The organism is Meridianimarinicoccus roseus, from assembly GCF_003172915.1.
GTDB lineage: Bacteria > Pseudomonadota > Alphaproteobacteria > Rhodobacterales > Rhodobacteraceae > Meridianimarinicoccus > Meridianimarinicoccus roseus.
Genome location: NZ_QGKU01000029.1, coordinates 56312 through 110123, shown reverse-complemented (window position 1 = coordinate 110123; position 53812 = coordinate 56312). Strand labels below are relative to the sequence as shown.

The 53812-nt window shown below is 67.1% G+C and carries 58 protein-coding genes and 3 tRNA genes (2 of these 61 cut by a window edge); 27 read left to right on the top strand and 34 right to left on the bottom strand.

Going from position 1 to position 53812, the window contains the following annotated elements:
* The 3 genes from miaA to DKT77_RS07540 form a co-directional block, all read left to right on the top strand.
* A protein-coding gene (gene miaA, locus DKT77_RS07550) for a tRNA (adenosine(37)-N6)-dimethylallyltransferase MiaA (protein ID WP_109811100.1) crosses the window boundary here: on the top strand, window positions 1-195 show its 3' end. It extends 750 nt beyond the left edge of the window; the window shows 195 of its 945 coding nt (coding positions 751-945); the start codon falls outside the window, past its left edge; its stop codon occupies window positions 193-195.
* 79 nt (window positions 196-274) lie between these two features.
* Window positions 275-826: a hypothetical protein gene (locus tag DKT77_RS07545; protein ID WP_109811099.1), complete on the top strand. Its 552-nt coding sequence runs from the start codon at window positions 275-277 to the stop codon at window positions 824-826.
* A gap of 213 nt (window positions 827-1039) precedes the next feature.
* The gene (locus tag DKT77_RS07540; RefSeq protein WP_109811098.1) at window positions 1040-2719 is read left to right on the top strand and encodes an ABC transporter substrate-binding protein; all 1680 of its coding nucleotides are present in this window, start codon (window positions 1040-1042) and stop codon (window positions 2717-2719) included.
* A gap of 27 nt (window positions 2720-2746) precedes the next feature.
* Here DKT77_RS07540 and DKT77_RS07535 read toward each other — a convergent pair whose 3' ends face one another.
* From DKT77_RS07535 to DKT77_RS07525, 3 genes are all read right to left on the bottom strand, one after another.
* On the bottom strand, window positions 2747-3001 hold the full coding sequence (locus tag DKT77_RS07535; protein WP_109811097.1) for a TFIIB-type zinc ribbon-containing protein: 255 nt from the start codon (window positions 2999-3001) through the stop codon (window positions 2747-2749).
* A 69-nt stretch (window positions 3002-3070) separates the two neighbouring features.
* On the bottom strand, window positions 3071-3496 hold the full coding sequence (locus tag DKT77_RS07530; RefSeq protein WP_109811096.1) for a DUF4864 domain-containing protein: 426 nt from the start codon (window positions 3494-3496) through the stop codon (window positions 3071-3073).
* Between the two features lie 71 nt (window positions 3497-3567).
* Entirely contained in the window at window positions 3568-5151 is a 1584-nt protein-coding gene (locus DKT77_RS07525) for a lysine--tRNA ligase (RefSeq protein WP_109811095.1), read from the bottom strand.
* Between the two features lie 142 nt (window positions 5152-5293).
* On the opposite strand from DKT77_RS07525, the gene DKT77_RS07520 reads away from it, so the two are divergent.
* Window positions 5294-5731, top strand: a complete 438-nt coding sequence (locus tag DKT77_RS07520) for a tellurite resistance TerB family protein (RefSeq protein WP_109811094.1) — start codon at window positions 5294-5296, stop codon at window positions 5729-5731.
* Between the two features lie 27 nt (window positions 5732-5758).
* On the opposite strand, the gene mdoH is transcribed toward DKT77_RS07520, so the two are convergent.
* The 3 genes from mdoH to DKT77_RS07505 form a co-directional block, all read right to left on the bottom strand.
* On the bottom strand, window positions 5759-7903 hold the full coding sequence (gene mdoH / locus DKT77_RS07515) for a glucans biosynthesis glucosyltransferase MdoH (protein ID WP_109811093.1): 2145 nt from the start codon (window positions 7901-7903) through the stop codon (window positions 5759-5761).
* The gene (locus DKT77_RS07510; protein ID WP_109811092.1) at window positions 7900-9468 is read right to left on the bottom strand and encodes an OpgD/OpgG family glucan biosynthesis protein; all 1569 of its coding nucleotides are present in this window, start codon (window positions 9466-9468) and stop codon (window positions 7900-7902) included. Before DKT77_RS07510 ends, mdoH begins: the two co-directional genes overlap by 4 nt.
* A 67-nt stretch (window positions 9469-9535) precedes the next feature.
* Complete coding sequence (locus DKT77_RS07505; RefSeq protein WP_109811091.1) at window positions 9536-11146, bottom strand: OpgD/OpgG family glucan biosynthesis protein; 1611 nt, start codon at window positions 11144-11146, stop codon at window positions 9536-9538.
* 432 nt (window positions 11147-11578) lie between these two features.
* Between DKT77_RS07505 and DKT77_RS07500 the strand changes: the two genes are divergently transcribed.
* Window positions 11579-12883 (top strand): NAD(P)H-dependent oxidoreductase, encoded by a 1305-nt coding sequence (locus DKT77_RS07500; protein ID WP_109811090.1) that lies wholly within the window; start codon window positions 11579-11581, stop codon window positions 12881-12883.
* A 14-nt stretch (window positions 12884-12897) separates the two neighbouring features.
* On the opposite strand, the gene DKT77_RS07495 is transcribed toward DKT77_RS07500, so the two are convergent.
* Both DKT77_RS07495 and DKT77_RS07490 read right to left on the bottom strand, forming a co-directional pair.
* Window positions 12898-13281, bottom strand: a complete 384-nt coding sequence (locus DKT77_RS07495; protein ID WP_109811089.1) for a hypothetical protein — start codon at window positions 13279-13281, stop codon at window positions 12898-12900.
* Between the two features lie 193 nt (window positions 13282-13474).
* Window positions 13475-13551: transfer RNA gene (locus DKT77_RS07490), tRNA-Met, on the bottom strand.
* Between the two features lie 208 nt (window positions 13552-13759).
* Between DKT77_RS07490 and DKT77_RS07485 the strand changes: the two genes are divergently transcribed.
* From DKT77_RS07485 to hisH, 6 genes are all read left to right on the top strand, one after another.
* Window positions 13760-14452, top strand: a complete 693-nt coding sequence (locus DKT77_RS07485; RefSeq protein WP_238547744.1) for a thermonuclease family protein — start codon at window positions 13760-13762, stop codon at window positions 14450-14452.
* Between the two features lie 10 nt (window positions 14453-14462).
* Window positions 14463-14642 (top strand): MAPEG family protein, encoded by a 180-nt coding sequence (locus DKT77_RS07480; RefSeq protein WP_109811088.1) that lies wholly within the window; start codon window positions 14463-14465, stop codon window positions 14640-14642.
* A gap of 291 nt (window positions 14643-14933) precedes the next feature.
* Window positions 14934-15008: transfer RNA gene (locus DKT77_RS07475), tRNA-Gly, on the top strand.
* Window positions 15009-15027: 19 nt separating this feature from the next.
* Window positions 15028-15102, top strand: a tRNA-Gly gene (locus DKT77_RS07470).
* 100 nt (window positions 15103-15202) lie between these two features.
* Window positions 15203-15790, top strand: a complete 588-nt coding sequence (gene hisB, locus DKT77_RS07465; RefSeq protein ID WP_109811087.1) for an imidazoleglycerol-phosphate dehydratase HisB — start codon at window positions 15203-15205, stop codon at window positions 15788-15790.
* Window positions 15791-15793: 3 nt separating this feature from the next.
* Window positions 15794-16438, top strand: coding sequence for an imidazole glycerol phosphate synthase subunit HisH (gene hisH, locus DKT77_RS07460; RefSeq protein WP_109811086.1), 645 nt, complete (start codon window positions 15794-15796; stop codon window positions 16436-16438).
* Between the two features lie 42 nt (window positions 16439-16480).
* Here hisH and DKT77_RS07455 read toward each other — a convergent pair whose 3' ends face one another.
* Window positions 16481-16876 carry a DUF2147 domain-containing protein gene (locus tag DKT77_RS07455; RefSeq protein ID WP_238547743.1) on the bottom strand — a complete coding sequence of 132 codons (396 nt, stop codon included), beginning with the start codon at window positions 16874-16876 and terminating at the stop codon, window positions 16481-16483.
* Window positions 16877-17104: 228 nt separating this feature from the next.
* On the opposite strand from DKT77_RS07455, the gene hisA reads away from it, so the two are divergent.
* Window positions 17105-17821 carry a 1-(5-phosphoribosyl)-5-[(5-phosphoribosylamino)methylideneamino]imidazole-4-carboxamide isomerase gene (gene hisA, locus DKT77_RS07450; protein WP_109811085.1) on the top strand — a complete coding sequence of 239 codons (717 nt, stop codon included), beginning with the start codon at window positions 17105-17107 and terminating at the stop codon, window positions 17819-17821.
* A 16-nt stretch (window positions 17822-17837) separates the two neighbouring features.
* On the opposite strand, the gene DKT77_RS07445 is transcribed toward hisA, so the two are convergent.
* Together DKT77_RS07445 and ychF are read right to left on the bottom strand one after the other, a co-directional pair.
* Window positions 17838-18536 carry an SPOR domain-containing protein gene (locus DKT77_RS07445; protein WP_109811084.1) on the bottom strand — a complete coding sequence of 233 codons (699 nt, stop codon included), beginning with the start codon at window positions 18534-18536 and terminating at the stop codon, window positions 17838-17840.
* Between the two features lie 203 nt (window positions 18537-18739).
* Window positions 18740-19837: a redox-regulated ATPase YchF gene (ychF, locus tag DKT77_RS07440; RefSeq protein WP_109811083.1), complete on the bottom strand. Its 1098-nt coding sequence runs from the start codon at window positions 19835-19837 to the stop codon at window positions 18740-18742.
* Between the two features lie 622 nt (window positions 19838-20459).
* Between ychF and trpA the strand changes: the two genes are divergently transcribed.
* Complete coding sequence (trpA, locus tag DKT77_RS07435; protein ID WP_109811082.1) at window positions 20460-21251, top strand: tryptophan synthase subunit alpha; 792 nt, start codon at window positions 20460-20462, stop codon at window positions 21249-21251.
* A gap of 161 nt (window positions 21252-21412) precedes the next feature.
* Here the strand turns inward: trpA and queF are convergent, their stop codons facing one another.
* Both queF and DKT77_RS07425 read right to left on the bottom strand, forming a co-directional pair.
* On the bottom strand, window positions 21413-21877 hold the full coding sequence (gene queF / locus DKT77_RS07430; protein ID WP_109811081.1) for a preQ(1) synthase: 465 nt from the start codon (window positions 21875-21877) through the stop codon (window positions 21413-21415).
* Between the two features lie 4 nt (window positions 21878-21881).
* Window positions 21882-22685: an ABC transporter permease gene (locus DKT77_RS07425; protein WP_238547742.1), complete on the bottom strand. Its 804-nt coding sequence runs from the start codon at window positions 22683-22685 to the stop codon at window positions 21882-21884.
* Window positions 22686-22913: 228 nt separating this feature from the next.
* Here DKT77_RS07425 and DKT77_RS07420 point away from each other — a divergent pair, with 228 nt between their 5' ends.
* Genes DKT77_RS07420 through rimO form a run of 3 tightly spaced genes read left to right on the top strand, consistent with a single transcriptional unit; the run spans window position 22914 to window position 25302 of the window.
* Window positions 22914-23522 (top strand): GcrA family cell cycle regulator, encoded by a 609-nt coding sequence (locus DKT77_RS07420; RefSeq protein ID WP_109811080.1) that lies wholly within the window; start codon window positions 22914-22916, stop codon window positions 23520-23522.
* A 28-nt stretch (window positions 23523-23550) separates the two neighbouring features.
* Window positions 23551-23889 (top strand): glyoxalase superfamily protein, encoded by a 339-nt coding sequence (locus tag DKT77_RS07415; RefSeq protein WP_238547741.1) that lies wholly within the window; start codon window positions 23551-23553, stop codon window positions 23887-23889.
* Window positions 23890-23931: 42 nt separating this feature from the next.
* Entirely contained in the window at window positions 23932-25302 is a 1371-nt protein-coding gene (gene rimO / locus DKT77_RS07410; protein WP_109811078.1) for a 30S ribosomal protein S12 methylthiotransferase RimO, read from the top strand.
* A 38-nt stretch (window positions 25303-25340) separates the two neighbouring features.
* Here rimO and dacB read toward each other — a convergent pair whose 3' ends face one another.
* Both dacB and DKT77_RS07400 read right to left on the bottom strand, forming a co-directional pair.
* Complete coding sequence (gene dacB, locus DKT77_RS07405; protein WP_109811077.1) at window positions 25341-26837, bottom strand: D-alanyl-D-alanine carboxypeptidase/D-alanyl-D-alanine endopeptidase; 1497 nt, start codon at window positions 26835-26837, stop codon at window positions 25341-25343.
* A 102-nt stretch (window positions 26838-26939) separates the two neighbouring features.
* Window positions 26940-27542: a nicotinate-nucleotide adenylyltransferase gene (locus tag DKT77_RS07400; protein WP_109811076.1), complete on the bottom strand. Its 603-nt coding sequence runs from the start codon at window positions 27540-27542 to the stop codon at window positions 26940-26942.
* A 195-nt stretch (window positions 27543-27737) separates the two neighbouring features.
* Here DKT77_RS07400 and ggt point away from each other — a divergent pair, with 195 nt between their 5' ends.
* Window positions 27738-29507: a gamma-glutamyltransferase gene (ggt, locus tag DKT77_RS07395; protein ID WP_109811075.1), complete on the top strand. Its 1770-nt coding sequence runs from the start codon at window positions 27738-27740 to the stop codon at window positions 29505-29507.
* A 140-nt stretch (window positions 29508-29647) separates the two neighbouring features.
* Entirely contained in the window at window positions 29648-29971 is a 324-nt protein-coding gene (locus tag DKT77_RS07390) for a hypothetical protein (RefSeq protein ID WP_109811074.1), read from the top strand.
* 52 nt (window positions 29972-30023) lie between these two features.
* On the opposite strand, the gene mgrA is transcribed toward DKT77_RS07390, so the two are convergent.
* The 3 genes from mgrA to DKT77_RS07375 all read right to left on the bottom strand — a co-directional run bounded on the left by mgrA (window position 30024) and on the right by DKT77_RS07375 (window position 33216).
* Window positions 30024-31055: an L-glyceraldehyde 3-phosphate reductase gene (gene mgrA, locus DKT77_RS07385; RefSeq protein ID WP_109811073.1), complete on the bottom strand. Its 1032-nt coding sequence runs from the start codon at window positions 31053-31055 to the stop codon at window positions 30024-30026.
* A gap of 59 nt (window positions 31056-31114) precedes the next feature.
* Window positions 31115-31792, bottom strand: coding sequence for a Crp/Fnr family transcriptional regulator (locus DKT77_RS07380; protein WP_109811072.1), 678 nt, complete (start codon window positions 31790-31792; stop codon window positions 31115-31117).
* 173 nt (window positions 31793-31965) lie between these two features.
* Window positions 31966-33216, bottom strand: coding sequence for a hypothetical protein (locus DKT77_RS07375; protein ID WP_109811071.1), 1251 nt, complete (start codon window positions 33214-33216; stop codon window positions 31966-31968).
* 204 nt (window positions 33217-33420) lie between these two features.
* Here DKT77_RS07375 and ettA point away from each other — a divergent pair, with 204 nt between their 5' ends.
* Entirely contained in the window at window positions 33421-35076 is a 1656-nt protein-coding gene (ettA, locus tag DKT77_RS07370; protein ID WP_109811070.1) for an energy-dependent translational throttle protein EttA, read from the top strand.
* Between the two features lie 133 nt (window positions 35077-35209).
* The gene (locus tag DKT77_RS07365) at window positions 35210-35647 is read left to right on the top strand and encodes a cupin domain-containing protein (RefSeq protein ID WP_109811069.1); all 438 of its coding nucleotides are present in this window, start codon (window positions 35210-35212) and stop codon (window positions 35645-35647) included.
* A 6-nt stretch (window positions 35648-35653) separates the two neighbouring features.
* Here the strand turns inward: DKT77_RS07365 and DKT77_RS07360 are convergent, their stop codons facing one another.
* The 3 genes from DKT77_RS07360 to DKT77_RS07350 form a co-directional block, all read right to left on the bottom strand.
* On the bottom strand, window positions 35654-36130 hold the full coding sequence (locus tag DKT77_RS07360; protein WP_109811068.1) for a DUF2938 family protein: 477 nt from the start codon (window positions 36128-36130) through the stop codon (window positions 35654-35656).
* A gap of 62 nt (window positions 36131-36192) precedes the next feature.
* A complete protein-coding gene (locus DKT77_RS07355; protein WP_109811067.1) occupies window positions 36193-36435 on the bottom strand; it encodes a DUF6868 family protein in 243 nt (80 codons plus the stop codon).
* A 28-nt stretch (window positions 36436-36463) separates the two neighbouring features.
* Window positions 36464-36967, bottom strand: a complete 504-nt coding sequence (locus tag DKT77_RS07350) for a thioredoxin family protein (protein WP_238547740.1) — start codon at window positions 36965-36967, stop codon at window positions 36464-36466.
* 220 nt (window positions 36968-37187) lie between these two features.
* On the opposite strand from DKT77_RS07350, the gene DKT77_RS07345 reads away from it, so the two are divergent.
* Window positions 37188-37394, top strand: a complete 207-nt coding sequence (locus DKT77_RS07345; RefSeq protein WP_109811065.1) for a cold-shock protein — start codon at window positions 37188-37190, stop codon at window positions 37392-37394.
* Window positions 37395-37493: 99 nt separating this feature from the next.
* Here DKT77_RS07345 and DKT77_RS07340 read toward each other — a convergent pair whose 3' ends face one another.
* Complete coding sequence (locus DKT77_RS07340) at window positions 37494-37898, bottom strand: DUF4168 domain-containing protein (RefSeq protein ID WP_238547739.1); 405 nt, start codon at window positions 37896-37898, stop codon at window positions 37494-37496.
* 279 nt (window positions 37899-38177) lie between these two features.
* Here DKT77_RS07340 and DKT77_RS07335 point away from each other — a divergent pair, with 279 nt between their 5' ends.
* Window positions 38178-38384: a cold-shock protein gene (locus DKT77_RS07335; RefSeq protein ID WP_109811063.1), complete on the top strand. Its 207-nt coding sequence runs from the start codon at window positions 38178-38180 to the stop codon at window positions 38382-38384.
* Window positions 38385-38420: 36 nt separating this feature from the next.
* Here the strand turns inward: DKT77_RS07335 and DKT77_RS07330 are convergent, their stop codons facing one another.
* Window positions 38421-39296, bottom strand: a complete 876-nt coding sequence (locus DKT77_RS07330; RefSeq protein WP_109811062.1) for a helix-turn-helix domain-containing protein — start codon at window positions 39294-39296, stop codon at window positions 38421-38423.
* A 130-nt stretch (window positions 39297-39426) separates the two neighbouring features.
* Between DKT77_RS07330 and DKT77_RS07325 the strand changes: the two genes are divergently transcribed.
* Window positions 39427-39627 (top strand): DUF2061 domain-containing protein, encoded by a 201-nt coding sequence (locus DKT77_RS07325; RefSeq protein WP_109811061.1) that lies wholly within the window; start codon window positions 39427-39429, stop codon window positions 39625-39627.
* Between the two features lie 6 nt (window positions 39628-39633).
* Here DKT77_RS07325 and parA read toward each other — a convergent pair whose 3' ends face one another.
* Window positions 39634-40269 (bottom strand): ParA family partition ATPase, encoded by a 636-nt coding sequence (gene parA, locus DKT77_RS07320; protein ID WP_109811060.1) that lies wholly within the window; start codon window positions 40267-40269, stop codon window positions 39634-39636.
* 164 nt (window positions 40270-40433) lie between these two features.
* On the opposite strand from parA, the gene DKT77_RS07315 reads away from it, so the two are divergent.
* Complete coding sequence (locus tag DKT77_RS07315) at window positions 40434-41594, top strand: amidohydrolase family protein (RefSeq protein ID WP_109811059.1); 1161 nt, start codon at window positions 40434-40436, stop codon at window positions 41592-41594.
* Window positions 41595-41709: 115 nt separating this feature from the next.
* Here DKT77_RS07315 and DKT77_RS20910 read toward each other — a convergent pair whose 3' ends face one another.
* From DKT77_RS20910 to lepA, 4 genes are all read right to left on the bottom strand, one after another.
* Entirely contained in the window at window positions 41710-42219 is a 510-nt protein-coding gene (locus tag DKT77_RS20910) for a papain-like cysteine protease family protein (RefSeq protein WP_238547738.1), read from the bottom strand.
* Window positions 42220-42398: 179 nt separating this feature from the next.
* Window positions 42399-42686, bottom strand: coding sequence for a hypothetical protein (locus tag DKT77_RS20905; RefSeq protein ID WP_238547737.1), 288 nt, complete (start codon window positions 42684-42686; stop codon window positions 42399-42401).
* Window positions 42687-42755: 69 nt separating this feature from the next.
* Entirely contained in the window at window positions 42756-43055 is a 300-nt protein-coding gene (locus DKT77_RS07305) for a hypothetical protein (RefSeq protein ID WP_109811057.1), read from the bottom strand.
* Window positions 43056-43152: 97 nt separating this feature from the next.
* Window positions 43153-44955 carry a translation elongation factor 4 gene (gene lepA / locus DKT77_RS07300; RefSeq protein WP_109811056.1) on the bottom strand — a complete coding sequence of 601 codons (1803 nt, stop codon included), beginning with the start codon at window positions 44953-44955 and terminating at the stop codon, window positions 43153-43155.
* A gap of 331 nt (window positions 44956-45286) precedes the next feature.
* Between lepA and DKT77_RS07295 the strand changes: the two genes are divergently transcribed.
* The 3 genes from DKT77_RS07295 to DKT77_RS07285 all read left to right on the top strand — a co-directional run bounded on the left by DKT77_RS07295 (window position 45287) and on the right by DKT77_RS07285 (window position 47742).
* Complete coding sequence (locus DKT77_RS07295) at window positions 45287-46615, top strand: hypothetical protein (RefSeq protein ID WP_109811055.1); 1329 nt, start codon at window positions 45287-45289, stop codon at window positions 46613-46615.
* Window positions 46616-46855: 240 nt separating this feature from the next.
* Window positions 46856-47131, top strand: coding sequence for an acylphosphatase (locus DKT77_RS07290; protein WP_109811054.1), 276 nt, complete (start codon window positions 46856-46858; stop codon window positions 47129-47131).
* Complete coding sequence (locus tag DKT77_RS07285) at window positions 47128-47742, top strand: DNA-3-methyladenine glycosylase I (protein WP_109811053.1); 615 nt, start codon at window positions 47128-47130, stop codon at window positions 47740-47742. The genes DKT77_RS07290 and DKT77_RS07285 overlap by 4 nt, the downstream gene beginning before the upstream one ends.
* Here DKT77_RS07285 and DKT77_RS07280 read toward each other — a convergent pair.
* From DKT77_RS07280 to DKT77_RS07255, 6 genes are all read right to left on the bottom strand, one after another.
* Window positions 47739-48638, bottom strand: a complete 900-nt coding sequence (locus DKT77_RS07280) for an NAD-dependent epimerase/dehydratase family protein (protein WP_109811052.1) — start codon at window positions 48636-48638, stop codon at window positions 47739-47741. The two genes, DKT77_RS07285 and DKT77_RS07280, sit on opposite strands and share 4 nt — an antisense overlap.
* Window positions 48639-49220: 582 nt before the next feature.
* Entirely contained in the window at window positions 49221-50708 is a 1488-nt protein-coding gene (gene glpK / locus DKT77_RS07275; RefSeq protein WP_109811051.1) for a glycerol kinase GlpK, read from the bottom strand.
* Between the two features lie 115 nt (window positions 50709-50823).
* On the bottom strand, window positions 50824-52545 hold the full coding sequence (locus DKT77_RS07270) for an ABC transporter substrate-binding protein (RefSeq protein WP_109811050.1): 1722 nt from the start codon (window positions 52543-52545) through the stop codon (window positions 50824-50826).
* A gap of 72 nt (window positions 52546-52617) precedes the next feature.
* Window positions 52618-52893, bottom strand: coding sequence for a DUF2160 domain-containing protein (locus tag DKT77_RS07265; RefSeq protein ID WP_109811049.1), 276 nt, complete (start codon window positions 52891-52893; stop codon window positions 52618-52620).
* Between the two features lie 15 nt (window positions 52894-52908).
* Window positions 52909-53763: a carbohydrate ABC transporter permease gene (locus DKT77_RS07260; protein ID WP_109811048.1), complete on the bottom strand. Its 855-nt coding sequence runs from the start codon at window positions 53761-53763 to the stop codon at window positions 52909-52911.
* Window positions 53763-53812, bottom strand: the end of a protein-coding gene (locus DKT77_RS07255) for a carbohydrate ABC transporter permease (protein WP_109811047.1). 823 nt of this gene lie beyond the right edge of the window; only the last 50 of its 873 coding nucleotides appear in the window; its start codon lies off the right edge, out of view; its stop codon occupies window positions 53763-53765. The genes DKT77_RS07260 and DKT77_RS07255 overlap by 1 nt, the downstream gene beginning before the upstream one ends.

Genomic DNA, 53812 nt, shown 5'->3' with positions numbered 1-53812 from the left:
GGCGCGCGGGAGTTGATCGCCGTGCTCGACGGCACACTCCGCGAATCGGAGGCAGCGGCGCGGGCCTGTATCGCGACACGGCAATACGCCAAGCGGCAACGCACCTGGTTTCGCCGAAGAATGCAGCACTGGCCTGCCCTGCATGCCGCGACCTTGTGCGAGGATTCCGGGCAACACACGAGAAAAAGGCCCTAATCCCGGAAAGTCACGGGCAATCCGACCTTGGCCGAATCTATCAACACCGCATAAGCTGCGAAAAGGACGAGGACATCGCATGTTTGACAGCCAGACCAACGACCAGACCCAGCGCCCGCCCAAGGCGGTTCCCGTCTCGCATCTCGCACGTGAAGCGAAATGGGCAATCGACACGCCGCGCAGCTATCTTGTGCCTGTCCTGCTGTGGTTCACCTGCGGTCAAGGACGTCTCAGCGTCAATGGCGAGATGCGTGGATACACCGCTCACAATGCCATTTTCCTGCCGGCCAACACGCCTCATTCCTGCGAGGCTTGCGGCCGCACGCAGGGCACCGCGCTGTTCCTCGGCGGACGCGGCGATCTGCCGGTTCCCGGCGATCTGCTGCACCTTCGACTGACGTCGCTGCAGCAGCAGACCGAATTGAACGAGTTGATCGAAGGATTCCGCCGCGACTGCGCCACCGCCGGTCCGATGGGGGACGAGATCCTCTATCACCGCGCCGCGCTGATCGGGCTATGGCTCACGCGCCACGACATGCAGCAGAACGGCACCGCCCAGCGCGCCCGCGGCGTCGGCGAAGTGCCCACCGGGTTCGGTGCCCTGCGGCGCAGCGCCGACCAGAAAGGTTAAGCGCATCCGCCTCTTGGCGGGGCCTTCGGCGCATTGCCGACCATTGCTGCCGATATCCTGATGGTCGGCCTGACAGGTTCTGTCGCCAGGACGGCGCCCGGCCCTTCCGACCGGCCCCCTCCCGATCAAGCCTTGTCACAGGGCGGGTGCACGGCCATTGTCGCACCGATGGTTATCACCTGACCAACGCATCAAAAGCACAGGCACGCTGCAATGCACAGATCCGGCCGCACCCTGCCGAACGGCACCCTGCACGCCGTGCGCGCTCTGGCGGTGGAGTGCCGCACGGGGCAATTGACCCGCCGCGAATTCCTGACCCGCGCCACGGCGCTGGGAGTGTCAGGCGCGGCGGCGTTGTCCGCCATCGGTGTGCGGGGCCGGGCACAGACCACCGGCCCGAGCCCCGTACCGGGCGGCACCCTGCGGATCCAGATGGATGTGCGCCCGGTGACCGACCCACGGCTGCACGATTTTTCGGAAAGCGCGAACCTCACCCGCGGGCTTCTGGAATACCTTGTCGAATATACCCCCGACGGGCGCTTCGAAAGCATGCTCCTGCAGGATTGGGAGGCCAACGCCGAAGCGACCGAATATCACCTCTATCTGCGGCCAGGCGTGCGCTGGAACGACGGCACGCCTTTCACCGCCGAAGACGTGGCCGCGAATTTCGTCGGATGGGCCGATGCGACCGTGCCCGGCAATTCGATGGCCAGTCGCCTGACCGCGCTGATCGACCCTGTTACCCGCACCGCCCGCGAGGGCGCGATCCAGGTGATCGATCCGCTTGTGGTGCGGCTTCGGCTGTCGCAGCCCGACATCACCCTGATCCCGTCGGTCGCCGACTACCCTGCGGCTGTGCAGCGGGCAGACCTGGTCGGAACCAACCCGCTTGATCACGGCATCGGAACAGGCGCCTATCGCATCACCGCGTTCGAGCCATCGGTACGCGCCGTGCTGGACCGCGCGGAGGATCACGACTACTGGGGCACGGCCGCCCTCGATCGGGTGGAATACATTGATTTCGGCGCCGATCCGCTGCGCTGGCGTGCCGCCGCCGAAGACGGCCTGTTCGACATGACCGCCCGGACCGAACCGGGCTATATCACCACGTTCGACGCTCTTGGCTGGACGAACTACAGCGTTCAGACCGCGTCGACAGTCGTGGTCCGGCCGAACCAGCAAGCCACGATCGACGGACAGATGCCCTATTCCGATCTGCGGGTGCGCCGCGCGCTGGCCCGCGCGGTAGACAATGGCATCTGCCTGGAGCTGGGCATAGACGGTCGCGGAACTGTGGCGGAAAACCATCACGTGTCGCCGATCCAGCCGGACTACGCCCATCTGCCGCCTCTGCGCACCGACACCGCCGAAGCGCGCAGGCTGATGGACGAGGCCGGTATGCTGGAGTTCGAACACGAGCTGGTATCGGTGGATGACACATGGCGCCGCGCGACCGCTGACGCGGTCGCCGCGCAACTTCAGGAGGCCGGTTTCCGCATACGCCGCCGTATCGTGCCACGCGACGACTTCGACATGAACTGGAAAAGCTACGCCTTCAGCGCGACCAACTGGAACCACCGCGAACTTGGCGTACAAGTGATGGCCTTGGCTTACCGGACCGGCGCCGTCTGGAACGAAACCGGCTTCAGCAACCCCGAATTCGACCGCTTGCTGGACCGCGCCGTGACCATCGCGGACGCCGACACGCGGCGCGACACGATGGCCCGGCTCCAGCAGATCCTTCAGACCGACGGGGTGATCATTCAGCCATTCTGGCAGTCGCTCTACCGCCATGCGAACCGAAACGTCACCGGTGCACAGATGCACCCCAAAAACGAGATCAATCCGCACAGGCTTGGCTGGGCGGTGCTGCCCGAAGTATCCGAGGATTAACTGTAAGCGCCGACGTGGCGGCCGCGATCAGAAATCGAACAGATCGTCCAGAAAGCCGCCGCGCTTCTTCTTGCGATATCCGCTGGAATCGTGGCGCGGGCGGTCGTCGTATTGCACCGGACGCGGCGGCGGGGGCGGAGCCGCAGCCACGGCTGAACGCTCTATAATCTTGTCCAGTTCGCCGCGATCAAGCCACACGCCGCGGCATTGTGGGCAATAGTCGATCTCGACCCCGCTGCGGTCGGTCATCACAAGTTGCGTTCCATCAATCGGGCACTGCATCGGCATCTCCTGTTGCTGTTCGCCTGAGGTGGGCATCGAACCCGCCTTGCACAAGCCGCGATCCGGGCGTCAGGCGCCCATCTCGTCCTCGCGCAGGATCTGCACGCCGTCGATCTTCCAGCCGCCGTCCGGGCCCTGCAGCATCTGGTAGCCCAGCGTGTGGTACGCGCCGTTCGCGTCGCGCATCAACACGACCTGCCAAGGCTGACCCCGGATTTCACGCAGATCTAGAAATTCGACCAGTTCGGGGCGCCAGACCATCGGGTAGCCCTGCTTGACCATCATTCCGAACCGGTCGGAGGTGCCGAACATCTCGCGGATCGCGGGGGATGCGAAACTGAATGCAGCCGCGAAATCGTCGCGCAGGAACGCTTCGATCTGGCTTTGAATCACGGTCTGTATCGCCGCCGCATCGCCGTCCTGCGCCCGGGCGGCGGACAGACCCCCAACGGCCAGCATCACCGCGGCCATAGCGGCCAAAATCATGTTGCGCATCGCCCGTCTCCCTTCGTACTCTTTGTCAAGATAGGCGACGGCCCGAGAGCGTCAAACGGCGGCAGCGCGGGTCAGGCGGCAGCCAGTTCGCCCCGCAGCGCGCTGTCGATCAGGTCAGCGGTTTCCACCAGGCCGTAAAGCGCGATGAAGCCGCCAAAGCGCGGCCCCTGGCTGGCACCAAGGCAGACTTCGTAGATCGCCGTGAACCAGTCGCGGAGCGGCTCGAACCCGGCGTCCTTGCCGACGGCAAACACGACGCTCTGCAGCTCTTCGGCATCGCGTGTGCCCTCATGCGCGCGCAGACGGGCGGCAAGGTCCGTCAGCGCCGCGCGCTCGCGGTCGTTGGGCAGCCGGAACGTCTTGGCCGGTTTCACGAAGTCACGGTAGTACTGCACCGCAAACCCCGCCGCCGAGTCGAGGCCCGGATGCGTGTCCGGCGCGGCATCAGGCGCATAGCGGCGGATGAAACCCCACAACGTTTCGGTGTCTTCCGCGCCCGACGCGGACGCGAGGTTGAGCAGCATGGCGAAGGGTACCACCATGTCAGATGCCGGCACCTTGCCGCCGTGGATGTGATAGACTGGATTATTCAGCCGCGCCGCCGCGTCCTGGCCGGGATAAGCGCGCAACTGCTGATGGTACTCGTCCACCGCCTTCGGGATTACGTCGAAATACAGACGCTTGGCCGTCTTGGGCTTCAGATACATGAAATACGACAGGCTTTCCGGCGCGGCATAGGTCAGCCATTCCTCCATGCTCAGCCCGTTGCCCTTGGACTTGGATATCTTCTGCCCCGCCTCGTCGTTGAACAACTCGTAGGACAGCGACACCGGCGGCGCCTTGCCCAGTGCCTTGCAGATCTTGGTGGATTGCGTGACGCTGTCGATCAGATCCTTGCCCGACATCTCGTAATCGACACCAAGTGCGGCCCAGCGCAGCGCCCAGTCGGGTTTCCACTGCATCTTCACGTTGCCGCCCGTGACCGGGATCTCAACCCTCTCGCCATCGGGTTCCTGGTAAACGATCGTGCCCTTCGACACGTTGCGCTCAAGCGTGGGCACCTGCAGGACATGGCCGGTCTTGGGACTGACCGGAAGAAAGCACGAATAGGTCGCCTGACGCTCCGCCCCCAGCGTCGGCAGCATGATCGCCTGAATGTCGTCGAACCGTTCCAGCGCGGTCAACAGCATCGCGTCGAACCGGCCCGACGTGTAGTATTCCGTCGCGCTGGCGAATTCGTACTCGAACCCGAAACTGTCCAGAAACGCCCGCAGCCGTGCGTTGTTATGCTGCGCGAAGCCCTCATGTGTGCCGAAAGGGTCGCGCACGCGCGTCAGCGGCAGATTCAGATCCTCGTGCATCCGGTCCTGGTTTGGCACGTTGCTTGGCACCTTGCGCAGCCCGTCCATGTCGTCCGAGAAGCAGATCAGGCGCGTGGGAATGTCGCTCAGCACTTCGAAGGCGCGCCGCACCATCGTGGTGCGCGCCACTTCGCCGAACGTGCCCAGATGCGGCAGCCCCGAAGGCCCATAGCCGGTCTGGAACAGAACGTGCCCCTTCTCCGGCGGCGCCTTCTCGTAGCGTTTCAGAACGCGGCGCGCCTCTTCGAAGGGCCAGGCTTTGGAGCTCATCGCAAGCGCGCGCAGTTCGGTCATCGGTCATCCCACGGGGTGTGCCACGCGGCCCCATGCCACGCAGACGCGCCCGACCTAAAGCGGCACGCGGTCAACGTCAATTCGCCGTCCCTGTTGCCGGCCGCCACGCGGGGATATAGATCACAGGAGCAACCGCAGGAACATGACCGTGCAAGACACCTCCGCCGACCTTCACCCGCTGACCGCGCAGGACAGCCTCGTGGCGCTGATGATCGCCATCTCCGCATCTGACGCGCAGATCCGCACCTCGGAACTGGTGCGCATCCAATCGATGCTCAATCACCTGCCGATCTTCGGCGACTACGAACAGTCGCGCCTGACGCAGGTCAGCTCGCTCGTGTTCGAGTTGTTCGAGGAAGAGGACGGGCTGGATGCGCTGTTCGGCCTCGTGCGGGAGGCGCTGCCCGAGCGGCTGTTCGAAACAGCCTATGCGCTGGCCTGCGATGTGGCCGCGGCCGACGGCACCCTGAACGAAGCCGAACTGCGCCTGCTAGAGGAAATGCGGTACGAACTGTCGCTGGACAGGCTGCACGCCGCGGCCATCGAACGCGGTGCGCGGGCGCGGCACATGACCCTCTGATCAGCGGTCGGCGCGGGGGGTGCCGGCTCAGGCGCCGCGGCGTGCTGGCGCGCCGGCCGTACTGTCCGAAAAGCGGGCGCAAGCGCGCCGCAGAGCGGGGCCATCCCCCAGAACCGCCCGCGTTTCCGCAGGGCTGAGCCAAGACAGCGCTTCGTCCGGGTGCGATGCTGCGGCAAGTTTCGCAGCGCCGGTGACGAGATCCAGATCTGTGCCCCCGCTTCCGCCCGTAACCATGTCGGGCGCCTGGTCGTCCATCCGCGCGTCAAGGTGGATTGCCGCCAGCGTCTGGTCCGACAGCAGGTCCGCAGGCGAAACGCCGGCCGCATTCACGTAGGCCGCCTTGAGCGCGGCGCAGCGGCGGGCCACCTCCGGCACGTTCCGGTCCTCGGGGATCCAAAGCAGCCGCCCCAGCGTCCCGTCCGCGACGCGTCCGGTTTGCCGCGACAGGACCGGCGCCAGAACGAGGCCGACGAGCACGGGTGCCAGCCAAACGATCTGCGCGGGCGCGAGGATCACCACCGCGACCAGCGCCGCCGTACCCAACGCCACCTGCCCGACGTGGGCGGCAATGGCCCGGCGCCACGGCATGTCGGCGGCATCGCGGCTTTGCGCCGACCAGCCGCCATCGCGCCCGGCAAGGATTTCGACCACCTGGCGCACCTGGAACAACATCAACACAGGCGCGATCAGCGCCGACAGCACCACTTCCAGCGCGGCACCACCAAGGATGCGCCAGCCGCCGCCGAAGGATCGCCGCAACGCGGGCAGCACCAGCGCGCGAACGATGCCGGTGATCTTGGGCAGGAACAGCAGCGCCATGGACAGCGCCAGCAGCCACATCATCCGTTCGGCGTCGAACACGGGCCAGTGCGGGAAAAGCTGTGGCCCGTCGCTGAAATACTCCCTTTCGTAGATCAGGCTCTGACCCGTCAGCAGCCCGCCGGTGACCAGCAGTGCCAGCCAGACCGACGACATCAGGTAGGAGCCGATCCCGATCAGGAAATGCGCCCGGTTCGCCCAGGCAAGGCCGGGTGCGCCCAGCACCGCCGCGTGCTGAAGGTTGCCCTGCGCCCAACGGCGGTCGCGGGCGGCCAGGTCCAGAAGCGTCTGCGGCGCGCCTTCCCAGCTTCCACCCAGATCCGGGTCCATCCGGACCTCCCAACCGCCGCGCCGGATCAGCGCCGCCTCCACGAAGTCGTGGCTCAGCACATGCCCGCCGAACGGGCTGCGCCCCGGAAGTTCGGGCAGCCCGCAGCACTGCGCGAAAGCCGCTGTGCGGATGATCGCGTTGTGGCCCCAGTAGTTTCCGTCGCGCCCCTGCCATGCCGAGACGCCGCGCGCGATCACCGGCCCGTACACCCGGCCCGCGAATTCCTGGAGCCGAGCAAAGACGGTCCGGCCGCCAGCCAGCACCGGCACGGTCTGAAGGATGCCCAGCCGCGGCGCGACCGCCATACGGTGCGCAAGCGCGATCACCGTGTCCGGGTCCATCAGGCTGTCGGCATCGAGCACGAGCATGTGGTCGTAACGCGCGCCCCAGCCTTCGACGAAATCCCGCAGGTTGCCGGCCTTGCGCCCGATATTGCGCTTGCGGCGGCGGTACCAGACCTGCATTTTGCCGTGCAGCGCCCGGCGCAGCGCGGCGTGGCAGGCCGTCTCGCGCACCCAGACCGCCGGATCGGTGGTGTCCGACAGCACGAAGATCTCGAACGCGTCGCCAAGGCCGCGCTGCGCGATCCCCTCTCCCATCGCCTGAAGCGCGGCGCAGGTCGCCGCCGGGTCCTCGTTGTAGACAGGCATCAGGATCGCGGTCCGGCCCGCGCCGCAGCCGGAGGCCGCGCCTCCGTCATCGGGTGGGGGCGGCGCAGCGAAGGCCGCCGCCAGCGCCTGTGTCGCGGACAGCGCGATCCAGCCGAAAGTCACCGTGAACAGCGCCAGCAACAGTGTCTGGAGCAGGGTCGAACTTTCGTTGCCGAACACCTGGCTCATCTGCGTGAAACCAAGCACGCTCAGACCTGCGGCACCGCCGAAGGCCACTGCACGGGCAGCATGAACCCGCCCGCCCTGCGCCAGACGGTGGCGCGGCGCGAACGGAGCCAACGGACGGGTCGGCATCGCCAGCGGCGCGCGCGGCGGAACGGCCCCCGCGCGGGGCTGCGCGCGCACCGTCATGGCCGGTCCAGCCGATAGAGCCAGGTTTCGGTCTCGGGCCCGTCCGGGCCCATCAGCGTCAGTTCGAACTCGGTCACCTCTGCGCCATCCGGGTCATGGACGAAGGCCGCGCGCAGGCCGTTCTCGTCCGGCAGATGGTGGAGTGACACGTCGCTGACCGGCGCGCCGTTGGCGAAGGCCTCCACCGTGATCCCTTCGGCCCATGCGCTGTCCTTGCGGAAATCGACCACCAGCACGCGCCGGTCCGGAGCATTCACCGCGCGGCCCGAGCGCAGGGCCTGAACCCGCCCCAGAGGCGCGGCATCGGGCGGGGCGGCGCCCCAGTGCAGCCGGTAGCGGAATTCGTGACCCTGGTCGGCGGGCTGCAACGGCGCCTCCGGCCGCCAGAACGCAACGATGTTGTCGTTGAATTCGGACCTCACCGGGATCTCGACAAGAATCACAGATCCACGCCCCCAGCCACCGACCGGCTCCACCCAGCAGGTAGGGCGCTTTTCATACCGCGCCTCCGCATCCTGGTAGTAGGCGAACTCGCGCTGGCGCTGAGACAGCCCGAACCCTTTCGGGTTCTCGTCCACAAAGGCCGACACCTGCACCTCCTGAGGGTTGGCCAGGGACCGCCAGATCCGACGTCCCGCGCCGGTCACCATCTGCAAACCCGAACTGTCATGCACCGCGTCGCGGAAGTCGTCTACACCGGCGCGGCGCGACGGGCCGAAGAAGTACATCGAGGTCAGTGGTGCGATCCCGATCTGCTGGATCTCGCGGCGCGGGAACAGAGTGCATCGGGTCTGCATCACAGTCGTCTCGCCTGGCGAGATGGTGAATTCGTAGGCGCCGGTGCAGGACGCGCTTTCCAGAAGCGCGCGCACCACGACGCTTTGCACGCCGCGCTCCGGCACCTCGATCCAGATCTGCGTGAATCGGGCGAACTCCTCGCCCTCGGGCGCGGCGGTGCCGATCGCCAACCCGCGTGCCGACAGCCCATAGACCATGCCCCGCGCCACGGCCCTGAAATAACTGGCACCCTGGAACACCGCGACCTCGTCCAGCCGGTCGGGACGGTTCAGCGGCACGCGAAGGCGGACCCCGGAATAACCCAGATCGCCCTCTGGTGCGCTGTCCTTCAGGCGGGCAATGTCGTCGGCGTCGAAGAACGCTGGATCGAAGTCGAACAGCGCCGGATCGAACGGCAGATCGAAGGTCTGCGCCCCGTCGATCACCGACAGCGCGACCGGGTTCGCGAAGACCAGCCCCGGCGGCAGCGGATCGAACATCAGCCCGGTGCCCGCTTCCCCCAAAGGCTGCGGCGCAGGCCGGATCGCGCGATAGGCGTCGTAGGACAGGTCGGCGAAAGGCGCGGTCAGCCTGCCGCTACGCAACTTCGCCTCCGACTGCGCCCGCGCCCGGGCAAGCATGACCACCGAAGCGTAGCTGCCCTGAACCCCGGCGGTCGGCACGAGTTGCGCCGCCGCGTCGGCCGCGGCTTGGCCCGCAAGGCCGCGCGGAAGCAGGCCGGCCAGCATCAACGCCGTGAAGGCGCGCCGTGACAATTTGGCAGTCATCGCGCGACCCCTTTGAAAGGCGCATGTCGCGGGGCAACAAGCGTGGCGAAAGCGCGGCTCGGTCTTGTCATCGATTCATGTCCACCCATGCGTCTGTCAGCCATGTTTCAGTCAGTGCCTGCCCGTTCCGGCGCAGGTAGGCGCGCAGGCTTGCCGGGTCGGCACCGTCCTGTTCGAAATCGAACGTCAGCCGCCAGCGATCTGTTCCGACAACGCGATAGGCGGCGACCGGCGGCACCACGCGGCCCTGCGTGGCCTCGACCACCGGCTCCACCCCGCTGCCGGTATCCAGCCCGTTCAGCGGGGGCCCGGCGAAGTCCACCACCATCTTGGCGCGGTGTGGCGGAATCGGTTGGCCGGGTACCCCGCCCTGCCCCTGCCGCGTCGCGACGACTCGCGCCACGTTCTCGGGCTGCGGATCGCGCGCGCGCCACCCGATGTCATAGTCGAAGCGCAGCTCATCACCTTCCCGGACAGGCTGCTCCGGCACCCAGAAGGCTACGATGTTGTCGAAGGTCTCGTCCCCGGTCGGGATCTCGACCAGTTGCACCGCGCCCCGCCCCCAATCGCCGCGCGGAATTACCCAGGCGGATGGACGCCGGTCGTAGAAAACGCCGTCATCTTGGTAATGGCCGAAGTCGCGGTCGCGCTGGATAAGGCCGAAGCCGCGCGGGGCCGCATCGGCAAAGCTGGTCACATGAAGGCGCGGCGGGTTGACGAGCGGGCGCCAGACCCGTTCGCCGGTTCCTGTGCGCAGGGCCAGCCCGTCGCTGTCGTGGATTTCGGGGCGCCAGTCCGCGCCGCGCGCCCGGTTGCGTTCGGAATACCAGTACATGCTGGTCAGCGGCGCGATCCCCAGCCGCTCCACGTCCCGGCGCAGGAACAGGCGGGCCGACACACGGGTCATATGTCCGGGCGCGGCATCGGTCTCGTCCTCGCCCGCCGCAGCGGCCGTGCCGCGTACAAGCCCGAACCGGAATGCGCCGGTAACAGAAGGACCGTCCAGTTCCGCCCAGACCGACAGCGTCTCGTCAGGCGCCTCGGGCGGGCCGATCCAGAAGGCGGTGAAGCGGGGGAACTCTTCTGGCTGGTCCAACCCGGTGTTCACGGCGATGCCGCGCGCGGACAGCCCGTACTGCCCGGAGGGCCCGTCGGTCCGGAAATACGAGGCGCCGAGGAACGACACCCAGTCCGGCCCGTCGCCGGGGCGCATCACGCGGAATCCGGCAAACCCGAAGCCGTCCGGCAGGGCACGGGCGGGGCTGTCCGGCGGCATGGTGAAAAGCCCTCGGCCGAAAGGTATCTCACGCGCGGTGCCGTCCGGTTCGCGCAGATGTATGCGCACGGGTTCGGGAAAGTAGCGTCCGGGATGGAACAGTTGCACCGGCGCATCCGGCCCGGCAGGCCGCAGCGCCGCCTCGGGCCGGAACCTGATCTGCCAATGCGCGCTGTAATCGACCTGCGCGATCAGGTCGGGTGCGGGCACGACCGGCGGCACATAGGGCTGCGCCGCCGCGGCCCGCGCCCGCGCCACCAGATCGTCGAAGCGCACCCGGGCCGGGGACGCTGCGGAATCAGGACGCGCAGACCCGGCGGCGAGCGCGACAAGCCCCGCAAGGCCGGTGCGCAGCACGGCACGGCGGCTTGGGCCGAACGGCAGAAGGGACGGGTTGTTCATGGCATGGCCTTTCCAGCCGGGCACGCGAAGTGCAGGAGGTGGCGTTTCGGTGGGTGGCTTCGGGTCTCTGCCGCAGCTGCGCAGGCTGCAACCGGAACGGGCAGTGCGGCGACGAACCGGCGAAAGGCCGCGCAGCAGGCGCAGATACAGGCGGCCTGTCGCCGACCGGCGCGCTGCGCGGCCCCCGTTTCCGGTCTGCGCTGCGCCCGGCGGCGCAGGGGGCGCGCCGGTCAGTCCGGAAGGCAAGGGGCTGTCGCGGATACAAGGGGTGGGGCCGAACGCTGGCAGGCGAATCTCAGTTTGCGCGATAGGCCCAAGCCGCGTTGCGCGCAAGCGCCTTGATGGACCAGCGGCGCGCCGTTTGCGCTTCTCTTCGTGGGTGCGCTGCGGTTATCTGCGCGCCAGAGCGAAGCAACGGCACGGGAGGGTCGCATGAACCTGGCAAGACTGGCGGCAGAGGCGGGCGCGCGCGGCGCTCCCGTCAGGGCAGGGCTGATCGGCGCAGGGAAGTTCGGCGCGATGTTCCTGGCGCAGGTGCCGGGTATCGCGGGACTGGAGGTCACCGCCATTGCCGATCTGGACCCGGACCGTGCCCGCGCGACCTGCCGCGGCACCGGCTGGACGGAGGCGGCGGTCTCGCGCACCGACTTCGTCGCCGATGGCGCCGCGCTGGCGGCCCGCGATGACGTGGATGTGGTGATCGAGGCGACCGGTCATCCGCGCGCGGGCATTGCCCATGCGCGCGCCGCGATCGGCGCGGGAAAGCATGTCGTCATGGTGAATGTGGAGGCGGACGTGCTGGCGGGCCCCGCGCTGGCCCGCGAAGCCGCCGCCGCGGGCGTGGTCTGTTCGATGGCCTATGGCGATCAACCCGCGCTGGTGGCCGAACTTGTGGACTGGGCCCGTGCTGCGGGCTTTCACGTCGCCGCCGCCGGCAAAGGCACGAAATACCTGCCTGCCTATCACGCGGTCACGCCCGACGACGTTTGGCCCCATTACGGGCTGACCGCGCACGAAGCCGCGGCAGCCGGGATGAACCCGCAGATGTTCAACTCGTTCCTGGACGGCACCAAGAGCGCGATCGAGATGGTCGCCATCGCCAATGCCTGTGCGCTCGACGTGCCAGATGGCGGGCTGGGCTTCCCGCCCTGCGGTGTGGACGACCTGGCCCATGTGCTGCGCCCGCGTGATCTGGGCGGACAACTCGACCGGCGCGGCATGGTCGAAACGGTGTCCTCGCTGGAACGCGACGGAAGGCCGGTGTTCCGTGACCTGCGCTGGGGCGTGTATGTGGTACTGGAGGCACCCACCGCCTACGCCGCCGCCTGTTTCCGCCAGTACGGGCTACCGACGGACAGCACGGGTCGTTTCGCGGCGATGTACAAACCGTTTCACCTGATCGGGATGGAACTGTCCATTTCGGTGCTGAGCGCAGCACTGCGGCGTGAGCCGACGGGCTGCGCGACCCAGATGCGCGGCACCGTGGTCGCCGTCGCCAAGCGCGCGCTGAAGGCGGGCGAGATACTGGATGGCGAAGGCGGGTTCACGGTCTGGGGCAAGGCGCAGCCGCTGGCCCGAGCGGCAGACGCGCTGCCCATTGGCCTCGCTCAAGGCGTGCCGCTGCTGCGGGACATTCCGCAAGGCGCGGTGCTGGGGCTGGACGACGTGCGCTTCGCAAAGGACGATCCCGTGCCTGCGCTGTATCGGGCCGAGGTGGCGGCTGCGACGCGCGGCTGAGGCGGGACCGCGACCTACTTGAACGCGCTCGAGATGCCCGAAAGGCGCGAGCCGCCGCCGTTGCAGCGCGCCACGAGCGTCATGTCCGCCCGCGCCGGCGCGCTGTCCCCGAGGTAGCGGACATCGGTAAAGCGGTCCTGCAATTGCAGCGTCAACGGGTTGCCCGCGCGCGAGTCGATCCGCGCAGACCCGTTTACAAAGCTGCGCTGCACGCCGCTCACGGTATCCTGCACGACAAAGTACCGGTCAGGCACGGCGCAGCGGTTGTCCAGCGTAACATGCGCAACCAGCGGCGCGCCATCGCCCTGCCACCCAAGACGCCCGCCCACGGCCAGCAGCACGAACACCGCAGGCACGAGAGCGCCGATGACGCTCAGGAAAACGCGAAGTGATGGCATGAGTCGGCTCCGTGCAGAAAATGACCCTTGTTTCTTAGGTGCTGATCGCACGACCTGTGGTCAATCCCGCCTTCGGCTTAGCGCATACGGCCATTCGTCCGGCGGAAACCGCCGACGGTCTGCCCCCCCGGCCATGAGTATGCAGGTCGCCGTGCCACGCTCTGACAGCCGACGATGGATCAAAAAGGAGGGATGGTAGCGGAGGAGGGACTTGAACCCCCGACACGCGGATTATGATTCCGCTGCTCTAACCAACTGAGCTACTCCGCCGAAGTGCGATGCTGACTAGGCAAAGCACGCACAGGCGTCAAGCCGCAAAAACCCAGACCGGCCGAAAAACGGCACGGGTGGCGTTTGCCCGGCCTCCGGCCTGCTTAACCAAGTCGGCCGATACCCCCTGTGATTCCCGTCGCGCGCGTACCATATTAGTTAACAAAGTGTAAACTTCGCCAATAATATCGCCGACGGAGCGCCTGTAATGCGATCGCCAAGCCTTTTCGCCATGTACCGCGTTGCCGCGTTGTGCCTTGCCGGTCTGTGCCTTGGTGCACTGCCTACGGCTCGGCTGCACGCTCAGACCGTGACCGGTCCGGCACAGGTGGTGGATGGCGACACGGTGCAGGTTGCGGGCCGTCAGGTCAGGCTCCTGCATATCGACGCACCCGAAAGCGGTCAGTCCTGCGGCGCCCTGCCCTGCGGCACCGAAGCGACGCGCCATCTGGCCCGTCTGGTGCAAGGTGGCGATGTGACTTGCCAGGCCAGCGCGACGGACGCCTATGGCCGCCTGCTTGGCGTCTGCACGCGTGACGGCATCGACTTGGGACGGCGCATGGTGGCCGACGGTCACGCGATGGTGTTCCGCCGCTACGGCGACACCTACGACGCCGAGGAAACCGCCGCGCGCCGGGACCGGCTGGGACTTTGGCGCGCTGTGGACCCGACGCCGCCATGGGACTTCCGCGCGCGCCGCTGGGCCGGTAGCGCCGCAAGCGCGCCGCGTCCGGGGTGCCCGATCAAGGGCAACATCAACGCCACCGGAGAACGCATCTACCACACACCCTATTCGCAATACTACGATCGCACCCGCATCAGTCCCGCCCGCGGCGAGCGCTGGTTCTGTTCGGAAAGCGAGGCGCGCGCCGAAGGGTGGCGCGCCGCACGCGGGTCGTAAGTCGGCCGCAGTGACCGGCGCGCCCGTGCCGGTCGTGATCCCGCGCTATTCCGCGCTTCTGGCGGTGCTGCTGATCGGCCTGTCGGTCCGGCTGATCCGTATGCGCATGAAGCAAAGGGACTCGATGGGCGATAGCCATTTCGGTTCGCTTCGGTCGGCGATCCGGGCGAAGGGCAAACTGGCACAATGACCCGCCGGTGGGTTTGCCGCTTCTGATGGGCGAAATCGGCAGCCGGCCTGCATCGTCGCTGCATGGGCGCGGCACGACACTGCTTGCGGGAACAAGGCTGAACACCGCCGCTCCGGCGCGCAGCGATGGTCGAATGCATGGGGCGGCATGCCGCTGACCGTGACGCAGATCAGGGTGTCCGCAGCTCTTGCGGCGGCCCTTGCGCTTTTCTGACCCCGCCTGCCCATCGCACGCTTTTTCCGCTTGAACCGCGCCGCGCGGGTGGTTAGAGAACCGCTACTCTTCAAGGAGGCGGGCGTAGCTCAGGGGTAGAGCACAACCTTGCCAAGGTTGGGGTCGGGCGTTCGAATCGCCTCGCCCGCTCCAGAAGAGCCGGTTCAAGGAGGCGGGCGTAGCTCAGGGGTAGAGCACAACCTTGCCAAGGTTGGGGTCGGGCGTTCGAATCGCCTCGCCCGCTCCAGAAACCGGACCTGCCCGTCCCGGCCTGACAGCACACCCGACAGGCCTTTCCCTGCCCGCCGCCCGCCGCTATAGCGGGGACCGAGCAGAACGAGGGGCCCATGCGCACAGCTTCCATCACCCGCACCACCGCCGAGACCCGGATCACCGTTACCGTCGATCTGGACGGCACCGGGCGCTTCGACAACCAGACCGGCGTGGGTTTCTTCGACCACATGCTCGACCAGCTGTCGCGCCACGCGCTGATCGACATGACGGTACGTGCAGAGGGCGATCTGCATATCGACGATCACCACACGGTTGAGGACACCGGCATCGCGCTGGGTCAGGCGCTTGTGCAAGCGGTCGGCGACAAGCGCGGGATCCATCGCTACGGCTCCTGCCTTCTTCCGATGGACGACGCGCTGGTGCGCGCCGCGCTTGACCTGTCCGCCCGTCCCTATCTCGTTTGGAACATCGACTTTCCGACTGCGAAGATCGGCACCTTCGACACCGAACTGGTGCGCGAATTCTTCCAGGCGCTTGCGACCCATGGCGGGATCACGCTGCATGTGGACGCGCTGCACGGGGTCAACAGCCACCACATCGCCGAGGCCGCGTTCAAGGCGGTGGCGCGGGCGCTGCGCGACGCGCTGGAAGCCGACCCGCGCAAGGGCGACGCAATCCCTTCCACCAAGGGCAGCCTCTGAGTCATGAGCACGGTTCTGATCGACTACGACAGCGGCAACCTGCATTCCGCTGAGAAGGCGTTCCAGCGCATGGCGCGGGAAGCGGGCCCGGGCGCGGGCCCGGTGATCGTGTCGGACCGAGCCGAGGACGTGGCGCAGGCGGACCGTGTCGTGCTGCCCGGCGACGGCGCATTCCCGGCCTGCCTTGCGGGCCTGCGCGCCCGCACCGGCCTGTTCGAGGCGATGGTTGACGCGGTCACGCGGCGCGCAGTGCCCTTCATGGGGATCTGCGTCGGCATGCAGATGCTGGCGACACGCGGGCATGAATATGCCGTGACTGACGGGCTCGGCCTCGTGAGCGGTGAGGTGGTGCCGATCGCCCCATCCGACCCGGCGCTGAAGGTGCCGCACATGGGCTGGAACGACCTGGTGATCGACCGCGCGCATCCGGTGCTCGACGGCATCGCCACGGGCGATCACGCCTATTTCGTTCATTCCTACCAGTTCAGCGTGGCGGACCCGGCGGCGCGACTGGCGCATGTGGACTACGGCGGCGATGTCACGGCCATCGTGGCACGCGAGAACGTGATCGGGCTCCAGTTCCACCCCGAGAAGAGCCAGGCCACCGGGCTGCGGATGATCGCGAACTTCCTGTCCTGGGCGCCCTGACAGGATAGGGGCGTGCCCGCCGCCGTCGGCCCCGCCGAGGGCCTACTCCACCCGCGCCCAGGTCTGCGTGCGACAGATGCCGATGACGCATCCCGACACCTTCAGCCTGTCGCCGTCCAGCATCATCTTGGAGGCGTAGGTCTTGTCGCGGTCCGGTGCCCAGATCTTGCCGCCGCCATAGGCCCCGCCGCCTTCGGCCGCCATGTCCCAGACGATCCGGCGACCAAGCGTTTCCGTCTCGCGGGGTTTGCCATCTCCGCCATAGGCCCGCACCAGCGTGCCACAGATCGCGCCGCCACACGGCGCGATGCGGACATGCCCGAACGCTCCGTCATCACCGGGCTGGGTCTGCCAGACGCCCTCCACCGGATCGGCCTGCGCCACTCCTGCGGCAAGGCCCAACGCCAGTGCCGCCATCAGAAACTTCCATCCACGCATCGTATCCTCCCCTGCGCTTGCGACGTCACACTGCCGCGCAGGGCGCGCCGGGCAACCGTGACGCCACGGCGCGCCTGCCGTAACGCTGCGGCGGGGCCATCGGGCGACTGCGCAGGGCTTCGCCGCGGCGGGCCGGGCACCGACCGCCACGGCAGCTGGGCCCCTTGGCATCGCTAGCGCCCCGTGCCAAAGCATCTCCGCAGCATCCGCAAAGCGAAAGGCCCGCCCATGATCCTATACCCCGCCATTGATCTGAAGGACGGCCACTGCGTGCGCCTGCTGCGCGGCGACATGGACAAGGCCACGGTGTTCGGCGAAGACCCGGCCGCGCAGGCACGCGCCTTTCAGGACGCCGGTTGCGGCTGGCTGCATCTCGTCGATCTGAACGGCGCCTTTGCGGGCAGCCCGGTCAACGGCGCGGCGGTAGAGGCGATCCTGGCTGCCACGGACATTCCCGCGCAGCTTGGCGGCGGTATCCGCGACATGGCGACAATCGAGACATGGCTCGACAAGGGGATCGCGCGGGTGATCCTCGGCACGGTGGCTGTGGAGAACCCGGCGCTGGTGCGCGAGGCAGCCGCCGCCTTTCCCGGCCGCGTCGCCGTGGGGCTGGATGCGCGCGGCGGGCGCGTGGCCACGCGCGGCTGGGCCGAGGAAACCGAGGTGCTGGTCACCGAATTGGCGCGCAGTTTCGAGGACGCGGGGATCGCCGCAATCATCTATACCGACATCGACCGTGACGGCGCGATGGGCGGACCCAACATCGCGGCCACCGCCGCGCTGGCCCGCGCAGTGCAGGTGCCGGTCATCGCCTCGGGCGGTGTGTCGTCGCTGGACGATCTCATAGCGCTGCGTGATACCGGCGTCGTGGCCGGAGCAATCTCGGGGCGGGCGCTGTATGACGGCGCACTCGATCTGCGCGCAGCTCTGGAAGCGCTCGCCTGACCGAAGCGTCGCCGGGTCAGCCGCAGGCCAGCAGGTCCGGAACGCCCGCGACCTCGGCAGGGTCGCGGCAGATCACGTCGAGCGCGCGCACATAGGCGCCGCGCCCAGCGCCGACGACCTCGGCGATGCGCGGCAGCGCCGCGTCGGCCGCGGCACGGTCCGGGTAGATGACGGCGGTCTGGTACCACCCGCCGCTGTTCAGGATCACCGCGTCGCCGAAGCCCGCGCGACGGAGGGCGTCAAGCTCGTTGCGCTGGCTGTCCAGATCGCGTTCCGTCCCGGCGATCACGACCCAAGGCTCGCCCGCCTGCCCCGGCACGGGGTCGATCAAGGGGTCGATCACGAGTTCGGGCCGCGATTCCGGCACGGTTTCGGGCAGCGGCGCTGGAGGCAGGACGACTGTAGGAGTGGAAGGCGCGGTTGCCTCCAGCAGGGCGATGCGACCCCGGGCGGCCTCAAGTTCCGCGCGCAGGTCGAGGATTTCCCGGTCCGAGTTGACCAGTTGCTGCGCTTTGGCGCGGTCGAAGGACGCCTCGCCCACCGGCGTCTTGATCTTGATGTCGAAGCCCGCGCCTTCAAGCTCGTCAAAGATGCCCGCAAGGCGCCCGGCGAATTCGGCCGGTGCGAGCACGGCGCCGAACAGCGCGAGCGCCGCCAGAACGGCTATCAGAGTCCAGAGCAGTTCGCGCAGCGTGGTAAAGACGGACTTGAGCATGGCCACCTCCGGCATCGGGGGTTGAACACAGCATGGTCCGCCGCCGCCGCGCCAGTCCAGCGATTTCAGTCAGCGCTTTGCCGCCCCCTGTCCGCAGGCCGACGCACGCGGCGGCGGCTAGGGTCCGGGTCAGGCCGGATCGGGTCGCGCCGACACCTCCCGCAGCGCGCCGGCGAGGCCGGCCGACCGCCTTGCGCGCCGCGTTACGCGTTGAACAGGAAGTGAAGCACGTCGCCGTCCTTGACGGTGTAGGCCTTGCCTTCGACCCGCATCTTGCCGGCATCCTTCGCGCCCGCCTCGCCTTTCAGCGCGACGTAGTCGTCGTAGGAAATGGTTTCGGCCCGGATGAAACCGCGTTCGAAATCGCCGTGGATCACCCCCGCCGCCTGCGGCGCAAGCGTGCCCTGCCGGATTGTCCAGGCGCGCGCTTCCTTCGGGCCAACGGTGAAGTAAGTCTCGAGATGCAGCAGGTCGTACCCCGCCTTGATCAGCCGGTCGAGGCCCGGCTCGTCGAGGCTGAGATCCTCGAGAAACACCGCCGCCTCGTCTGCGTCGAGCTGGCTGATCTCCTCCTCGATCGCGGCCGATATCACGACGCTGGCAGCCCCCTGCGCGGCGGCCATCGCTGCGACCTTCTCTGATAGGGCATTGCCGGTGGCGGCGGCGCTTTCGTCAACGTTGCATACGTAAAGGATCGGCTTCGTTGTCAGAAGCTGGAGCATCTTCCACGCCTTCGCGTCCTCGGCATCGACCGGAACGCTGCGCGCGGGCCTGCCCTCCTCCAGCACCGACAGCGCGGCCTTCAGCAGGCGCTCTTGCTGGATAGCGTCCTTGTCCCCACCGCGCACCTTGCGGGTCAGGCCCTGGAGCCGCTTTTCAATGCTTTCGATGTCGGCGAGCATCAGTTCGGTTTCGATCGTCTCGGCATCGGCGACCGGATCGACGCGGCCATCCACGTGGGTGACGTCATCGTCCTCGAAGCAGCGCAGCACGTGGGCGATGGCATCGACCTCGCGGATGTTGGCCAGGAACTGGTTGCCCAGCCCCTCGCCCTTGCTGGCCCCCTTCACCAGCCCGGCGATGTCCACGAAGGTCATCCGGGTGGGAATGATCTGTCGGCTGCCCGCGATCGCGGCGAGCGTTTCGAGCCGCCGGTCGGGCACCGCGACGTCGCCGACATTCGGCTCGATGGTGCAGAACGGGAAATTCGCCGCCTGTGCCGCTGCCGTCCGCGTCAGCGCGTTGAACAGGGTCGACTTGCCGACATTCGGCAGGCCGACGATACCCATCTTGAAACCCATGTCGCCCTCTTTGCAAACTCGGCCCGCTTCTAGGCCCCGCGGCGGGCAGGCGCAAGCGGCGCAGGGGCAGCGGGGTGATCCGCCGTGTCCTGGCTGGGATTTCGCTGACACGCATGCCGAAGGTTTTCCCGAACCCGCAGCGTTCCGCATGGCCCAATACGAACGTGACCTTACCCTCCGGATCATGTCCATCCTTTTTCCGCCTTGCTTCTCAAGATCGACCAGACCGTTGGCGCGGACCGCAGTTTCTGGCGCCTTGACCCGGCGGGGCGCCGGGCGGATTTTCTAAAACCCGGCACGTACCGACACTATGTCGAGCGGCCGCAGACAGGGCCCGATCGCAATGCCCATGATGTGCATGCAAGGTCGCCACGCACATCTGGTGGACGGGCGTCACCTATCCCCGCCATGCATGACACGGGCTTTACCCAGGCTGTCTTCTGCTGCACACAGGCCGACCGGCCCCGTGCGACATGCCCGGTCCGACAGGCCCCTCTGATCGACCGGATAGTCGGCACTACCGGGGCCCGATCACGCGTCGCAGGGACAGCAGCGCCCTGCGCCGTCTTGCCTTTTTTCGGCGCATGGGCGACACCCCGTGGACGCAAAGGCAGGGGCAGACATGACACGCATCGACCGGAAGTTCGCAGACCTCAGGGCGCAGGGGCGCAAGGCCTTCGTGGCTTATGTGATGGCGGGCGATCCCGATTTCGACACCTCGCTGGAGTTGATCCGCGGCCTGCCGGGCGCGGGCGTTGACATCATCGAAATGGGGCTGCCCTTCACCGATCCCATGGCGGACGGGCCGACGATCCAGCTGGCCGGGCAGCGCGCGCTGGAAGCGGGCCAGACCCTGGACCGCACGCTGGCGATGGCCCGCGCCTTCCGCGAGGAGGACGACACCACGCCGATCGTACTGATGGGATACTACAACCCGATCTACGCGCGCGGGGTGGCACGGTTCCTCGAGCAGGCGAAAGAGGCGGGGATCGACGGGCTGATCGTGGTCGACCTGCCGCCCGAAGAGGATGACGAGCTGTGCATCCCGGCGCAGGCGGCGGGGCTGAACTTCATCCGGCTGGCGACGCCCACCACCGACGACCGGCGCCTGCCCAAGGTGCTGCAGAACACAAGCGGCTTCGTCTACTATGTGTCGATCACGGGGATCACCGGGGCCGCCGCAGCGCAGGCGGGCGACGTTGGCCCGGAAGTGTCCCGGATCAAGGCGCAGACCGATCTGCCGGTGATCGTGGGCTTCGGCATCCGCAGCCCGGAAAGCGCGCGCGCCATCGCGGCGGTTGCCGACGGGGCGGTTGTGGGCACCGCCATCGTGAAACTGGTCGAGGAGGGGCGGCCGGTGCCCGAGATCCTGGACTTCGTGAAGGGGCTTGCCGACGGCGCGCATAGCGCCTGACGCCCTGCGGGGCGGGTCGGCTCCCGCCTGTCTTCTACACCTCGCGGTGTCTCATCCCGTTGGGCCGCGCAGGCTCCGCCTGCGGTGGCACGCAGGTGGCATGAGGCGCCCAGCCCGCCGCGATCCGCAGCCGCCTGGCTGAGCCGCTGCACCGGTCCTGCTCAGCCACGGCCGCGATAGGACGGCACCCCCTGGTCAGGGATCCACACGCCCTCGGGCGGGGTGCCGGTTTGCCAGAACACATCGATCGGAATTCCACCCCGCGGATACCAGTACCCGCCGATGCGCAGCCATGCCGGCGCCATCAGGTCGACCAGCCGCCGCGCAATAGAGATCGTGCAATCCTCGTGGAATGCACCATGGTTCCGGAAAGCCCCGAGATAAAGTTTCAGCGACTTGCTTTCGACCAGCCAGGGGCCGGGCACGTAGTCGATCACAAGGTGGGCGAAGTCGGGCTGTCCAGTGATCGGGCAGAGCGAGGTGAATTCAGGCGCGGTGAAGCGCACGAAATAGGCCACGTCCGCCTGCGGGTTGGCGACCCGTTCCAGAACCGCGGCCTCAGGGCTTTCGGGCAGCGGCGCGGCCGGGCCACCCAGTTGCGACAGGCCATCGTAGATCCCGCTCATGCTCTCACGCCTTCAGTCGAAAGCCGGTACGGAACCAGCGCAAGCACAGCGCCACGGCGCCGCCGGTAAACACCAGCACGATCGGCAGGCCGATCCAGGGCGAACTGTCCGAGGTGCCGATCACGCCATAGCGCACCCCGTCGATCAGGTAGAACACCGGGTTAACATGGGTGATGATCTGCATCGCACGCGGCAGCCCCTCCACCGAATAGAAAGTACCCGACAGGAAACTGAGCGGCGTGATGACGAAATTGGTGATCGCCGCCATCTGGTCGAATTTGTTGGCAAGGATCGCCGCCACGATCCCAAGGCTGCCCAGGAACACGCTGCCCAGCACCACGTAAACAAGAACCCAAAGCGGGTGTGCGATACCTTGCCCAAGGAACACCGCCGCCACCAGCAGGATCGCCGAGGCGACAAAGATGCCGCGCGACACCGAGCCGGACAGGTAGCCCGCCACCAGTTCGGCCGGCGAGAGCGGTGGCATCAGCGTGTCCACGATGTTGCCTTGCACCTTGGCGATCATGATCGCGCTCGAGGTGTTGGCGAATGCGTTCTGGATCACCGTCATCATCAGGATGCCCGGCGCAATGAACTGGACGAAGGGCACGCCCATCACGTCGCCCCGCCGCGTGCCGATCGCCAGGCTGAAGATCGCAAGGAACAGCCCCGCGGTGATCAGGGGCGCCATCAGCGTCTGCGACCACACGGCGAGGAACCGCTGCGTCTCGCGCCGGGCCAGCGTGCGCAGCCCCAGCCAGTTGACGCTGCCGAAGCGGCGCACGCCCATTTCGCGAAAATCCGTCATCTCTTGCCTTTCGTCTGGCCCTTGCCCGACCTGCCGCCGGGCCTGTCGTGTCGGCTTGTGTCCGTCGCGCACCGTCCCGGACCCGCGCCGTGGTGGTTCCGGACGCGCGTGCCTTGTATCCCGGCGCGGGCTGATTAGAATAGAGGTTTGAACGAAAACTCCAAGGGCTGCGCGCCGCTTTGCTGCGACCCGGCCCGCCGCACACAGAAATTCACGAAAAGGCACCCCATGTCCTGGACCGAAGAACGCGTCGAGACGCTGAAGAAGATGTGGTCGGAAGGCCAGAGCGCGAGCCAGATCGCCAAGGAGCTTGGCGGGGTGACGCGCAACGCGGTGATCGGCAAGGTGCATCGCCTTGGTCTGTCGAACCGGACCGCAGGAACCCCCGCGCCAGAACCGCAGCCTGCGGAGCCGGCCCCCGCCCCGCGCAGCGCAGCGCCCGCACAGGCCGCGCCCGCCACACCGGAAGCCGGACCCGAGCCGGAGCCCGGCACGGCTGACACGGCCGTCGCCGAGGCAGAGGCCGACGCCCCGGCAAAGGCGACACCCGCGAGCCGCCGCCAGATCATTCCTGCGGGCCAGCCGCTCCCGCCGCAGCCTTCGGCGAACGAGATCAGCCCCGAAGCATTGGCCTCGCAACGCGAAGTGGAGAAGCGGGCGCGCAAGCTGTCGCTGATGGAATTGACCGAGCGAACCTGCAAATGGCCGATCGGCGACCCGGCCACGCCGAATTTCTGGTTCTGCGGTCTGCCCGTGGAACAAGGCAAACCCTATTGCGAGGCCCATGTCGGCGTCGCCTTCCAGCCCATGAGCGCACGGCGCGACCGGCGACGCTGATCCGGTGCCTCTCGGCGGACCGATCCCGGTGCTGCGGAGCTTCAACGAAACCGAGGCGCGCGATTTCTATGTGCGCTATCTTGGGTTTTCGGTGGAGTTCGAGCACCGGTTTGCCCCCGGAATGCCGCTTTACATGGGGCTGCGCAGCGACCGCTGCGAACTGCATCTCAGCGAGCATCACGGTGACGGCGTTCCCGGCATTACAGTACGAATCGCCTGTGACGATGTTTCCGCGCTGTTGCGCAACCTGAAGGCCCGGGGGCACCGGCGCATGAACCCCGGCATGGAGGAACAACCCTGGGGCATGCTGGAAGTGTCTGTCACCGACCCCTTCGGCAACCGGTTGATCTTTTTTCAGACCGTATGACTCCCCTTCCCCGGCAGCCAGCTCTGGGATAAGGCCAGCCCCATGACCCAAAACCCGCCCGACCTGCGCCCCGACCTCGCGCCGAAGCCCCGCATTGGCGATACATCGCGCCCCGGCCAGCCGACCATCGGCATGGTCAGCCTTGGCTGTCCCAAGGCGCTTGTGGACAGTGAGCGCATCCTGACCCGGCTGCGCGCCGAAGGCTATGCCATCAGCGCGGACTACGCCGGTGCGGATGCGGTGGTGGTCAATACCTGCGGATTTCTCGACAGTGCGAAGGCGGAAAGCCTCGACGCGATCGGCGAGGCGCTGGCCGAGAACGGTCGCGTGATCGTCACCGGCTGCCTCGGTGCTGAACCCGATTACATCACAGGAGCGCATCCGCGCGTGCTGGCGGTGACCGGTCCGCATCAATACGAACAGGTACTCGATGCGGTGCACGCCGCGGTGCCGCCCGCGCCAGACCCGTTCATGGACCTCGTTCCAGCGCAGGCGGTCAGCCTTACGCCGCGGCACTACAGCTATCTGAAGATTTCGGAAGGCTGCAACCACAAGTGCAAGTTCTGCGTGATCCCCGATATGCGCGGACGCCTTGTCAGCCGCCCGCACGGCGCGGTCCTGCGCGAGGCGGAGCGGCTGGTTGGCGCGGGGGTGCGCGAACTTCTGGTCATCAGCCAGGACACATCCGCCTATGGAACCGACTGGAAGGACCGCCCGTCGAAGGCACCGATCCTGGATCTGGCGCGCGACCTCGGCACTCTCGGCGCCTGGGTAAGGCTGCACTATGTCTATCCCTACCCCCATGTGCGCGACCTGATCCCGCTCATGGCAGATCCCGCAAGCGGCGTTCTGCCATATCTCGACATCCCGTTTCAGCACGCGCACCCGGACGTGCTCAAGCGCATGGCCCGCCCCGCCGCCGCCGCCCGCACGCTGGACGAGATCGCGGCCTGGCGCGCCGCCTGCCCGGATATCACCCTGCGCTCCACTTTCATCGTGGGCTATCCCGGCGAAACGGAGGCGGAGTTCCAGACCCTGTTGGACTGGCTGGACGAGGCACAACTCGACCGGGTCGGCTGCTTCCAGTACGAAAACGTTACCGGCGCGCGGGCCAACGCGCTGCCGGACCATGTGCCGGACGACGTCAAGCAGGACCGCTGGAACCGCTTCATGGAAAAGGCGCAGGCCATTTCCGAGGCGAAGCTGGCCGCTAAGGTCGGCACGCGTATGCAAGTGATCGTCGACCTGGTGGAAGACGACGACGCCACCTGCCGCACCACCGCCGACGCACCCGAGATTGACGGCAACCTGTTCATCGATGACGGGCACGCAACGCTGCACCCGGGCGACGTCGTCACCGTGGAGGTGGACGAGGCCGGCGAATATGATCTGTGGGGGCGTATCGCCGGTTGAATGGCGGGCGCGGGTCGGGCGGCGGATGCCCCTCTGCGTCAGGCATAGCGCGCCCAAAGCTGGACCAGGTCGAACTGCATCGCGCGCGATCGCCGGGTCCAGGTGCGCGTGCCCGGAGGGTTCTCCTCCCCGCCAGGCGGGATCGCCGCGCGTCGCGCCAGATCGGCGGTCAGGATCGCAAAAACCAGCGGCGGGCCGCCCTCCGGACGGATGTGGCCGCACAGCGCGCTGACGAAGTTCAGCGTCCCGGTCTTTGCGAACAGTTGCAGCGGGGCACGGGTGCCATCCTCGCGCTTCAACGGAATGTCCTTCATCGCGCGGCGCAGCGCCCCATCCGGGCCGAGGCGGGCCAGCGCCGCGGCCATGTCCCTCGCCGTGACGCGCGAGGTATCCCCCAGTCCGGAATGATCGACGAACCGGCTTTCGGTCATGCCAAGTGCCTGCGGTCCCGACGCCCAGCCCGACATCGCCGCGCCCGAAGCGGCAAGCGTACCCGGCGCACGCCCGAGCAAAGCCTTGGTCGCGCTCATTCCGATCGCCTCGGCGGTCAGGTTGGTGGAGTATTTCAGCATCCCCGCCGCGACCTCCGACAGCGGCGGGCCGTAAAGCGAGGCAAGCACCAGCCCCTGGGGCGGCGCGCTTCGCTCCTGCGCCACGGGCAAAGCGATGCCCTGCGCCCGGGCAAGCGTGCGGAACACGTCGCCGGCATAAAGTGCACTGTTGCGGACCGGCAGCCAGCGCGTGCCGCCGCCACCCAGCCCGCTGCGCGCCACCGACCAGCTTTCACGGCCGGTATCGGCATCCATCGACAAGGCGAACAGCGGAGCGCTGCGCCCGGCGACCTGCATCCGCGAATGGGTGACCTGCGGGGTGTACCCGCCCCCGCGCGCGTCCATGCTTACGGAATAATCCGCACCGGCGCGGCGCCATTCGAAATGCACGCGGTTGTAGTTCAGGTTGAGTCCTGACACCGACGGGTTGTAGCCCAAGTGATCCGGCTGGCCGGGGTCGATTTCCTCCACGCGGGGCAGCGCGCCGCCCCAGACCTCGAACCGCCCGGTCACGGCGCGCAGCCCGGCGGCCTTCAGTGTCGCGCACAGCTCGGCCAGATCTCCGGTGGCAAGGCCCGGCGCCCCGCCCCCGGCGAGGATCAGGTCGCCCTGCAGCACCCCGTCGCGAACTGGCGCGGTCCCGATCACCTGCGTTTCGAACCTGTGGCCGATCCCCAAAAGGTCGAAGCCGTAGGCCGCGGTAATCGCCTTGGCGGTGCTGGCGGGCGGCAGGGCGAGGTCCTGCTGGTAGGCGAAGCGGATCGCTCCGGTGTTGGCATCCGCCAGCACGCAGGCGACATCGCCGCTCAGACCCGCCTCAGCGATGCGGCCCAGCGTGACCGACCCGAGGTCAGGCGGAAGCGGCGGCGGCGGGCGCAGTCTGGGGCGCGGGGATTGGGTGACATTCGCCAGCGCCGGGCCAATAGCGGCATTTGCCGCGGCCCCGGACAGGCCGGCCAGAAGGAGGCGTCGGGTGACGATCATGACGTCACATAGCCACGGGCACCATGGCGGGACAAGGCGGATTTCCGCCGCCCCGTGCGGCCGTTCACGGCACCGTGAACGGGGGCGCGCCCACTGTGCCGGTCAGCGGACCCAGTCGCCCCGTTCGCGAATCGCGGTGGAGGACAGATCAACCTGCGGGCCGCGCAGGTAGCACCACGCCGGGGCGATCGCGCCGCCAAGGGCATGAGCCTGCCCCGCCCGAAGCCGCGCCCCACGGAAAAGCCGCGCCGCCCGTGTCAGGCGCGCGGACAACCCGTCGCCGGGGCGCGCCACCACGCCCACCGGCACCTGCGCGAAGATCGTCGGCCAGCGTTCCCAGCGATGGACCGTGGCTAGGTTATCTGCCCCCATCAGCCAGCTGAACCGCACGCCGGGGTAAAGCGCGATCAACGCCTCAAGCGTGTCGGCGGTCACCACGGTGCCAAGTCGCGCCTCGGCATCGGTGACTGTGACGCGCGGGTGGTCCATCACTGCGCGCGCGGCAGCCATTCGGGTCGCCAGCGGCGCGGGCCCCTCGGCCTTGAGAGGGTTGCCCGGACTGACCAACCACCACACGCGGTCCAGCCCGAAACCGCGCAGCGCGGCGCGTGTGACATGGACGTGGCCCGCGTGGGGCGGGTCGAACGAACCGCCCAGCAGGCCGATCCGCTGGCCCGCGCGGGCGTGTGGGAATCCCTGTCTCACGCTACCGTCCGGCCTGGTGTGTGGCCGGTTCCCCGGCGGGCTGTTTGGGATGCGCGCCGCATCGCCTGCTCCTTGTCGTGCCCTGCCGCTAGACCATGACGGGGAAGCCTTCGCAACCCGCCAGCACCGGGTGGACATCACCCGGCACCGCCCCCATGCTGGACAAAAACACGTTCTGATTGAAGGGAGATCGCCATGAGACATGTCACTGGACTGATCGGCCGGGCCACGGCGCTGGCGCTGCTGGTCCTGCCTGCACAAGCGCAGCAGGCCGCCGATGCCGTCGCGCCCGAAGCCGCAGCGACCGCCGCGCGGGACAGCAAGGCGCAGGGCAGCCCGGTCGCAGCACGCGACTGGATGGTCGCCGCCGCGAACCCGCTGGCCGTGCAGGCCGGCGCGCGGGTGCTGGCCGAAGGCGGCAGCGCCGCTGATGCGATGGTCGCCGTGCAAGCGGTGCTGGGGCTGGTGGAGCCGCAATCTTCCGGGCTGGGCGGCGGCGCCTTCCTGGTGTGGTACGACGCCGCCACGGGCGAGATCACCACGCTCGACGGCCGCGAGACGGCGCCGCTGGCCGCCACACCGACGCTGTTCCAGGATGCGGCAGGCGAAACGCTGGGCTTTTGGGACGCGGTGGTCGGCGGGCTGTCGGTGGGCACACCCGGCACGCCCGCGCTGATGGAAACCGCCCATCGCCGCTGGGGCCGGGCCAACTGGGGCGGACTGTTCGACGAGGCCATCGCGCTTGCCGAGGACGGGTTCGCCGTCTCGCCCCGGCTGGCGGCACTGGTCGCGGACGATGCCGAAAAGCTGGGACGCTTCCCTGCAACGGCCGCGTATTTCCTTCCCGGCGACACCCCGATCACGGAAGGCAGCACGCTGCGCAACCCGGCCTATGCCGAAACGTTGCGCAGGCTGGCCACGGACGGCAGCCGCGCCATCTATAGCGGCGAGATCGCCGAGGGCATCGTCAACACCGTCCGCAGCGCCGAGGGCAACCCAGGCCTTCTGTCGCTGACGGACCTGTCGCTTTACACCGTGATAGAGCGGCCTGCGGTCTGCGCACCCTACCGCGCCCACGAGGTCTGCGGGATGGGCCCGCCATCCTCCGGGGCGCTGACCGTTGGCCAGATCCTCGGGATGCTGGATCACTACGACCTCGCGGCGCTTGGGCCGGACAGCGCGGAAGCCTGGCGCCTGATCGGCGATGCCTCCCGGCTCGCGTTCGCGGACCGGGGCCGCTACATGGCTGACAGCGATTTCGTGCCAGTGCCGACGGCAGGACTGCTGGACCCGGACTACCTTGCGGGCCGGGCGGAACTGCTGGCAGGCGATGACGCGCTGCCCGAGGTGTCCCCCGGCACCCCCGAATTCGACCACGCCCTGCACTGGGCCGACAACGTGGACATCTCGCTGCCATCCACCTCGCATATCTCCATCGTGGACGCGCGGGGCAACGCGCTTTCGATGACGACCACGATCGAGAACGGCTTCGGATCCCGGCTGATGGCGCCGGGCGGGTTCCTGCTGAACAACGAGCTGACCGATTTCAGCTTCGCCAGCCATGACGGCGGCGTGCCGATCGCCAACGCGGTCGCGCCCGGCAAGCGGCCGCGGTCCTCCATGGCGCCGACCATCGTGCTCAAGGACGGCGCGCCGGTGCTGGTGATCGGAAGCCCGGGCGGGTCGCGCATCATCGGCTATGTCGCGCAGGCCATCATCGCGCATCTCGACTGGGGCATGGACGTGCAGCAGGCGGTCAGCGCAGGCCACGTGGTGAACCGGTTCGGCACGATGGACCTTGAGGCCGGAACGGGTGCGGAGGCGCTTGCAGGGCCCCTCGCCGAACTGGGCTTCGAGGTGAACACCCGCGATTTGACATCGGGGCTGCATGCCATCGCCGTCATGCCGGACGGCCTTCGAGGCGGCGCCGACCCCCGCCGCGAGGGGATCGCATTGGGACAGTAATCCCAAGCTATTGTCCATCAGGGGGGTCCGGTTTTCCGGACCTTCCGCAATTGTCCCGCAAAACGTGATTAACCGCACAGAATCCGCCGGTCAGCGCGACTAGGGTGATCGCATCGAAACGATCACCGAGGAGCCATCAGATGACCAACTTTCGGAGGTTCAACAACATCTCCGCCACCATCGCGGCCACCGCCCCGGTCTTGGCGTTCATCGCTGGCCTGACTGCCGTGCACCTGATGTCGCTTGGAAGCGCCGGGCTGCAGGGCGACACGGCCGAGGCAACCCCTCATCGAGGCGGCGCAAGCCACGTGACGGGGACGTTGGCCCTGCGGACCCCGCCCATGCCCGGTGACATGCAGAACGTCACCCGCCGCGGCGGACGCCTGCCCGCAGCCTACGCCCACAACGTGATGCCTGACGGCCCGACCAACAACGAAAAGGCCCGCGCAACCGCGCGCCAGTGATGCCCTTCGCGGCGTGCCCGGCCGGGCAGCGGTGGCCCGGCCGCACTGCGGCTCAGACGCCTTCCGAAGAGCGCGCCCAGAGGTTGATGTCTTCCTCGGTGGCCAGCGCGTCGATCTTGCCGAGTTCCTCTGACGTAAAGTCCATGTTGGCCACCACACCGGCGCAATCGACCACCTGCGATGCCCGCGACGCGCCGATCAGCGCGGTGGTGATCCCGCCATCGCGCAGCACCCACGCCAGCGCCATCTGTGCAAGCGTCTGACCGCGCGCCTCCGCGATGGCGTTCAGGCCGCGGATCTTCTCCAGCGCGGCGTCCGAGATCCGGTCCTGCGCCAGCGACTTGCCCTGCACCGCCCGGCTGTCTTCGGGCACCCCGCGCAAGTACTTGTTGGTCAGCATGCCCTGCGCCAGTGGCGTGAAGGCAATGGACCCGATGCCAAGCTCGCTCAAGGTGTCCTTCAGGCCGTCCCGTTCGACCCAGCGGTTCAGCATGTTGTAGCTCGGCTGATGGATCAGACAGGGCGTGCCGAGATCCTTCAGGATCGCCACCGCCTCTCGGGTGCGTTGGCTGTTGTAACTGGAAATGCCGACATAGAGCGCGCGGCCGGACCGAACGATATGATCGAGCGCGCCCATCGTCTCCTCCAGAGGTGTGTCAGGGTCGAAGCGGTGCGAATAGAAGATGTCGACATAGTCGAGCCCCATACGCTTCAGCGACTGGTCGCACGACGCGATCAGGTACTTGCGGCTGCCCCATTCGCCGTAGGGGCCGGGCCACATGTCGTAGCCCGCCTTGGAACTGATGATCAGCTCGTCCCGGTGCCCCGCGAAATCGGTGCGCAGGATATCGCCGAACGCCGTTTCCGCGCTGCCACCGGGCGGGCCGTAATTATTCGCCAGGTCGAAATGCGTGATACCCCTGTCGAAGGCCGCGCGGCAGATCTCGCGCTTGGTCTGGTGCGGGGTGTCTTCGCCGAAATTGTGCCACAGGCCCAGCGAAACGACCGGCAGCTGCAGCCCGGACCGCCCGCACCGGCGGTAGATCATCTGTTCGTAGCGGTCTTCGGCGGGGGAATAGGTCATGTGGGCTACCCTGTCTCTTGCTGCGTTTTCCGCACATGTTCCGCCGTTCGCGCGGGATGTCAAACAGGCCCCTTCAGGCCAGCCTCCAGCCCGGCGGCGTCCAGCACCACGATACGGCGACGCCCGCTGTCGAGGAACCCCATCCGCCCAAAGCGCGAAATGACCCGGCTGACCGCCTCGCGGTTGGCGCCCACATTGGCGGCAATGGTACTGTGGCTGGGGGCCGGGTCCAGCGCACCGCCATCATGCAGTGCGCAATGTTCGATCAGCAACCGGATCAGGAACAGCCGCACCCGCGTTTCCACGTCGTGCACCGCCATCTCGAAATAGCGGTCGGAAAGCTCACGGGTGTTTCCGGCAAGTTCGGACAGAAGGTTCCGCATGGCCTGCGGGGTCTTCATCAGCCACGCCTCGAAGTCCTGCAACGGCAGCGCGCCGACTTCGACCGGCCCGTCGGCGCGCACAGTGCGTACACGCGATCCGCCGTCAAGCGCACCGAGTTCGCCGAACACCCGGCCCGGGCCGATCCGGTCGATCACGATGTCCTTGCCGCTGCGCGACTGCACCAGCCCGAGGCAAGCCCCGGTCAGAAGGACGAAGACATCATGGCCGGGGGTGCCCCGCCGGGACACCACGCTGCGATCCGGCAATTTGCGCAGGTCCAGCATCTGTTCGAATGTCATCACGTCGTGCGGGTCCAGCCCCGACAGAAGGGGTATCAGGTCAGGCAAGTCCATAAAATATCAATTAGTCCAATCAGCTCTGTCCAATAAGTGCTCAGTCAACTCGCGGCGCGGCGAGGTTGTTCCCAGGACTTTACAAAAGATTAACACTGTCCGGCGGCACGCGACATTCCCCAGAAATGGCGGGGCGGCCGGACCGGGCTTGCAGGCGGGCAAAAACCGGTGCGTCAGCTCGATTCCGCCAACGTTCCGACGCGCGCGCCCCAGCACTGAAGGCTGCCCGGTGTCTGACGCAGTGACAGGTGCAACGTACCGGCTGCATCGAAATGCAGACGCCCAATCATGTCCGCAAATCCGCGCGGCAACGTGAATGGCCATATCCCTGCGCTCCGGGCCTCACCGGCCCCGAGCGCGGTCGGCATGTCAGGTCGCAGACCGATCCGCGCGCAAAGCGCCGCCTGTTCAGCCGCATCGAAGCAGCCGTGACAGGACAGAGTTAGGTCCGCACCTGCGACGAAAACCAGATGGCTCACATGGCGCGACAGCAGACCGCCCCGCCCGAAGAAGCTGCACCAGCGCCCGGTCGCGGACCAGTCGTCCCAAACCTCGCGGCACGGTCCGGCCCGGAAGGCGCGCTGCACGGTGGCAGGGTCGTACCACCCTTCGGGCTGGACCGTGACCACGCCGCGCGCGCCGATCCGCCCGACCACCGTGATCCGCGCAGCGGCGACCCGCTGATCCAGAATGTCGGACGTGTCCGTCTCAGATGCGTCGCGCCCAAGCAGCCCGGCCCGGCCAGGCGTGCCGCCCCCCACCCGCAATGCTCCTGCACCCGCACTGCACGGGGCTTCGCTGTCGTAGGAAATACAGGTGCCCTGAAGCGGAAACATCGCGCGCTGCAGAACGTCAGGACCAATACCATAGCCCGGCACGTGCCGCACCGCCCCCCGCGGGCTGACCTCAGTGCGGCGGAACCGAACCTGCCCGAATGCGTCGCGGGCCAGGCTGACCGCATCCTGCGCCGCCTCGTCGAAAAGCATGGTGGCCCGCCGCCGCCGGTCGGCCGCCAGTTGTGCCCGCACCCAAAGGCCGAACAGCAGCCGCTGCGGAGGGCCGGTGCGCGCGGCGTTGCGGAAGGACACCCAGGACGGATAGTCGTCGCCCAGGAACCCGCGCAAGCCACTTTCGGTTTCCGGCAGCAGCGCGTCCAGCAGGCGCCGGTACCCTTGCGAGAACCGCGGCGTGCTTCGCCCGGGAGGTGCAAGTGCCGCCACTTCCGTTGCAGGTGGCACCCGGTCGGCCAGCTGTGCCAGCCCGCGTTCGGTACGAGTCAACCCGGCGTCCAGCGCGCCTGTGAGAAGCTGGAAGTCATCGCCGTTCAGGTTCAGCGCCCGAACGACCGCACCGCGCCATCCGGCGTTCAGCGCATCGAGGCGGCGGCCCAGGCCCGGACCGCCAAGATCTAGCAATTGCGACACGATTTTCCCCTTCGTGCTGGCCTACGGCGGCGGCTCGCGCGCGCCTTGGCCCGATATCACATTCAAATGATGGCGGGCATTCTCGGGCTGCTCTGTGCGCTAGCGCGCATACGGCGAAAAACACCGTGGCGGCGGGGCGGTCTGGCAATTGCCCTTCGTGCGCGGCTCGGCTACCTCTGCGCGAAACCGCAGGAGGATCGCACAATGGCAGCCTATCAATACGTCTATCACATGGATGGAGTGTCGAAGACCTATCCCGGCGGCAAGAAATGCTTCGAGAATATCCGCCTGTCCTTCCTGCCCGGCGTGAAGATCGGCGTCGTCGGGGTCAACGGATCGGGCAAGTCGACGCTGATGCGGATCATGGCGGGCCAGGACACCGACTTCACCGGAGAGGCTTGGGCGGCCAAGGGCGCGCATGTCGGCTACCTGCCGCAGGAGCCCGAGCTTGATCCGGCACTGGACGTGCGCGGCAACGTGATGCTGGGGGTCGCGGCCAAGCAGGCCAAGCTCGACCGCTTCAACGAACTGGCGATGAACTACTCCGACGAAACCGCCGACGAGATGGCGCAGCTTCAGGACGAGATCGACAGCGAGAACCTGTGGGATCTGGACGCGCAGGTCGACGTTTCGATGGAGGCGCTGCGCTGCCCGCCCGACGATGCCGACGTGACCACCCTGTCGGGCGGCGAAAAGCGCCGGGTCGCGCTGTGCAAGCTGCTGCTCGAAGCGCCCGACATGCTGCTGCTGGACGAACCGACCAACCACCTCGATGCCGAAACCATCGCCTGGCTGCAACAGCACCTGATCGCCTACAAGGGCACCATCCTGATCGTCACCCACGACCGCTATTTCCTCGACGACATCACCGGCTGGATCCTCGAGTTGGACCGCGGGCGCGGCATCCCCTACGAAGGCAACTACTCGGCCTGGCTGGAACAGAAGGCCAAGCGCCTCAGCCAAGAAGCGCGCGAGGACAAGTCCCGCCAGCAGACGCTGGAGCGCGAACTGGAATGGATGCGGCAGGGTCAGAAGGCGCGGCAGGCCAAGCAGAAGGCCCGGATCAACGCCTATAACGAACTGGCCAACCAGTCCGAACGCGAGAAGCTGTCGCGCGCGCAGATCATCATCCCCAACGGTCCGCGCCTCGGCGCAAAGGTGATCGAGGCGGAGGGGCTGAAAAAGGCGATGGGCGACAAGCTGCTGATCGAGGATCTGACCTTCTCCCTGCCCCCCGGCGGCATCGTCGGCGTGATCGGCCCCAACGGCGCGGGCAAGACAACGCTGTTCCGCATGCTCACCGGGCAGGAACAGCCCGACGAAGGCAGCGTGACCTATGGCGAGACGGTAAAGCTGGCCTATGTAGATCAGTCCCGCGACGATCTGGACGCGAACGCCAATGTCTGGGAAGCGATCGCCGACGGGCAGGACATCATCAAGCTGGGCGATGCCGAGGTGAACGCGCGGGCCTATTGCTCCGCCTTCAACTTCAAGGGCGGCGACCAGCAGAAGAAGGTCGGCCTCCTGTCGGGCGGCGAACGCAACCGCGTCCACATGGCCCGCCTGCTGCGCGAGGGCGGCAACGTGCTGCTGCTCGACGAACCGACCAACGACCTGGACGTCGAAACGCTCCGCGCGCTGGAAGACGCATTGGTCGATTTCGCGGGTTGCGCCGTGGTGATCTCCCACGACCGGTTCTTCCTCGACCGCATCTGCACGCATATCCTTGCCTTCGAAGGCGACGCGCATGTGGAGTGGTTCGAGGGCAACTTCGCGGACTACGAAGAGGACAAGAAACGCCGCCTCGGGCCCGATGCGCTGGAGCCGAAGCGGATCAAGTACAAGAAATTTGGGCGGTAGCCTCTCATTCGTCCGAGGAGTTGAGCAAGCTTAGGGCGGGGAAAAACTCCACCGGCCCGCCCTGGACCTCCCGAAAACTCCGCGCACCCCACCTGCCCTTGCGCCCCGCGAGGGCACGCGTCATCGTGGCGGCATGACCAGCAAACAGACCGCCGCCGACATCATCGCCGCGCTGAACCTCGCCCCGCATCCCGAGGGCGGGCATTACCGGCAGACCTGGGTGGCCGACGCCGCACCGGGTGAACGCCCTGCGGGCACGGCGATCTATTTCTTGCTGAAGGCGGGGGAACGGTCGCACTGGCACACAGTCGACGCGGTGGAGATCTGGCATTTCCACGCCGGCGCGCCGCTCAAGCTGCACGTCGCCGCGACCGAACGCGGGCCGGTGGACTCCCAGATGCTGGGACCCGACATCGCGGCGGGGCATCGCCCGCAGGGCATTGTCCCCGCGCATCACTGGCAGGCGGCGGAAACCACCGGCGGCTGGAGCCTTGTCGGTTGCACCGTCTCGCCCGCGTTCCGCTTCGAAGGCTTCACGCTCGCCCCGCCGGACTTCGATATCCCGCGCTGAGCGCGTTCAGGCAACCGCCAGCGCCGCGACCCACATGCCAAGCCCGAATGCGGTATGCGCAAGAAGGCCCATCCCGCGCGCCAGCCAGGGCCGGTCCAGCCGCGCACCTGCCCAGCCAAGGCCCATGCCCGGCATCAGCAGGAACCATCCGGCGGCAATGGTGGCCAGCGCAAAGGCCCAGACCGGCAGAAAGGTCGGCGCAGCCAGCCAGCCAGCCCCGGCCAGAACCGCAAAGGCCACGCCATAGGCAACCCCGACACCGTAGTGGAGCGCCCAGCCCAGGCCGTTCTCGCCGCCGACGGGTCCAGCGGCGGCGATGTCATCGTGGAACACCCGGCCCCGCGCGAGGTGGCCCAGCCAGCGGCCGGGCATTGCCCAGTCCGGCCGGTCCTGAAGGCCGAGGCGATACAGGCCCTGCGCCCAGGCATCCATCGCGGCAGTGCCCGCCACGCCCATCAATATCCCCGTCGCCATCGGTCCCATTGCGGCCCCTTCTCTGCATGCCGGGGCAGGCTAGGCGGCGACGCGCGCAGTGTCCATGCGGATCAGCCCAGCATCAGAAGCGCCAGCCACGGCACGAGGTTGAGCATCACGATGGCGATCTTGTAGCGCGCCAGATAGTCCACGTAGATGCGCGGCCAGTCCGCGCGCGGGACACCCAAGAGCCGTTCGTGCATCGCGGCCATCGGTCCGCGCGCCCCGACGATCGCCAGCACCGCGAGCAGGTAGATGGCGATATTCACGGCGGTCATCCAGCCGAAGAAGGTGGTCACGTCCGCAAGTGTCATTGCCTCTTCCCTTTCGTCCACGTCTTGATCAGGTGCTCCGCGCAGCGCTGCCCACGACCCATTCGGCGATCAGGACGGACGGCTGAACGCCGATGTGACGGGCCTGTTCGCGCCCATCCCGGAACAACACTAGGGTCGGCATCGCCTGCACGCCATATCGGGCACACGCGCCGGGATGCGCCTCGGCATTCAGTTTTGCGAAGCGCATGTCGCCTTGAAAGCGGTTGGCCACGACCTGCAGTTCCGCGTCCATTTTGGCACAAGGCCCGCACCACGGAGCCCAGAACTCCACAATCAGCGGCAACATGTCCGTGCGCAGAGCGGCGGCAAGCCGGTCCGGCGTCGTCTCCTGCACCGCGGCCGGCGCCAGTAACTGCCCGCACCCACCGCATTGCGCGACCGCCGTAGGCCGGTCGGGCGGGAGCCGGTTGACCTGGCCACAATCAAGACAGAGAAGTTCACGGCGTGTCACGTGACCACCTATATTGGTATTCATTTTTTTGAATATAGTTTCGCGCGACTCGCGTTTCAACTCGCCCGCAAACCTGTCCCTGAGAACGTTGGATCCCGCGCCGAAGCACCCGTCGCGATATTCGCGTTTGCTACAGGCCCGAAAACCTGTCATAGGGAACTCGCGACGTTATTCTATCTCGACCCACTGTCTCCCTCATCCGGCGCTCAGTCTCGATTTCAGACCTACTACGCCGGGCCATCGCATACTGCGGGTGGCAACCAGACTGGAGATTACGGATATGGCCAAGGGCACCGTAAAGTGGTTCAACTCAACAAAAGGCTTCGGCTTCATTGCACCTGAAACTGGTGGCAAGGACGTCTTCGTTCACATTTCGGCAGTTGAGCGTGCTGGTCTCACCGGCCTCGCCGACAACCAGAAAGTGACGTTCGACGTCGAAGCAGGCCGTGACGGCCGCGAAAGCGCAGCGAACATCGAACTGGCCTGAGCCGGTTCCTCCGGCCCTGCCGGAGCCCAGACAGACGAAGGGGGCGCGCGATTTCGCACGCCCCCTTTTGCATGTTCCGGTCGTAACACCGGCGCGCTATCATCGGTTCTGCGGTGCCGCGCCTTGCTGCACGCGCTGAGCGATCTCGGTGATGCGCGCGGCCAGGGCCTCGTCGTCGGTCGCCGCTTCACCAATTTCCACGTAGGTGTCGACGCTCATGCCATCGACCTGCTCGACGGCGGCCTGCATCTCGGAACGGGCGTCTTCCGCGATGGCGCGCGCCTCCTCCTCATTCGCGGCGCCCTGCACGCGCGGCACATAGGCTTGGCGCACTGCACCGACTTCAAGCGCGGCCAGAACGAACCGTTCGAGCGTCGCGTCGTCGTAGCGATCCGCAGCTTCGGCCTGCGCGCTCTCTTGCGCCAGCGCGGCAAACGGGGCAACCCCGCCCGCAAGTGCGAGGGACAGACCGGCGGCGGCGGCGAACGCTTTGGAATAGGGCATGAAATCTCCTTCAGGGTTTCCGGAACACCCGGCAGAAACGCCGGGCATGCCACCGACCTGTGCCCAATGAGACGCCGTTTCAACCGCCGCGCCCCCCTACGATCCCGTGATTTCTGTGCCGAATGCTTGAAAAACACGGGAATCACTGTAATTTTGAGGATGCGACCGTTGCCGTTCTCGATCCCTGTCTCGCGCCCCGTGCCGTCAGTTCTATCGATCCGCTGACAGGCGCCACGCTGCCGCACTCCCGCGGGCAGACAACTGACAGGAGACTTCACGATGGCAACTGGCACCGTGAAATGGTTCAACACTACCAAGGGCTATGGGTTCATTGCACCCGATGAGGGTGGCAAGGACGTGTTCGTGCACATCTCTGCTGTTGAGCGGTCCGGCTTGACCGGTCTCGCTGACAACCAGAAAGTAACCTTCGACATCGAAGCCGGCCGCGACGGACGGTCGAGCGCGGTAAACCTGTCGCTCGCCTGAGCCACACCAAACGCCGGACAGCACTCAAGGGGCCGGTCAGGCCCCTTTTTCATGCGATGTCGTCCGCGGCAGAGCGGCGGACATCTCGCGCAGGGTTCGCGCCGCGTCACGGGCATCAACAACCGCTTCGCGCACAAGCCAGTCGAAATGTTCGGTCAGACGGCGCAGCCGCACGCCCTCACGAAAAGCGATGTGGAACCGCCCGACATAGATCACCGCCAGCAGCGGCCCGAACACGCTGACCGGCGCACTGAACACCTGCCGCGCATCGAACAGGAACAGCCGAAGCGCCGGGAAAAGCGCTTCACACTGCTCCGCCATGTGATCGAGCTGCGCGCGTCGCACCTCCAGCGGCAACCCCTCGTAATACCCGGCGCCTTGCGCGAAGGCCCGCAATTCGCCCAGCGGCAAGGCGATCTCGTAATCGCTGCCCGCCTCGTTCAGCCAGCCCAGCAGTCCCGCAGCGACCTCGACCGCGCGGTCCGCGGTCTGCGCATCCGCCGCTGCGTATTCCCACCGCAGCACCGCTTCGGTCTTCAGAAGGTCAGGTAGAGTGGCAGGCACGTGGCGAATCTTGTAGCCTCGTGCTTCGGCGTGCCATGCGACGATCTGGGCATCCGCCGTGCTGCGTTCGGCCCCGGTCAGGGTCAGAGCGGCGGCCAGCACATCGCCCGGTCGTTCGGGCCGGTCCGTCAGCCCCAGAAGCCAGTCCGCGCTGACCCCCAGCGCCTCGGCCAACTCGGCCACAAGCTGTCCTCCCGGCAGCCGCACCGCGCCGTCCTGAAGCACCTGCGCGATCGTGGATCTGTCGGCACCCACACGCCGCGCAAGCGCACTGCGCGTCACGCCGTCGCGCTGCATGACGTCGGAAAGTCTGGTGCGGAACAGCGCTGCCCGATCCTGTTTGTGCATTTTCCTCACCATCCGGGGCATTTCATCATCAATGATGTCACAAAGCGGACCAAATACGAAATTCCCCCCGAACACCAGTCGGACTAGACAGGCGAGCAACCGAACACCCCTGACAAGCGCGAGCCCGCCGATGGAAAGCCCCAAGCGCACCGTTGTGAAAGCCCTGACATGGCAGGCCCTGGGTCTGGTCGTGATGACCGCGATTGGCTTCGTCGTCACCGGGTCGGTAGGTGCGGGCGGGTCGATCGCGGTGACCGGCGCGCTGAGCGGGCTGTTGTTCTACGTGCTGCACGAGCGGGTCTGGGCCCGGATCGGTTGGGGTCGGGGCTGACGCTAGTCAGCCGTCCAAGACGCCGCCGATCTCGTCCAGAAGCGCCTGCACTTCCACGGCCGCAGGCCCGCGCGGGGCGCGTTCTGTCACGCCGGTCCCCTCGCCCATCACCTCGGCATAGATCACGCGGCTCGACAGTGCGGTGCGGGCCCGCGGCGCATCCAGACCGTCCAGCGCGCCACTCACCTCCGCCGTCAGCTTGGCCCGGCTCGACGCGCGGTTGAGCACCATCAGCACCGGACAGCCCACCCGCTGGGTCAATTCAAGGACCGACTCCGTCGCCCAGAGGTCCACATGGCTCGTCGCCACAGGCACCAGCACAAGGGCGCTCTCTCTCAGCGCCGGGCGCAAGTCGCTGTCGATCTTCGGCGGCGTGTCGATGATGACGAAATCGTGGTGTTTCTTCAGCTTCTCGCATTCATAGCCGACCCCCCAAGCGCTGGCGGTGGCGAACTCCAGCCCCGGATCGTCCATCGCGGCGCGGCGCGCCATGAACCAGCGCCCGAGCGAGCCTTGCGGATCGGTGTCCAGCACCGCCACCGTATGCCCCCGGCCCAGCAGCGCGATCGCAAGGTTCACCGCCAGCGTCGTCTTGCCGGACCCGCCCTTTTGCTGCGCCACCGTGATCGCCCTGCCCGCCATGCCTGCCCCCGTTCCTGCCTTCCCCGACGCTAGGCACGGGGCCGGTCGCGGTCCAGCGCCAATGACGGGGCGTTTCCGCATTCTTTCATGATTTCAATAGTCCCGTGTCACATGCTGGACACAGTTGGGACTTATCCACAACAAACCTGCAAGACGGAGTGTTCATGCCAGCCTACCTGCCCCCTCTGCGCCTGACCGGTGCCCTGTGCCTGCGCGATGGCCAGCTGCAGCAGAGGTCCATCGCACTGGCGCAGGGCAGGTTCACCACCGGCCCCTATCCGGCGATCGACCTGCCGGGGTACTACGTGCTGCCGGGGATGGTCGATCTGCATTCGGCAGGGTTTCGCCAGAACCTTGACAGCACGGGCAACGGGCTCCCGCGCATCGACAGAGAGGCGGCAGCGCATGGCGTGACCACCCGCAGCCTTGCCGTGCCATGGTCGTGGGAACGCGAAGGCGTCGCGCCCGAGGCGGCCATCGACTTCGCCCGTCGGCTCAGCGCGCACCGGACCGAGGCGCTGACAGACCTGCACCTTCAAATCGCCTGCGAAGCGCTGATGACCGACACGCAGGACGCCCTGCTCGACCTTGTGAAGGGCAACTGTGTGCGCCAGGTGATCTTCAGCAACCGCGCGCTGCAGATCCGTGACCTGCGTGCCAGCGACCCGGAAGCGTTCCAACGCTGGGCCTGGGCCAATGGCGGCACTGCGGACTCCCTGTCGGCCGCGCTCGACGCGGTGCTGCCCAACGCACCGTCGGTGCCGCGCGGCCTGTGCCGGTTGGCCGAGGTCTTCGACGCGGCGGGCATCCTCTACGGGTCGGATGGCGACGCTACGGCAGAGGTGCGCGAACACCATTCCATGATCGGGGCGCGCCTGTGCCTGAACCCCGGCACCGCCCGCGTGGCCGCAGCCGCACGCGCCGTGGGCGACCCGGTGCTGGCCTGCGCGGATGACGTGCTGCACCCGGCCGCCGGTCGGCCCGGGCCGCGCGTCGCCGCGCTGGTGCAGGCCGGGCTCTGCGACGCGCTGGTGTCGGGGCACCACGGCGCATCGCTGGTGCCCGCAGTGTTCCGGCTGGTGGAGCAGGGCGTGCTTCCACTGGAACGCGCCTGGCGGCTGGTGTCGGAACTGCCCGCGCGGATCGCGCGCCTGCCCGACCGCGGCGTTATCGCGCCGGGCAAGCGCGCGGATGTGACCATCGTGAACGCGAAGTCGCGGCTGGTCGAAGCAACCATCGCAGGCGGACGGCTGAGCTACCTCGCCGGAGAGGCCGCACAACGGTTCCTGCGACTCGACACGCTCCACGGACTCGCGGCGGAATAGACGACGCATACGCCACATGGGCGGTCGGCGTGCAGGCCCATGTCACGGGCAGACCCGGACCTGATCCGGGCCCTGAACCGCCGTCAGATACCCGCGCCGCGATGGTGTGGCAGGGTCACTCCACGCCCAGTGGATCCAACGCCTGCGCGTTGGCCCAGGACGTCACCCAGGCCGACGCGACCCAGCCCTGCCGATAGGTGTCGAAGAAGATCGGCCCTTGCGCTCCGTGCGCACCCGGAGCATGGGCCGGATCATGCAGGATCAGTGCGGGCTTCCCGTCCACCTGGTCGTAGCCGACGATCAGCGTGGCATGGGCATTGCGGAACCCGATGATCAGGCGGCGGTTGTCGATATGATCGCGCACCTGCGCAAAAGTCATGCTGGCCGCGTTCTCCGCGGTCCAAGCCATGCGCAGACCCGGTACCATCCGGTTGATCAGCCGTCCGATATCATGGGCCGTTGCCTTGCAGTTGGCGTTCTCCAGCCCCAGCAGCGCCACCCCCGCATTGGCGAAGGCAATCTGCGACTGGCGCACACCGTAATGCGCCGTCAGCATGTCGCCGCAGGTGGCCCAGCACAGGTTGGACCGCATCTGCTGGCAGTGTTCGACTATGAGTTCAGGCATGTTGGCTCCGGATTTTGCCGCGCTGCGCAAGGCGCGGCGGCGGGCGGCCCTACTTCGCGACTCGTGGCGCCAGGGCGTGTCACGAAGGTAGTGTGACGAGATCGCGTGCGCCAAGTCGGCAATCCCCACGCGCGATCCGAAATAGTGGAAATCCCGACCCGGTTTGCTGAGCAAGCGGTTCAGGCGATACGTGCCTGTGCGCGGCGCGTCAGAACCAGCACGAGAACAAGGTCGATGCCGGTTACGACCAGGTTCCAAAGGTAGAGCCATATCAGCGGGCTGAGAATGCCGGTCGCCTGCCATACCTCCAGCTTGGAGGCGACACCTGCGATGTAGCCGCAGCAGATCAGCACCACGAAGAAGGCGCTTTTTCCCGCTGCCTGCCCGGTGCGGACCATTTTGGCGATCGACCAATACCAGCTGACGGAAAAGCTGATGAGCATGGCGGCTTCATAGGTCTGTTGCATGGAGTGTCCTTCCTGTTCCTCGGTCGGCCAGTCGCGGCGCCCGCCCCTGCGGCGAGGAGAGCGCCGGGTTCATGTGGCCGCGCAGAAATCCGCCCGACCGGCCTTGCGGCCGAGGTAAAACACAAGAAAAAGGTCGAAGCCGGTGACCGCGAAGTTCCAGGCATAGAGCCAGATCAGCGGGTTCAGAGCGCCGGTGACGCTCCATTCAAAGAGCTTGGCGGCCACCCCGGCGCAGTAGCCGAAGCAGACCATAGAGACGCATAGCTTGCTCTTGCCGGCGGCGACACCGGTGCGCAGCATCTTGATGACGGACATGTACCAGCCAAGCGAGAAGGCGATGAGCATGGACGCTTCGAGGATATCTTGCATGGGGTCCTCCCTTATCTGAAGGGAAGTTAACCCTGCTGCACGACGAGCTCCGTGCGATTCGACACGTAAAGGGCGAACCGAAGGTTCGCCCTGTCTGTCAGCTGTCCATTTTCAGTGCCGAGATGAACGCCTGCTGCGGGATCTCGACCTTGCCGAACTGGCGCATCTTCTTCTTGCCGGCCTTTTGCTTGTCCAACAGCTTGCGCTTGCGGGTCGCGTCGCCCCCATAGCACTTGGCCGTCACGTCCTTACGCATCGCGCTCAGCGTCTCGCGCGCGATCACCCGCCCGCCGATCGCCGCCTGGATCGGGATCTTGAACATGTGGCGCGGAATCAGCTCCTTCAGCTTCTCGCACATGGCGCGCCCGCGCTGTTCGGCCCTGTCCCGGTGCACCATCATCGACAGCGCGTCCACGGGTTCATCATTGACGAGGATCTGCATCTTGACCAGCGCGTCCTCGCGGTAGCCTTCCATCTGGTAATCGAAGGACGCATAGCCCTTGGTCACCGATTTCAGCCGGTCGTAGAAGTCGAACACCACCTCGTTCAGCGGCAGGTCGTACACCGCCATCGCGCGGCTGCCGGCATATGTCAGGTCAAGCTGGATGCCGCGCCGTTCCTGGCAGAGCTTCAGCACGTCGCCGAGGTATTCGTCCGGCACGAGGATCGTCGCCTTGATGCGTGGCTCTTCGATATGGTCGACATAGGTCATGTCGGGCATGTCGGCGGGGTTGTGCAACTCCTTCATCTCGCCATCCTTCATGTGAAGGTGGTAGACGACCGACGGTGCCGTGGTGATCAGCTCGATATCGTATTCCCGTTCGATCCGGTCACGGATCACCTCCAGGTGCAGCAGGCCCAGGAAGCCGCAGCGGAACCCGAAGCCGAGCGCGGCGGAGGTTTCCATCTCGAAACTGAAGGAGGCGTCGTTCAGCGCCAGCTTCTCGATGGCCGAACGCATGTCCTCGAACTCGGAACTGTCCACAGGGAAAAGGCCGCAGAACACAACTGGGACGGAGGGCTTGAAGCCCGGCAGCGCCGTGGCGCAGGGCTTCTTTTCGTGGGTGATCGTGTCGCCGACGCGGGTGTCGCGGACCTGCTTGATCGACGCGTTCAGATAGCCGATCTCGCCCGGGCCAAGCTCCTTCACGGCGGTCATGGCGGGGCGGTAGATACCCACGTCGTCCACGTCGTAGGTGCCGCCCGTTTTCATCATGCGGATGCGGTCGCCCTTCTTCAGAACGCCGTCGATGATCCGGACGATCACGATGACCCCGAGATAGCTGTCGTACTTGCTATCCACCAGCATCGCTTTCAGCGGCGCGTCGCGGTCACCTGTGCGGGGCGGCGGCAGCCGGGTGACGATAGCTTCCAGAACGTCCGGAATCCCGATGCCGGTCTTGGCCGAGATCTCCACCGCGTCATGCGCCTCGATGCCGATGACGTCCTCTATCTGTTCGCGGACGCGGTCGGGATCGGCGGCCGGCAGGTCCACCTTGTTCAGAACGGGGACAATTTCATGATCCGCTTCAATGGCTTGGTAAACATTGGCGAGGGTCTGCGCCTCCACCCCCTGGGACGCGTCCACCACCAGAAGCGAGCCTTCCACGGCCTGCATCGATCGCGACACCTCGTAGCCGAAATCCACATGGCCCGGCGTGTCGATCAGGTTCAGCACGTAGGTGTGCCCGTCCTTCGCCGGATACTCGATCCGCACGGTGTTGGCCTTGATCGTGATCCCGCGTTCCCGCTCGATATCCATGGAATCAAGGAGTTGCTCCTGCATGTCGCGTTCGGCGACGGTGCCGGTGAGCTGGATCAGCCGGTCGGCCAGGGTGGATTTCCCGTGGTCGATATGGGCGACGATGGAGAAGTTCCGGATATGTGCGAGATCGGTCATGCAGGGGGATATGCGGCTGTTTCGCGGGGCAGTCAATGGCCGTGCAAAGCGCATAAAGGCGGTGGGCGCCTCCCGCTCGAGGCCCGTAGGACTCGCATATGAATTCCATATGACTTTCATATGATTCCGAAGCGGCACCGTGGCTGACCGAAGCCGGACGGCGAAGACACGGGCCGCGCGGGGAGCGAGGCGTGCGACGGCAGGCACGGCAGGGGTGCGGTCGGGGAAAACCCACCTTGCCCACCCTGCGCGACCCGTGCCGGGACCGATGCGCCAGCTTGCGCCCACGCGCCCCCTGCGCCTAGCGTGGGCGCGGAAGGCAGGGCGGGCGATGGTCGAAATCACGGACGAAAAAGGCGCACGGGCTTGGCTGGAGATGCAGCCGAAACAGGTCTGCGTGGCGATGGCGGCGCGAATTGCGCTGCGCGGCCTCGCCGCATTGGGAGCTGCGGATGGCGAAACAAGCGAGCGTCTCGTCTTGGTCGTGTTCCGCGCGGTTCTTGTAGCTGGCGCAAGCGCCACATCGCCGGTTGCTCAAGAAAGCAGGCTCCGCAGCGCCGCACGCCGTGCCGTTAATGCAGATTTCTCTGGTGCACGCCCCGCAATGTCCGCCGGAGCCATTTCGCATTACGCAGCCCGCGTCGCAGCAGGAATGAACCCCACCAAGAGCATCACTCGTGCGATCAGTAGTGCCGTGACCCTGGAGGCCTCTGATCCAAATCCGACGCCCGTCATCTCTGTCGGCTCCCGCGCCGTCCCCGACGCCTTCTCTGCTTTCAACCAGGATGCAGTGGCTAGCGTCGAGGCAGCCGAATCGCCGGAACTCCTGTTCAATGAACCTGTCTGGCGCAGCGTCGACGAACCGGAAGGACTGGCCAAGGGCCGCACCTCGCTGCTGCGGTTCCTCGATGCCGACCCGGCCAAGTGGGATTTCTGGGCTCGCTGGTATCGCGGCATGTTCGACGGCCAGCCGATGGACTGGGCGCTGCAACGCGATGTGGCGCTGATCCCGGACGGTGTGTGGCAGGCCGGACCGGCAGAGGTGGCCAAGCGGGTTGCGGAGATCGAGAACCAGTTCGCGCCCATTCCGCCCGAAGCGGCGCGCGCGCAGGCGCAGGTGCTTTTGCTTCGTCCGCAAATCACGGTGCTGCAGGCAAACGGCTTGCGCGAACTGATCGACCGCGCCGTGGACGAGTATCGGCGGGAGGTATGCAACCAGTTGCCGGACTGCCTGCAGCCGCTGGAGAACCTGCCGGTCATCCTGCATCAGATCGCCGAAACCGCCGACGGCGATGCGCCGATGACCGAGAAGGAAGCCGCACTGATGCGGATATTGCCGCTGATGGCCAGGACGATTTCGTACCTGAACCGTCGGTTGCAGGCGGCACACGCGGACAAGGCGACCGGCGATCCCGACAAACGGCGGCTGTTCCACGATGCGTTTTACGGTCGCTTGGGCGAGCGCAGCGCGGAGTTGATTACGTCGAAAACTCTTTGGGGTGGTCTGCTTCTTGGCGCGACCGTTCTTCTTGGATCATCGGTCGAGAACGTCCAAGCCGGGCTGAGCACGTGCTATGAGAGCATTATCAAGCCCGAAGCTGGCCAGGAGCGATTTCCTCCGCCCCCGCCGCATTTCCCCGACCCATTTGACGAAGCATGACCCGCCCGGCGGATACGCCGGGCCGCGCCCGACCCGCCCCCCAGGGCGGGCGCGGTTTCACCGCCCCCACCCTCGGGCCGGTCGCGGCCCTTGGTGCAACACCGCAGCCAGCGCACTTGGCACCTTTCTCAGAAGCGCTGGACCACCGCATCACCGGAGCGTTCATCTGGGGCCGGTTGCGCTGACCTTCCCCCGCGCGGTGGGGTGGACCGGCGCGGGGCGCTCTGGCAGGCTGGGTACATGGACGAGATGACAGTGACAGCAACGATCACCGGCAGGGTGCAGGGCGTTTTCTTCCGCGCCTGGACGCAATCGGAGGCGCGCGCGCGGGGTCTGAGCGGCTGGGTTCGGAACGAGGCGGACGGATCGGTCACCGCGCTGCTGCATGGACCCGGCGCGGCGGTTCAGGCCATGCTCGCCGCGCTGCATGACGGCCCGCAGGCCGCCCGCGTGGACAGCGTGACCACCGCCCCCGCCCCGCCGCCCAGCACGGACGGGTTCGAGATCACCGGATGAACGGCACGGTGCCCGGCCCGGACGGCCGACCGCGCTGCGGCTGGTGCGCCGCCGCGCCGGAGTTCTTCGCCTATCACGACGCCGAGTGGGGCTTCCCGGTGGCGGACGACCGGCGGCTGTTCGAGAAGATCTGCCTTGAGAGTTTCCAATCCGGGCTGAGCTGGCGCACGATCCTCGCCAAGCGGGAGAATTTCCGCACAGCCTTCGCCGGGTTCGACTTCGACGCGGTGGCGCGGTTCGACGATACCGACGTGGCGCGGCTGATGGCGGATGCGGGCATCGTGCGGCACCGGGGCAAGATCGCCGCGGTCATCAACAATGCCGTGCGCTGCCGCGCGCTGGTGGCCGAGGAAGGGTCTTTCGCGGCGTTCGTGTGGTCCTTCGAGCCGCAGGAAGACCGGCCCGCCGCGCCGGTGCGCGCGACCTCGCCCGCGTCGGTCGCGCTGTCGGCCGAACTGAAGCGGCGCGGCTGGCGCTTTGTCGGGCCGACGACGGTGCACGCCTTCCTTCAGGCGATGGGGCTGGTGAACGAGCACGCGGAGGGCTGCGCGATGAGGCCCGTGGCGGCGGCGGCGCGGGCGGCGTTCACGCCGCCGGGCGCGGCGGCCTAGGCGCGGGGGTCCGCGACGTAGCGGGTCCAGGGATGCTCTTCCACAAAGCCGAGCACCTCGCGGATCTTCGCGTTGGAATAGATCGCCTCGCTCTCGCCCATCGGGCGGGTCAGCGGCACGTTCGGGTAGTAGCGCGCGATGATCTCGGGCGTGGTGAGCGCGACCGAGTTGCCGTCATTTCCGGCGTTGAACACCTGGTAGCCAAGGCCCGGTGTCGTCAGGCACAGGTGGACGATCTGGCCAAGGTCGCGCGCGTCGATGTAGCAGAACGCGTTGCGCAGGCGCTGGTCCGGGTCGGCGAAGAAGGACGGGAAGAGGGTTTCGTACTCGTGCGGCTCGATCACGTTGCCGATGCGCAGGGCGCAGATGTCGGCGCCGCTGCGGCGCTGGAAGGCGCGGGCCGTGGCCTCGTTGCAGACCTTGGAGAGGCCGTAGCTGTCCATCGGGTCGGTGGGCGTGTCCTCGGTGATGGGCAGGTGGGGCGGGTCCAACGGGCCGTCATTGAAGCAGATGCCGTAGGTGGTTTCGGACGAGGCGATGACGATCTTGCCGATGCCGAGCTTGGTGGCGGCCTCGAGCACGTTATAGGTGCCCTGGGTGTTGACGCGGAAGGTTTCGCCGTCGGGGCGGATCAGGATGCGCGGAATGGCGGCGAAGTGGACGACGGCGTCGAAGGGGCGCGGGCCGGTGCCTGCCTCCAGATCCGCGAGCGTCCCGTGCGAGGTGAGCACCTGGAACATCTGGCCGCTGTCGGTGATGTCGGCGATCAGGGTCGGCACGCCGGGCAGGTCGAGCGGAGCAAGGTCGATATTGACCACCTCGTGTCCGCGGGAAAGCAGGTCCGGGATGACATGGCGGCCGGCCTTGCCGGTGCCGCCGGTGAACAGAATGCGCATGGAATCCTCCGATGATGCTGCGGCCACCCTGCGTGGGGGCCACTGCGGGTGCAAGGAGGTCGCGGTGCTGTCCGGACGCCCCCGGGTCGGGAGTGATCACGGCGGCGCGCGCGCGGCACATGGCACGGGTCCGGTGAAATGCGGGCGTCGCCGATGCCGGTGCGCATGATCGGGTCGGCGCGAAGGCAGGGCGGACAGGCCCGGGTCGACTGAAGTGCCGAACTGCGCGCGAGGCGGCTTCTCGGCGGCGGTGCGGACGGAGCATCGGCGCTGCGGAACGGCTTTGCCGACGCTTGGCGCGCGGTGATGGAGCGGGACAGCGCCAGATGCCCGAAGCCAGCGCCGCTCCAGCTGGGACATGACGCTGGCAGGACAGTCTGGAAAAGTCGCGGGCCGCCTCACAGCGCCCGCCAGAACGGGAAACCGGCCACGCGATCCGTGGGACCCGTCATGACAGGCAAGGAGCCCACGACCCCGATCCGGCGCCACCGCCGCGCGCGGCACGCGCGCGGCCGGGCCCAACGGGATGAGACATCGGCAGATGTCGAAGACGGGCGGGAGCCCCCCCCTGCCCTGCCGCGTTCAGACTGTCATCGTCGCCTGCACGGCCGCTTTCCAGCGTGCGTAGCGCGCGTCGCGGTCGGCCTCGCTGAAGCGCGGCTCGAACCGCCGCTCCAGCCGCCAGTTTCCGGCGAAGCCTTCGGCATCGGGATAGATCCCGGCGCGCATCCCCGCCAGCCATGCCGCCCCAAGCGCCGTCGTCTCGGTGATCTCGGGCCGGTCCACCGGTGCGCCGAGGATATCGGCCAGGAACTGCATCGCCCAGTCCGACGCGGACATCCCGCCATCCACCCGCAGTACGTCTCCCGCACCGGAGGCCTGCCAGTCCGCCGCCATCGCCTCCAGCAAGTCGCGGGTCTGGTAGCCGACGCTTTCCAGCGCCGCGCGCGCGAATTCCGCAGGGCCGGAATTGCGCGTCAACCCGTAGATCGCCCCGCGGCATTCCGCGTTCCAGTAGGGCGCCCCCAGCCCGGTGAAGGCCGGCACCAGCACCACCTGCTGCGCCGGGTCGGCGGTTTCCGCCAGCGGCTGCGTTTCCTTCGCCTCGCGGATGATCTTCAGCCCGTCGCGCAACCACTGCACCACCGCGCCGGCGATGAAGATTGACCCTTCCAGCGCGTAGGTCGGTGTGCCGTCGAACTGGTAGGCGACCGTCGTCAGCAGCCGGTTCTCCGACCGCACCGGCACAGCCCCGGTGTTCAGCAGCGCGAAGCATCCGGTCCCGTAGGTCGACTTCAGCATTCCCTCGCCGAAACAGGCCTGCCCCAGCGTGGCCGCCTGCTGATCGCCCGCGACACCGAGGATCGGCACCGCGTGGCCGAACAGATCCGGCCGCGTCTCGCCGAAGTCGCTGGCGCAGTCACGCACCTCGGGCAGCATCTGCATCGGGATATCGAGCAGCTTGCAGATCGTCGAGGACCAGGCCCCCTTGTGAATATCGTAAAGCATCGTGCGGCACGCGTTCGTCGCATCGGTCACGTGGCTGGCCCCACCGGTCATGCGCCAGATCAGCCAGGTGTCCACGGTCCCGAACAGCAGCTCGCCCCGCTGCGCGCGTTCGCGCGCGCCGTCCACGTTGTCGAGGATCCATTTAAGCTTGGTCGCCGAGAAATACGGGTCCATCAGCAGGCCGGTCTTTTCGGTGATCGTCTTCTCGTGCCCGGCCTCGCGCATGGTGCGGCAGAAATCGGCGGTGCGCCGGTCCTGCCACACGATCGCGTTGTGCACCGGCTTGCCGGTGGCTTTGTCCCACACCACCGTCGTCTCGCGCTGGTTGGTGATGCCGATGGCGGCGATGTCGCGCGGCGCGATCCCGGCCCGTTCGATCACTTCGCGGCAGGTGCCCGCGGTGGTCGACCACAGGTCGAGCGGGTCGTGTTCCACCCAGCCGCTGTCGGGATAGTGCTGGGCGAACTCCTCCTGCGCGGTGGCGGTGATGCGCATGTCCGCGTCGAACAGGATCGCGCGGCTGGAGGTGGTGCCCTGGTCGATGGCGAGGATATGGGTCACGGGTCGCGGTCCTTCGTCTGCCCGGCGGCGTGGCCGGGGTCTGGAATTCGGGCCTGCCCGGTCCGGCGGACAGGCGAAGGCCGGGGCGCGGCGTGCGCGCCCCGGCCGGAAGGGCTTACTGCCAGGACTTGATCAGCTCGTCATAGCCGATGGTCATGGGCTCCTCTTCCTCGTTGGCCAGCTTGGGCTTGGGTGCGCCCGGCTGCTCCAGCCAGTAGGAGGCGTCGCGTTCCTCGTTCAGCTTCGGGCCGATGTCGCCCTGGATGCCGGCCCGTTCGAGCCGTGCCAGAACGCTCTCCTGCGCCTCGCACAGCGCATCGAGCGCTTCCTGCGGGGTCTTGGCGCCGGACATCGCATCACCGATGTTCTGCCACCACAGCTGCGCCAGCTTGGGGTAGTCGGGGATGTTGGTGCCGGTGGGCGACCACTGCACCCGTGCGGGCGAGCGATAGAATTCCACCAGGCCGCCGAGACGCGGCGCGCGTTCGGTGAAGCTTTCGTCGTTGATCGTCGACTCGCGGATGAAGGTCAGGCCGACATGGCTTTTCTTCGTGTCCACGGTCTTGGAGGTGACGAACTGCGCATAGAGCCATGCCGCCTTCGCGCGATCGACCGGCGTGCTGTCGAGGATCGTCCACGAGCCCACGTCCTGATAGCCGATCTTTGTGCCTTCCTGCCAGTAGGCGCCGTGCGGCGAGGGAGCCATGCGCCACTTCGGCGTGCCGTCCTCGTTCATCACGGGCAGGTCGGGGGTGACCGTCGCCGCGGTGAAGGCGGTGTACCAGAACATCTGCTGCGCGATGTTGCCCTGCCCCGGGATCGGGCCGGCCTCGCCGAAGGTCATGCCCATCGCCGCCGGCGGGGTGTACTTCTGCAGCCATTCGATGGCCTTGGTCACGGCATAGACCGCCGCGGGGCTGTTGGTCGCGCCGCCGCGTGCCACGCAGGAGCCGACGGGCTGGCCCTGTTCGTTCACCCGGATGCCCCATTCGTCAACCGGCAGGCCGTTGGGTTCGCCCACGTCGCCCATCCCGGCCATGGACATCCACGCGTCGGTGTAGCGCCAGCCGAGCGACGGGTCCTTCTTGCCGTAGTCCATGTTGCCGAAGACCTCGCCCTCGACGCCCATGTGCGACAGGTCGCGGCCGGTGAAGAATTCGGCGATGTCCTCGTAGGCGGACCAGTTCACCGGAACGCCGAGATCGTAGCCATAGGCCTCGCGGAAGTCGGCCTGGTTCTTCTCGTCGTTGAACCAGTCGTAGCGGAACCAGTAGAGGTTCGCGAACTGCTGGTCGGGCAGCTGGTAGAGGTTGCCGTCCGGCGCAGTGGTGAAGTCCAGCCCGATGAAATCGTCGAGGTCGAGCGTCGGCGAGGTCACGTCGGCACCTTCGCCGGCCATCCAGTCGGTCAGGCTGCGCGCCTGCTTGTAGCGCCAGTGGGTCCCGATCAGGTCGCTGTCGTTGACGTAAGCGTCATAGACGTTCTCGCCGGTCTGCATCTGCACCTGCAGGCGTTCCACCACGTCGCCTTCGCCGATCAGGTCATGGGTGACCTCGATCCCTGTGATCGCGGTGAATGCGGGGGCCAGAACTTGCGATTCGTACTCGTGGGTCGTGATGGTTTCGGACACCACGTTGATGCTCATGCCCTGGAACGGTTCGGCTGCGTCGATGAACCACTGCATCTCGGCTTCCTGTTCCTCGCGCGTGAGCACGGACAGGCCTGCGATCTCGTCGTCGAGGAAGGCGCGCGCGGCCTCCATGTCGGCAAAGGCGGGTGTGCCGCCGATGAACAGCGCGAGCCCGAGGGCCGTGCTGGATTTGAAAAGACGGTTCATGGATTTCCTCCCGTAGATGAACCAGTGGGTTTATTGGGCACCGGGAGCCGTCCCGATGCCGGAGGCTTGATCTCAGACGAAGCGGAACACCGCGACGGCATAGACCAGGCAAACGATCAGCGCGTAGGGCTGAAGCTCTGCGCCGACCAATCCGAGCCAGGCCAGGTTGATGAAGGCCGAGCCGAGAAGCGTGATGAACAGCCGGTCACCGCGCGTCGTGTCGATCCCGAGAACGCCGCGGCGCGGGGTTTCGGGGAACTTGATCGCCAGGATCGTGAAGATCACCAGCAGGCTTGCGATCACAAGGAAGAAGATCGCGGTGGGGGTGGTCCAGGCCATCCATGCCATTGTCGGTCTCCTTTCTCAGACGCGGCCCAGGGCGAAGCCCTTGGCGATGTAATTGCGCACGAAGTAGATCACGAGCGCGCCGGGGATGATCGTCAGCACGCCTGCGGCGGCCAGCACGCCCCAGTCCACGCCCGAGGCGCCCACCGTGCGGGTCATCGTGGCGGCGATCGGCTTGGCGTCCACCGAGGTCAGCGTGCGCGACAGCAGCAGTTCCACCCAGGAGAACATGAAGCAGAAGAACGCGGCGACCCCGATGCCCGAGGCGATCAGCGGCATGAAGATCTTCACGAAGAAGCGCGGGAAGCTGTAGCCGTCGATATAGGCCGTTTCGTCGATTTCCTTGGGCACGCCGCGCATGAAGCCTTCGAGGATCCACACCGCCAGCGGCACGTTGAACAGGCAATGCGCCAGCGCCACGGCGATATGCGTGTCGAACAGCCCGACCGAGGAATAGAGCTGGAAGAACGGCAGCGCGAACACCGCAGGCGGCGCCATGCGGTTCGTGAGCAGCCAGAAGAACAGGTGCTTGTCGCCCAGAAACGTGTAGCGGGAGAACGCATAGGCGGCAGGCAGTGCCACGGTGATCGAGATGGTCGTGTTGATCACCACGTAGATCAGCGAGTTGACGTAGCCCATGTACCAGGACGGGTCCGACAGGATCGTCGCGTAGTTGGCGAGGGTCAGGTCGCGCGGCCAGAGCGAGAAGGTGCCGAGGATTTCGGTATTGGTCTTCAGGCTCATGTTCAGCAGCCAGTAGATCGGCAGCAGCAGGAACAGCAGGTACACGACCATCACGATGGCCGATCCGTTGACCCGCGGCAGCGACAGGCTGCGCGCGGCGGCGGTGCGGGGGGCGGTCATGTCGGCCATCAGCCAGCGTCCCTTTTGTCGAGGTTCGTCATCACGGTGTAAAACACCC

Excerpts from the sequence above, each read along its gene's own strand:
- mgrA (WP_109811073.1), bottom strand. The coding sequence starts at position 31,055 with ATGACCTATTCCCCCGCCGAAGACCGCTACGAACAGATGATCTACCGC.
- DKT77_RS07315 (WP_109811059.1), top strand. The coding sequence starts at position 40,434 with ATGCCAGCCTACCTGCCCCCTCTGCGCCTGACCGGTGCCCTGTGCCTG.
- DKT77_RS07540 (WP_109811098.1), top strand. The coding sequence starts at position 1,040 with ATGCACAGATCCGGCCGCACCCTGCCGAACGGCACCCTGCACGCCGTG.
- DKT77_RS07520 (WP_109811094.1), top strand. The coding sequence starts at position 5,294 with ATGACCGTGCAAGACACCTCCGCCGACCTTCACCCGCTGACCGCGCAG.
- DKT77_RS07485 (WP_238547744.1), top strand. The coding sequence starts at position 13,760 with ATGCGATCGCCAAGCCTTTTCGCCATGTACCGCGTTGCCGCGTTGTGC.
- DKT77_RS07260 (WP_109811048.1), bottom strand. The coding sequence starts at position 53,763 with ATGGCCGACATGACCGCCCCCCGCACCGCCGCCGCGCGCAGCCTGTCG.
- DKT77_RS07510 (WP_109811092.1), bottom strand. The coding sequence starts at position 9,468 with ATGACTGCCAAATTGTCACGGCGCGCCTTCACGGCGTTGATGCTGGCC.
- DKT77_RS07495 (WP_109811089.1), bottom strand. The coding sequence starts at position 13,281 with ATGCCATCACTTCGCGTTTTCCTGAGCGTCATCGGCGCTCTCGTGCCT.
- DKT77_RS07330 (WP_109811062.1), bottom strand. The coding sequence starts at position 39,296 with ATGCACAAACAGGATCGGGCAGCGCTGTTCCGCACCAGACTTTCCGAC.
- dacB (WP_109811077.1), bottom strand. The coding sequence starts at position 26,837 with ATGATCGTCACCCGACGCCTCCTTCTGGCCGGCCTGTCCGGGGCCGCG.
- DKT77_RS07545 (WP_109811099.1), top strand. The coding sequence starts at position 275 with ATGTTTGACAGCCAGACCAACGACCAGACCCAGCGCCCGCCCAAGGCG.
- DKT77_RS07340 (WP_238547739.1), bottom strand. The coding sequence starts at position 37,898 with ATGCCCTATTCCAAAGCGTTCGCCGCCGCCGCCGGTCTGTCCCTCGCA.
- DKT77_RS07290 (WP_109811054.1), top strand. The coding sequence starts at position 46,856 with ATGGACGAGATGACAGTGACAGCAACGATCACCGGCAGGGTGCAGGGC.
- DKT77_RS07355 (WP_109811067.1), bottom strand. The coding sequence starts at position 36,435 with ATGACACTTGCGGACGTGACCACCTTCTTCGGCTGGATGACCGCCGTG.
- ychF (WP_109811083.1), bottom strand. The coding sequence starts at position 19,837 with ATGGGTTTCAAGATGGGTATCGTCGGCCTGCCGAATGTCGGCAAGTCG.
- queF (WP_109811081.1), bottom strand. The coding sequence starts at position 21,877 with ATGAGCGGGATCTACGATGGCCTGTCGCAACTGGGTGGCCCGGCCGCG.
- DKT77_RS07280 (WP_109811052.1), bottom strand. The coding sequence starts at position 48,638 with ATGCGCATTCTGTTCACCGGCGGCACCGGCAAGGCCGGCCGCCATGTC.
- DKT77_RS07270 (WP_109811050.1), bottom strand. The coding sequence starts at position 52,545 with ATGAACCGTCTTTTCAAATCCAGCACGGCCCTCGGGCTCGCGCTGTTC.
- parA (WP_109811060.1), bottom strand. The coding sequence starts at position 40,269 with ATGGCGGGCAGGGCGATCACGGTGGCGCAGCAAAAGGGCGGGTCCGGC.
- ggt (WP_109811075.1), top strand. The coding sequence starts at position 27,738 with ATGAGACATGTCACTGGACTGATCGGCCGGGCCACGGCGCTGGCGCTG.
- hisA (WP_109811085.1), top strand. The coding sequence starts at position 17,105 with ATGATCCTATACCCCGCCATTGATCTGAAGGACGGCCACTGCGTGCGC.
- hisB (WP_109811087.1), top strand. The coding sequence starts at position 15,203 with ATGCGCACAGCTTCCATCACCCGCACCACCGCCGAGACCCGGATCACC.
- DKT77_RS07345 (WP_109811065.1), top strand. The coding sequence starts at position 37,188 with ATGGCCAAGGGCACCGTAAAGTGGTTCAACTCAACAAAAGGCTTCGGC.
- DKT77_RS07265 (WP_109811049.1), bottom strand. The coding sequence starts at position 52,893 with ATGGCATGGATGGCCTGGACCACCCCCACCGCGATCTTCTTCCTTGTG.
- DKT77_RS07365 (WP_109811069.1), top strand. The coding sequence starts at position 35,210 with ATGACCAGCAAACAGACCGCCGCCGACATCATCGCCGCGCTGAACCTC.
- DKT77_RS07360 (WP_109811068.1), bottom strand. The coding sequence starts at position 36,130 with ATGGGACCGATGGCGACGGGGATATTGATGGGCGTGGCGGGCACTGCC.
- DKT77_RS07525 (WP_109811095.1), bottom strand. The coding sequence starts at position 5,151 with ATGACCGAACTGCGCGCGCTTGCGATGAGCTCCAAAGCCTGGCCCTTC.
- rimO (WP_109811078.1), top strand. The coding sequence starts at position 23,932 with ATGACCCAAAACCCGCCCGACCTGCGCCCCGACCTCGCGCCGAAGCCC.
- DKT77_RS07380 (WP_109811072.1), bottom strand. The coding sequence starts at position 31,792 with ATGGACTTGCCTGACCTGATACCCCTTCTGTCGGGGCTGGACCCGCAC.
- DKT77_RS07420 (WP_109811080.1), top strand. The coding sequence starts at position 22,914 with ATGTCCTGGACCGAAGAACGCGTCGAGACGCTGAAGAAGATGTGGTCG.
- DKT77_RS07305 (WP_109811057.1), bottom strand. The coding sequence starts at position 43,055 with ATGCAAGATATCCTCGAAGCGTCCATGCTCATCGCCTTCTCGCTTGGC.
- ettA (WP_109811070.1), top strand. The coding sequence starts at position 33,421 with ATGGCAGCCTATCAATACGTCTATCACATGGATGGAGTGTCGAAGACC.
- DKT77_RS07335 (WP_109811063.1), top strand. The coding sequence starts at position 38,178 with ATGGCAACTGGCACCGTGAAATGGTTCAACACTACCAAGGGCTATGGG.
- trpA (WP_109811082.1), top strand. The coding sequence starts at position 20,460 with ATGACACGCATCGACCGGAAGTTCGCAGACCTCAGGGCGCAGGGGCGC.
- DKT77_RS07535 (WP_109811097.1), bottom strand. The coding sequence starts at position 3,001 with ATGCAGTGCCCGATTGATGGAACGCAACTTGTGATGACCGACCGCAGC.
- DKT77_RS07500 (WP_109811090.1), top strand. The coding sequence starts at position 11,579 with ATGAACCTGGCAAGACTGGCGGCAGAGGCGGGCGCGCGCGGCGCTCCC.
- DKT77_RS07455 (WP_238547743.1), bottom strand. The coding sequence starts at position 16,876 with ATGCGTGGATGGAAGTTTCTGATGGCGGCACTGGCGTTGGGCCTTGCC.
- DKT77_RS07285 (WP_109811053.1), top strand. The coding sequence starts at position 47,128 with ATGAACGGCACGGTGCCCGGCCCGGACGGCCGACCGCGCTGCGGCTGG.
- lepA (WP_109811056.1), bottom strand. The coding sequence starts at position 44,955 with ATGACCGATCTCGCACATATCCGGAACTTCTCCATCGTCGCCCATATC.
- mdoH (WP_109811093.1), bottom strand. The coding sequence starts at position 7,903 with ATGACGGTGCGCGCGCAGCCCCGCGCGGGGGCCGTTCCGCCGCGCGCG.
- DKT77_RS07530 (WP_109811096.1), bottom strand. The coding sequence starts at position 3,496 with ATGCGCAACATGATTTTGGCCGCTATGGCCGCGGTGATGCTGGCCGTT.
- DKT77_RS07295 (WP_109811055.1), top strand. The coding sequence starts at position 45,287 with ATGGTCGAAATCACGGACGAAAAAGGCGCACGGGCTTGGCTGGAGATG.
- DKT77_RS07445 (WP_109811084.1), bottom strand. The coding sequence starts at position 18,536 with ATGCTCAAGTCCGTCTTTACCACGCTGCGCGAACTGCTCTGGACTCTG.
- DKT77_RS20905 (WP_238547737.1), bottom strand. The coding sequence starts at position 42,686 with ATGCAACAGACCTATGAAGCCGCCATGCTCATCAGCTTTTCCGTCAGC.
- DKT77_RS07325 (WP_109811061.1), top strand. The coding sequence starts at position 39,427 with ATGGAAAGCCCCAAGCGCACCGTTGTGAAAGCCCTGACATGGCAGGCC.
- DKT77_RS07505 (WP_109811091.1), bottom strand. The coding sequence starts at position 11,146 with ATGAACAACCCGTCCCTTCTGCCGTTCGGCCCAAGCCGCCGTGCCGTG.
- DKT77_RS07390 (WP_109811074.1), top strand. The coding sequence starts at position 29,648 with ATGACCAACTTTCGGAGGTTCAACAACATCTCCGCCACCATCGCGGCC.
- hisH (WP_109811086.1), top strand. The coding sequence starts at position 15,794 with ATGAGCACGGTTCTGATCGACTACGACAGCGGCAACCTGCATTCCGCT.
- DKT77_RS07425 (WP_238547742.1), bottom strand. The coding sequence starts at position 22,685 with ATGACGGATTTTCGCGAAATGGGCGTGCGCCGCTTCGGCAGCGTCAAC.
- DKT77_RS20910 (WP_238547738.1), bottom strand. The coding sequence starts at position 42,219 with ATGCCTGAACTCATAGTCGAACACTGCCAGCAGATGCGGTCCAACCTG.